The following is a 43939-nucleotide window of genomic DNA, read 5'->3' as shown; positions in this document are numbered from 1 at the left end:
GGATATTATATCAGCCATGAAGGAGCGGGCTCGTTCACGGTCTCCGGCGGCGGCTATGTTCTCGGCAATGCCTGGATCGGCAGCGACACGACCGGCTCGGGCACGGTGCTGATCACCGGCGCAGGATCTCACTGGCTTTCGATTGGCGATTTCTCGGTCGGCGACGTCGGGACCGGCGATTTCACGATTGCCGACGGGGGTCTGGCCGAAAGCGGCAACGCCATGATCGGTTTCGATACCGGCGGCCTCGGTACGGCGCTCGTCACCGGCGCGGGATCGGTCTGGTCCGTTATCGATTTCACCATCGGCGTCGACGGCGACGGGACCTTGACCCTGGCCGACGGCGGATCGGTTGATGCCGGGGCGGGCACCGTCGTTCTCGCCTCCGGGGCGGGCTCCACGGGCACGCTGAATATCGGCGATGGCGGCGGGGCGGGCAGCATTACCGCGAACTGGCTGGAATTCGGCGCCGGCACCGGCACGCTCAATTTCAACCACGATGAAGACGATTACGAGTTCGGCATCGGCATCATGGGCTCGGGCGCGATCAACCACCTCGCGGGCGTGACGACCCTGATGGGCAACGGCCTTTCCTTCACCGGTACCGGCACGGTTTCCGGCGGCCTGCTGAATGTGAACAGTCTTTTCGGCGGTGCCTGGGACGTGTTGTCCGGCGGAACGCTCGGCGGCTCGGGTTCCGTTGGCGATGCTTCCGTGGCGGCCGGGGGCGTTCTGGCGCCTGGCAATTCAATCGGTACACTGAGTATCGCGAACGATATTGCCTTCGATGCCGGCTCCTTCTTCGATGTCGAGGTGGATGCGGCGGGCAATAGCGATCTGCTGCTCGTCGGCAATACCGCGACCATCAACGGCGGCACCGTCCGCGTTGCGCCCGCCGCCGGTAGCTACGCCGCAAGCACCCAATACACCATCCTCACCGCGAACACGGTCACGGGTGCCTTCGATGCCGTGACCTCGAGCTTCGCCTTCCTCACGCCGTCGCTCACCTATGACGCGCAGAACGTCTTCCTGACGCTCGACCTCACCGCCGCCTTCCAGGATGTCGCCCTTACGCCGAACCAGTTCAACACGGCCGGCGCTGCGGAAAACCTCGGCGGCGGCAACGCGATCTACGACGAAATCCTGACCATGACGGAAGAGGAAGCCCGCGCCGCCTTCGACGCGCTATCGGGCGACGCGCATGCCAGCGCCCGCACCGGCTACTTCCATTCCGCGCGGCAGATTCGAGAGGCCCTCCTCGCCCGTCTGCGGGCCCTGTCCGGCGGCAGCTCGCAGACGGCGGACGCGGGATACGCGCCGGCAGCTGGCGATGCCCTGCCGTCCGGCACGCGCCTCTGGGGCCAGCTCTTCGGTGCCACCGGCGAGACGGATGGCGACGGCAACGCCGCCTCGCTCGACCGCGAGAGCTACGGCTTCCTCGGCGGCGTCGATCGCGACCTCGGCGAAGCGAGCCGCATCGGCGTCGCGCTCGGCTACAGCCGCTCCGATTTCGATGTCGATGCGCATGCCTCTTCCGGCGAGAGCGACAATCTCCATGTCGCCGCTTACGGCGGCACGAAGGTCGGTCCCGTCGATCTTTCGGGCATCGTCTCCTACAGCTACGGGAGCGCCGATACCTCGCGCCGGGTGATCGTCGGTGGACTGACGAACAACCTCACCGGCGACTACGACACACAGACCGTCCAGGCCGCCATCGAGGCCGGCACCGACCTCGCTCAAGGTTCCCTCGTGCTGACGCCCTTTGCCGGTCTTGCCGTCATCGGCGTCGAGACGGACGGCTTCACCGAGCAGGGCGGTCCCGCCGCGCTCACGGTTGCGAGCGCCAGCGACACCATCGGCGTCTCGACGCTCGGTCTGCGCGCCCGCCGCGAAAGCGAAACCGTCGCGCTCTCGGGTTCGCTCGCCTGGCGTCATGCCTTCGGCGACACCGATCCCGCCTCGCGCATGGCGTTTGCGTCCGCGCCCGCCACGCCCTTCACCGTCCGTGGCGTGCCCGTCTCCGAAAATGCGCTCGCCCTCGAAGCGGGGGCCGAACTTTCGCTCGGCGGGGACACGACGCTCTCTCTCGGCTATGCGGGCGAGTACGGATCGGACGCCGTGGATCACGGCCTGCAACTCGAACTCGCCTTCCGCTTCTGAGCGAGGGTGAAATTGCCGATGGCCGGTCGTCGGGGTACGACGTAACATACCGCAATGCCGGCGGGGGCATCCGGCGCGGGGGGCCAAAGTGAAAGTTGCGGGGGGCGATACACCGGCGGGTGAAGCTGCAGGGCTGGTCGACAAGGTCTATGCGACGGTGCTCGAACCCGGCCGCTACGACGAATTGATGGCCGCCTGGGAGCGCCACATCGCCGACGCCATCCGCGAACTCGATGGCCCGGAGATGGATGCGCGTGGGCCTGCCGATCGCGACGAGATCGAGCGGCACTTTCTCAATGCCTTCACCATTCTCGAACGGCTTGGCCGGCCGCTTGAAGACCGGCGTCCGATCGAGGCGCTGGTCGAGGCTGATCCCCGGCCCACCATGCTGCTCGGCAGCGGCGGGCGCATCGTCGCGGCCAACGGTGCCGCTTCCGAACTCTTTGCCGCCGCCACCGGACAGTCGCTCGACGCGCTGCCGGTCGATGCCGACGGCATGCGCCAGATCCGCGAAGCGCTGGCGCGGATGGGTACCGAGCCGCCGGGGCGGCTGCTGGCGGTAGCGCGCGCCTTTTCGGCCCGTGACGGTTCAGCCTTCATCGTCGCGCTGACGCGCGCGCCCGCGCGCGACGGCGATGCGCCGCTCGGCCTTCTCAGTGTCGCCGACCTTGCGTGGAACGACCGCATCGGCGCCGTGTTGCGTCAGGCCTTTGGACTCAGCGAAGCCGAATGCGAAATCGCGCGGGCGCTGATGGCGGGCGCCTCGGCGCGCGAAATCGCCGATGCGCGCAAGAGCTCGATCGAGACGGTCAGGACGCAGATGAAGGCCGTGCTGCGCAAAACAGAAGCGCATTCGCAAGGCGAGCTGATCCGCATGACGGCGGCGCTGGCGCAATTCGACATGGGTGGCGATGGCCGCATCATGGCGCGCGGGCGCCGCGCTGCGGCGCTGTTCGACGTGTTGCGGCAGGGCTCGCGAAAGCTCGTCTACACGCGGATCGGTGCGCCGCAGGGCCGGCCGGTGCTTTTCGTCCACGGGATGCTCGACGGCTACGCCGCGCCGCTTTTCAACCGCGAGGCGCTCGCCGCCCGCAACATCAATCTCATCGTTCCGGCGCGTCCGGGCTTCGGCGGATCGGATCACGACGGCGAGGCGGAAGGCGCGCCGGAGCGTTTCGCCGCCGATGCCGAGGCGCTTCTCGATCATCTTGGCATTGCGCGCTGCCCGGTGCTCGGCCATCTCAGCGGCGCGCTTTATGCCTATGCGATCGCTGCGCGCATGGGATCGCGCATCCCGCATATTCTCAACGTTTCGGGCACCGTGCCGGTCACCTCGGGCGCGCAGATTTCGGCATTGGCGCCGCGCCAGCGCATCGTCGCCTACACGACGAAATATGCGCCGCGCTTCTCGCGGCTGATCCTGCGCGCCGCCGTGGCGCTGATCGACAGCGGCGGCCATCACGCCTTTATGAAGGCGCTCTACGAAAGTGCCGTCGCCGACTGGCCGGTGGCGCAGCGCGCCGACTTGCTGCCGCATCTCAGCGACGGTTACGACTTCATGGTGGCGCAGGGCTACAAGGCCTTCGAGATCGACGCCCGGCTGTTGATGCAGGACTGGAGCCGGTATGTGGCGCCCGTCACCCAGCCGGTGACGCTGCTGCACGGGCCGCACGATCCGGCGGTGCCGGTCTGGTCGGTTCGCGATTTCGCCGGCCGCTACGCCAATATCGTGCTGCATGAGGTCGCGGATGCCGGACAACTGATTTTCTTCGCCCGGCCCGATCTCGTGCTCGACCGGCTGGAAGCCGCGCTCCGGGCACCCTGATTCCATCCCTTTGCCGTCCCGTCCGGCGCATACCCCATCCGGGGTATGCGGGCCTTGCCGCTCCCGGTCCCTAATCCGCCCATCGAAATTTCCGTGAGCGGGCGCCTGTCGCGCCCGCCGCGGACGGTTGGGGGGTATGAAAGATGGGCAAGACGGTCGGACGGCAAATGGTGGCGTCGCGGCGCAACCGGCGCGGCATGTTGATGGCGACGACGGCGGCGCTGGCATTGATGTCGGGGCCGGCGCTGGCGGTCGACGGGCAATGGCTGGCCAATCCCGCCAGCGGCAGCTGGAACAGCGGCCTCAACTGGTCGAGCAATCCGACCGTTCCCGATGGCGCGATCACCTTCGGGAATTCGACCGAGACCACCATCGGCGTCAACGGCATCCATACGCTCGACAGCATCACATTCGGCAACCCGTCCGATGCCTTCACCATCAATCTGAATGCCGGCGCCAGGTTCTCGTTCGAAGGCGACGGCATCGTCAACAACGGAATCGAGACCCAGACGTTCAACACCAGCAACAGCAGTACGAGCATTCGCTTCTTCAACGACTCGACTGCGGGCACCAACACGGAGTTCAACATCAATTCCGGAGGGATCTATTTCTATAACAACAGCTCGGCCGCCGGCAGCTCGATCACGAGCAACGACCTGATCCATTTCGGGTTCACGGCGACCGCGGGCAATGCCACCATCGTCAACGATGCCTTCGGCTCGCTGCTTTTCTACGACGAGACAAGCGCGGGCTCGTCCACCATCACCAACAACAGCTACATGGCGGCCTCGGGAACCGCCACGCTCGACACGGCGACAATCGAAAACGCTGCCCAAATGGACCTTTCCGAAGAGGTCACCGCAGGTTCCGCTTTGCTGACGCTTCTGAACGGCAGCGTCACGACCTTCCGGGACGAGGCCACGGCGGGCACCTCCACGATTTCGGCTGAGGCAGGCAGCGAACTGAACTTCCGGGGCAACGCGACGGCGGCATTGTCGGAAATCGACAATTCGGGCGAAGTCAATTTCGAGGACGACAGCACGGCGGGCGGCGCCACGATCACGACCCGCAATGGCGGCTTCCTCAACTTCATCGCCGATGCGATCGCCGGTACTGCCGAACTGATCTTCGAGCATGGCGCAACCGGCGTCTTCGACGAAGACAGCTCGGCCGACGATGCCGTCATCGACGTCCAGGGCGACGGCGTCGACTATGCCGAGCTTTATTTCCGTGGCAATGCCAGCGCCGGTGCGGCGACCATCGAAGTCGGCGGCTACATCGACTTTGAGGACAGCTCGACGGCCGGCAGTGCCGAAATCACCAACACCGCCGACGGTAGTACGCGCTTCTTCAACTCATCCACGGCCGGCAGCGCCAGCATCATCAACAATGGTGGCCTCCACTTCAGAGACGATAGTTCGGCGGATGAAGCGAGCATTGAAAACAATGGTGTTCTGACCTTCGGCGACTCGGCCAGCGGCGGCACCGCCGTCATCGTCAACATCAACATGGCCGAGTTCACCCAAAGTTCGACCGCCGGCAGCGCCGAGATCGAGAATGAAGGCGATCTCTTCTTCCGGGATACGGCTTCGGCGGGCGACGCCGTCATCACCACGACCAACGGCGGCACGGTCGATTTCCGTAACGCGGCGACGGGCGGCACGGCGCAGTTCATCGTCGAGGCGGGCGGCATCTTCACCACCGAGAATCTCAATGCCGCCAGCCTCGAAGTCGGTTCGATCGCCGGCGCCGGCGATTTCACGCTCGGTCTCGGCAAGGAGCTGATCGTCGGCGGCAACAACCTCTCGACCGTGGTTTCGGGCGTCATTTCCGGCGTCGGCGGTTCGCTGACCAAGACCGGCACCGGCACGCTGACGCTGTCGGGCATCAACACGCATACCGGCGGCACCTCGGTTCAGGAGGGCACACTGCTGGTCAACGGCGTCCTGCCCGACGTCTCGGTTTCCATCGACGGCATACTCGGTGGCAGCGGCAGCGTTACAGGCTCGATCAATGTGATGAATGGCGGCGCGGTCGCGCCGGGCAATTCGATCGGTACCCTGCAGGCCGACAACGTCGCCTTCGCCGCCGGAACGTTCTTCGATGTCGAAGTCGACGATCAGGGCAACAGCGACCTGCTGCAGGTCGACAATCAGGCGACGATCAATGGCGGCACGGTGCGTGTCTTCGCCGAAGCCGGCGATTATGCGCCGAGCACGCTTTACACAATTCTGACCGCCAACGATGTCGTCGGCGTTTTCGACGCCGTGACCTCGAACTTCGCCTTTCTCACGCCGTCGCTCACCTATGACGCGCAGAACGTCTTCCTGACGCTCGACGTGACGGCGGTATTCCAGGACGTGGCATTGACGCCCAACCAGTTCAATACGGCCGGCGCCGCCGACAATCTCGGCGCGGGCAATGCGATCTTTGACGAGATTCTCGTCATGACCGAGGAAGAAGCCCGCGCCGCCTTCGATGCGCTCTCCGGCGAGGCGCATGCGAGCGCCCGCACATCCTTCTTCTTCTCGGCGCAACAAATCCGCGAGGCTCTCCTCGCCCGTCTGCGGGCCCTGTCCGGCGGCAAGGGCACGCGGACGGCGGCGGTGGGCTACGCGCCGGCAGCCGGCGATGCGTCGCCTTCGGGCACCGGTGTCTGGGGCCAGATCTTCGGCTCCGCCGGCGAGACGGATGGCGACGGCAACGCCGCCTCGCTCGACCGCTCCTCGGTCGGTTTCCTTGGCGGCATCGACAAATCCGTCGGCGAAGCGAGCCGCATCGGTGTCGCGCTCGGCTACAGCCGTTCCGATTTCGATGTCGATGCGCTCACCTCTTCCGGCGACAGCGACAATTTCCATGCCGCCGCTTACGGCGGCACGAAGCTCGGCTTCGTCGATCTTTCGGGCATCGTCGCCTACAGCTTCCAGCAGGCCGATACCGAACGCACGGTCATCGTCGGTGGACTGACGGATAATCTCACGGCGGATTACGACGCCCACACGGTTCAGGCCGCCGTCGAAGCCGCCACCGACATCGCGCGAGGCAATATCGTCTTCACGCCCTTCGCGGGCCTTGCCGTCACCCGGGTGGAAACGGACGGCTTCACCGAGCAGGGCGGCCCCGCCGCGCTCACCGTCGCGAGCGCCAGCGACACCATCGGCGTCTCGACCCTCGGCCTCCGCGCGCGGCGCGAAACGGAGACGCTCGCGCTCACCGGCTCGCTCGGCTGGCGCCATGCCTTCGGCGATGTCGATCCCTCGTCGCGCATGGCCTTCGCCTCCGCGCCCGCCACGCCCTTCACCGTCCGTGGCGTGCCCCTCTCCGAAAATGCGCTCGCCCTCGATGCAGGCATCGGGACGAAGCTCGGCGACCGCCTCTCTCTCGGCCTCGCCTATGCCGGCGAATACGCCTCCGACGCCCGCGACCACGGGCTGAGGGCGGAACTGCGATTCGAGTTCTAGGGGATAAGTTTTTCGACCCTCCCCCCGTGGGAGGGTCGAAATGTCCACGGCAAATTTTGGGAAGGGGTCGCGGCACCTGTCGCGAAAAGCGGGGATTACTTTTTTTTCAAAAGCCGTTTGTCCCCACCCCCCTATCCCCGGTGCCCCTGCAGCGAACCGCCCGACGAGGCGAGGGGAGCGGCCTCAAAATGCTTTGTGACATATTAATGACAGTTCGATGACAGACGGCCTAAAACATGAGAATCCCTCTCAACTAGAGCCGCCTTTCCACCATTGCCTTCGAGGCGCGCCCGCCGCATAACCACGCTGAAACTTCGCCCTTGTTCGGGCCAGCGCGACGGATGTCCTTCTATGGAAAAGCCCCAAAACCGCGTCTTCTCGGGCGTGCAGCCGACCGGCAATCTGCATCTCGGAAATTACCTCGGCGCGATCCGCAATTTCGTCGGTTTGCAGCAGACGCATGAATGCATCTACTGCGTCGTGGACATGCACGCGATCACCGTCTGGCAGGACCCGAAGGAACTCGCCGCGAACACGCGCGAGGTCGCTGCCGCCTACATCGCGGCGGGCATCGATCCGTCCACGAACATTATTTTCAACCAGTCGAAAGTCGCGGCCCATGCCGAGCTTGCCTGGATACTGAATTGCGTCGCCCGCATCGGCTGGCTCAATCGCATGACGCAGTTCAAGGACAAGGCGGGCAAGGATCGCGAGAAGGCGTCGGTCGGCCTCTACGCCTATCCGATCCTTATGGCGGCTGACATTCTCGTCTATCGCGCGACCCATGTGCCGGTCGGCGACGACCAGAAACAGCACCTCGAACTCGCGCGCGACACGGCGCAGAAGTTCAACAACGACTTCGGCGCGCAGGATTTCTTCCCGCTGCCCGAACCCCTCATCATGGGCCCGGCGACGCGCGTCATGTCGCTTCGCGACGGCACCAAGAAAATGTCGAAGTCCGACCCGTCGGACTACTCGCGCATCACCATGCGCGACAGCGCCGACGACATCGCGAAGAAGATCCGCAAGGCCCAGACCGATCCCGATGCCCTGCCCGAAACCGTCGAAGGCTTGCAGGGCCGCCCCGGCGCCGACAATCTCGTCGGCATCTATGCGGCACTCGCGGGCATGACGAAGGCAGAGGTTCTCGCGCAGTATGGCGGCCAGCAATTCTCCGCCTTCAAGCCGGCGCTCGCCGACCTCGCGGTGGAAAAACTGTCACCGATCACGGATGAAATGAAGCGGCTGATGGCCGACCCCGCCTATATCGACAACGTTCTGGAGAAGGGCGCCGTCCGCGCCCGTGCCCTCGCCGATCCCGTTATCGCACGCGTTCGGGAGATCGTCGGTTTCATATGAGCGGGCCGCCGCTTGATCGGCGGCGGCGGCGTCCCATCTAGATAAGGGTCCCGCCAGAACAATTATCCGGAGGAAGTTTCCGTCCATGTCCTTCAGTGACCGTATTGCCGGTATGCGCGAGCGCCTCCGTCACCGTTGGATGTATCGCTCCGGCGATGGCACTTCCGCAGCCGCCGGCACAGGCGCCGCGGCGAAGGCCGGCGGCCTCTTCTCGCGTCTCGACAGGCCCGGCATGCGCGGCATTCTCTGGCGCGCCGCCGCCGCCATTGTCATTGTCATCCTGCTTTATTATCCGATCGGCATGCTGATCGTTCACACGGTCGACGACGATCCGGACTTCGCGCCCTCGGCTGCCGATCTCCAGCCCGGCGGCAGCGAAGCTGTCGCCTATGCGGTTGCGCTGATCGACCGCGAAGTGAACGAGAACGCCTGGACGGCGAACGATCCGTTCTTCATGCCGGGCTTCATGCTCGACAACATGCCGAATTTCCAGCAGGGCATCATGTCCGCGCTGGCGCGCTTCGGCTTCGAACTCACCGACCAGCTCGGCCGCACGCGCGGCTCCTCGGAAGCGGATTCCGATCTGCAGCGCGCGGCGGGCCTGCTGCAATATCCCGGCAATGTCTGGATCTGGAATCCGAGCGTCTCGCTCGCGCCACGCGCCAGTTCGGAATCCCAATACCGCGAAGCGCGCCGCCGGCTGATGAACTACAACACGCGTCTCGCCGCCGGCAGCGCGAACTACGACATCCGCGCCGACAATCTGCTCGCGACGATCGAGCGCTTCGCCGCCGATCTCGGTTCATCCTCGGCCCTGATCGACCGTCATCTGACGGAAGATGCCGGCAGCCTTTTCGACTCCGGTGCCGACGACGTCTTCTACCTCACCAAGGGAAAACTTTACGGCTACTACATGATCCTGAAAGGGCTCGGCACCGACTTCGCGCCCATCATCAAGGAGCGGAACCTGCAAAAGCCCTGGAACGAGATGGTCGAGAGCTTCCGCAAGGCTGCGCTGCTCGATCCATGGGTGGTCATGAACGGCGCGCCGGATGCCCAGTTCCAGCCCAATCACCTCGCGATGCAGGGCTTTTATCTCCTTCGGGCCCGCACCCAGCTTCGTGAAATCAGCAATATCCTGCTGAAATAACATGGCTTTACCCGGCGCTTGCCCGCTGCCCCCGCCAATGGCAGCATCCGCCGCATGAGCGAATCCGAAGCACCGAGCCGTCCCGTCGCGCCGCCCAAACGGCGCAAGTTCCTCGTCGTCGTCGACGGCACGCCGGAATCCGAGGTCGCCCTCCATTTCGCGAGCCTCCGTGCGAGCCACACCAGCGGCGTTGTGACGCTTCTCGCCGTCATCGAGCCGGGCGAGGCCTCCCAGCAATGGCTCGGCGTCCAGAACATCATGAAGGAAGAGGCGCGCGAGGAGGCGGAAGAGCTGCTCCACCGGCTCGCCGCCCACGTCAACGAATATGCCGGCATCATGCCGGAACTCATCATCCGCGAAGGCAGACGCGCCGAACAGGTGATGCAGTTGATCGCGGAGGACAAGGATATCGCGATCCTCGTGCTCGCCGCCGGGCTCGGCAAGGAAGGCCCGGGGCCTCTCGTCACCATGGTCGCCAGCGCCAGCGAAAAGGCTTTCCCGATCCCCGTCACCGTTGTTCCCGGCAACCTCACCGAGGAAGCGATCCGCTCGCTGGCTTGATTCTCGGCCGCCCACGGTCCATCTATAGCGCAAGCGGCGCCGGCAGCCCGGCGCTAACCCATGAAAGTTGCAAGGGTTTTCCATGTTCATCCAGACCGAGGCGACGCCGAACCCGGCGACCCTGAAGTTCCTGCCCGGCCGCGAGGTTCTGGGCGAGGGCCGTGCCGCCGACTTCCCGACGCGCGAGGCCGCCGAGCGTTCGCCGCTCGCCATGCGCCTGTTCGCCGTCGAAAACGTGACGGGCGTTTTCTTCGGCTCCGATTTCATCACCGTCACCAAGTCGGGCGGTGAGTGGCAGCATCTGAAGCCGGCATTGCTCGGCGCGATCATGGAGCATTTCACGGGCGGCGCGCCGATCCTCTTCGCGGCTGCATCCGGCGACGACGACGCCCATGCCGCCCACGAAGGCGAGGACGGCGAGATCGTGTCGCAGATCAAGGAAATCCTCGACACCCGCGTCCGCCCCGCCGTCGCACAGGATGGCGGCGACATCACCTTCCAGGGCTATGAGCAGGGCATCGTCTTCCTCAACATGCAGGGTGCCTGTGCAGGCTGTCCTTCTTCCACCGTCACGCTGAAGCGCGGCGTGGAGAACATGCTGAAGCACTACATCCCCGAGATCGTCGAAGTCCGTCAGGTCTGAATCTGACCGCGCGTTCGATATTGCGTCTGGCCCGGCCGCGCCAACACGCTATCGTGTCGCCGTTCAATTCGAATACCCCACTGAAATCAGACGAGGAGACAGGCCATGGGCGGCAAGCTCGGCGACGAAGCGCTCGACATCATTTTCCGTCAAGCGCGCACGCATAATGGATGGACGGACGCACCCGTCTCCGACGAAACGCTGAAGCAGCTCTACGATCTGATGAAATGGGGTCCGACCAGCGCCAATTGCTCGCCGGCCCGTATCGTCTTCGTGAAATCCAGCGAGGCGAAGGAGAAGCTCGCGCCCGCGCTCTCCGAAGGAAATCTGAAAAAGACCATGGCGGCGCCCGTCACCGCCATTCTCGGCTACGATGTCGAATTCTATGAACGCCTGCCCGAACTCTTTCCCCATGCGCCCGACGCCAAGACATGGTTCAACTGGTCGAAGGAGTGGGCCGAGCAGACGGCCTTCCGCAACGGCTCGCTGCAAGGCGCCTATTTCATGATTGCCGCGCGGTCTCTCGGTCTCGATTGTGGTCCGATGTCGGGCTTCGACATGAAGAAGGTCGACGACGCCTTCTTCGCCGGCACCACGGTGAAGGTGAACTTCCTCTGCAATCTCGGTCATGGCGATCCCTCGGCACTGTTCGGCCGCAGCCCGCGCCTTCCCTTCGAGGAAGCCTGCAAGATCCTCTGATCCTCATAGTCCGGCCACGGAGCGCTCCCGCCTTGCTCATCCTCGCTTTCGATACCGCGCAAGGCGCGCTTTCCGCCGCCATCCGCGATGACGACGGCGAACTGGCGTCGGTCTTCGAACTCCGGACGCGCGGTCACGCGGAAGCGTTGATGCCGGCGCTTGAAACGCTGCTGGCGGAGGCGGCGCTCGGTTTCGGCGACCTCGACGCGCTGGCCGTCACCGTCGGTCCCGGCACGTTCACGGGGCTCCGCGTCGGACTTGCGGCGGCGCGCGGGCTCGCTCTCGCGCTCGCCCTGCCGCTGGTCGGCGTGACGACGCTGGAGGCGATTGCCGAGCCGGTCGATGTGGCGGCCGGAACCATCGTGTCGTCTTTCGATGCGAAGCGGCATGAAGTCTATCTTCAGGCCTTCTCGGCGGCTCACATGCCGCTTACCGGGCCCCTCCTCGCCGATCTCGATGAAGTCGCGGCGCATTTGCCGCCCGGCCCCCTCGTTCTGGTCGGCACGGGCTCACATCTTCTCATGGACCTGCTGAAGGAACGCGGCCATGAAATCCGGCTCGCGGATACGCGTCCGCAGCCGGACGCCGCCGCCGTCGCGCGCATCGCCATGGCGCGGCTCTCGGCGGAGGGCGTGGCCGCATTCCGCGTGCCGCCGCAGCCCCTTTATATCCGCGCGCCCGATGCCAAATTGCCGGGCGGCCTCGATCCCGGTGCGGTGGCGTAAGATGGCCGCCGTGAAAAATCGGTCCGGCGGCCCGGCGATCCGCGCCGTCGACGCGTCCATGGTCCCCCGGCTCGCCGCGCTCCATGCGCTTTGCTTCGATGAAGCATGGGACGAGGCGGCCATCGCCGGCCTCCTCGCGATGCCCGGTGCATTTGGCTGCATGGCTGGTCCCGACGACACTCCCGATGGTTTCGTGCTCGCGCGGCTTGGCGGCGGCGAGGCCGAAATCCTGACCATCTGCGTGGCGCCCGCAGCGCGCGGATCGGGTCTCGGCCGGCGCCTCCTCCAGGCTGCCGCGGCCGGCGCCGTGGCGGGCGGGGCCGAGGCTCTTTTCCTGGAAGTGGCCGAGGACAATCCGGCTGCAATCCGTCTCTACGAGCGCTTCGGTTTCGTTCTCGTCGGCATCCGGCCCGCTTATTATGTGCGGGGCGCCTCCCGGGTGGCGGCACGTACCCTCAGATACGACCTGCCGCCTCCGGAGACCCTGTCATAAATCCTTGATCGTGGAGGGGTTTTATAGGGCAGGAGCGCGGGCGGATTCTGCCGCTCGCTAATGACAAGCAGGTGGCGCTTGGCCTATGATGCTGGCGATGACAGACAAGACCACAGCCACCGCCGCTCTTCGCCCGGACGACGCGCAGAACGATCCCGAACGGATCGAAAACCTGTGCGTGGAAAAAGGCATGCGCATGACGGATCAGCGCCGCGTCATTGCACGCGTGCTCTCCGTCGCGCACGATCATCCGGATGTGGAAGAAGTCTATCGCCGCGCGGCGGCGGTCGACAGCAAGATCTCGATCGCGACCGTCTACCGGACGGTTCGTCTTTTCGAGGAGGCGGGCATTCTCGAACGTCACGATTTTCGCGACGGCCGCTCGCGCTACGAACAGGTCCCCGAGGAGCACCACGATCATCTGATAGATCTCCAGACGGGCAGCGTCATCGAATTCCACAATGACGAAATCGAACGGCTGCAGCAGATCATCGCCCGCGAGCTCGGCTTTGAGCTTGTCGACCATCGCCTGGAGCTCTACGGCGTGCCGCTCAATCGCAACAAGAAGCCGGACGGCAAGAGTAACTAGGGACGATGGTCTCTCGCCGGAACGACGGCTGGGAGAACGGGAGACGCACATGGCAACCGCGCGTGCAGCCGTACTGCTGACGGGCTTTATTCTCTCTGCCGTTCTGCTCATGCCGCTGCAATGGCTCGGCTTGAAGCTGCGCCTGCCCTATGCGCGCGCGCTGCCGAACCGCTATCACCGTTTTCTGTGCGGACTGATCGGCATTCGTGTGACGACGCGAGGGCAGCCGCATGAAGGCGGCGCCTGCCTGATCGCGGCCAATCACACATCCTGGCTCGACATCCCGATTCTCGCCTCCCTTCAACCCTGTTCCTTCGTCGCGAAAAGCGAAGTCGCCGGCTGGCCGTTTTTCGGCACACTGGCGCGGCTGCAGCGCACCGTCTTTGTGGAGCGCGAGCGCCGCACCCGCACCGCCCATTCGCGCAATGAAATCCATGCCCGCATCGCGGCGGGCGACCGGCTGGTTCTCTTCCCGGAAGGCACGTCGAGCGATGGCAACCGCGTGCTCTCCTTCAAGAGCGCGCTGATGAGCGTCGCCCAGCTCACCATCGTCAATGGCGATGAAGACCGCGAGGACGACCTTGTGGTCCAGCCGGTATCGGTCGCCTATACCCGGCTCCACGGCATGCCGATGGGCCGGTATTTCCGGCCTTTCTTCGCCTGGTATGGCGATATGGAACTTTTCCCGCATCTCTGGGAGGCATTCCGTCTCGGCCCCGTCGAGGTCATTGTCGAGTATCACAAGCCGGTCACGATCCGCGAAATCGGCAACCGCAAGGCCCTCGCCGCCTATTGCGAGGACTGCTGCCGCCGGGGCGTCACCCAAGCCCTGGTCGGCCGCTGGGACGACATGGAACCCGTCGCCGAGCTGCCGCACGAGGTGACCGCGCCGCGCGTGGCCGGCGCCTGACCGGCGGAACCGCCCAATCCATTCGCCCCAGGGCGCCGATACATGATAGGCTTGCCCATCAGTCGAGTTCCCAGAGGAGACGAGCGCACACATTGCACGATCATCAAGCGCCATCCCGTACCGTCGCATCGGAAGAGGGCCTGAAGGCCGAACCCGGCGCGCCGCGCAAGAAAATCTTCGTCAAGACTTATGGCTGCCAGATGAACGTCTATGACTCGGCCCGCATGGTCGATGTCATGGCGCCGTCCGGCTATTCGGAAGTCGATACGCCCGACGATGCCGACATCGTCATTCTGAATACCTGCCACATCCGCGAAAAGGCGGCGGACAAGGTCTATTCGGAACTCGGCCGCCTGCGCGAATTGAAGAAGGAAAAATCCGGGCGCGGCGAAGAGCTGCTGATCGGTGTGGCCGGCTGCGTCGCGCAGGCCGAAGGCGAGGAGATGCGCCGCCGCGCGCCCGTCGTCGATCTCGTGTTCGGGCCGCAGACCTATCATCGTCTGCCGGAATATGTCGCGCGCCTTGCGAATGGTGGGCCTGGCATCGTTGAGACGGAATTTCCGGCCGACGACAAATTCGGCACTCTGCCCATGCCGGAAAAGCGCAAGACGCTGGCGCGTGGCGCAACCGCCTTCCTGACCATTCAGGAGGGCTGCGACAAGTTCTGCACCTTCTGTGTCGTGCCCTATACGCGCGGCAGCGAATTCTCGCGGCCCATCGCGCGCATTCTCGAGGAAGCGCGCGCACTGGTCGATGCAGGCGTGCGCGAGATCACGCTGCTCGGCCAGAACGTCAACGCCTGGCATGGCGTGGACGAGACGGGCCGTCCGGCAACGCTCGGCCGCCTCATTCGCGCACTCGCGCAAATCGACGGACTGGCACGGCTGCGCTACACGACGAGCCATCCTCGCGACATGGATGAAGAACTCATTGCCGCGCATCGCGATGTGCCGGAGCTGATGCCTTATCTTCACCTGCCGGTGCAGTCGGGTTCGGACCGCATCCTGGCGGCGATGAACCGCCGTCACGACGCGGATACCTATTATCGCATCATCGACCGCATCCGTGCCGCAAAGCCCGACATCGCCCTCTCGTCGGATTTCATTGTCGGGTTCCCCGGCGAGACGGAAGCGGATTTCGAGGCGACGCTCGGCCTCATCCGCACCGTCGGCTTCGCGCAGGCCTACAGCTTCAAATACAGCCCCCGTCCCGGCACGCCCGCCGCGACGGAAGAAGATCAGGTGCCGGAAGACGTCAAGAGCGAACGGTTGCAGCGTCTTCAGGCACTTCTCGGCGAGCAGCAGCTGGCTTTCAATGCAGGCTGCGCCGGCCGCACCATGCCGGTCCTCTTCGACCGGCGCGGCCGTGGCGAGAGCCAGCTCGTCGGCCGCAGCCCCTATCTCCAGTCGGTTCATATCGACGACGCGCCGGAACATCTCTTCGGCAGCCTTGTCGATGTCGTGATCGAGGAGGGGCATCGAAACAGCCTGCGAGGGCGCCTGCGCGAAGAAGCGGGGGTCCTCGTCTGAAGTCGGACCCGAAGTCGGAATTGTCGGTGGTCATACGCACGTCGAAAGGACAGGGTGCAGTTGAGCGCAACAGGTGGAATGAAGACATCGAAGGGTGAAACGGGCGGCGATGACAGCCTTGTCATTGCCTTCGACGACAATCGTCTCCTGACCGAGCTTTTCGGAACCAACGACCGGCACCTCGCGCGTATTGAACAGGGTCTCGGTGTGCTCGCGACGTCGCGCGGCAACAAGCTCGTCATCACCGGCAACGCCCATGCGCGTAATCAGGCCGACCGCGTGCTCAAGGATCTTTATGCCCGGCTCAAATCCGGCCAGGAAGTCAGCACCGGCGAAGTCGAAGGAGCGATCCGCATGGCAACGGCACCCGACGCAGATCTCGCCCAGCCGCAAAGCGGCCTCGCGCGCCAGCAGATCCAGACGAAACGCCGCGTCATCGGCCCGCGCTCGCAGACGCAAGGAACCTATATCGACGCCCTGATGTCGAACGAACTCGTCTTCGGCGTCGGTCCCGCCGGCACGGGCAAGACCTATCTCGCCGTCGCCGTCGCCGTCTCCATGCTGCTGCAGAAGCGCGTCGACCGCATCATCCTGTCGCGTCCCGCCGTCGAGGCGGGTGAGCGTCTGGGCTTTCTCCCGGGCGATCTGAAAGAGAAGATCGACCCCTATCTGCGCCCGCTCTACGACGCACTCTACGACACGCTGCCGGGCGAGCAGGCAATGAAGGGCATCGAGTCCGGCGAGATCGAGGTCGCACCGCTCGCCTTCATGCGCGGCCGCACGCTGGCCAATTCCTTCGTCATCCTCGACGAAGCGCAGAACTGTACGCCCGTTCAGATGAAGATGTTCCTGACCCGCCTCGGTGAAAACAGCCGCATGGCGATCACCGGCGACCCGAGCCAGGTCGACCTGCCGCTCGGCGCAAAATCGGGCCTGCGCGACGCGCTGGAGGTTCTGGAAGGCGTTCCCGGCTGCTCGACCGTGCATTTCTCGGATGCCGATGTCGTGCGGCATCCGCTCGTCACGCGCATCGTCAAGGCCTACAATGCCCGCGAACGTGGACTTCTGGAGGGCACCAAATGAGTTCCGACGGCTCCCCGGGGCGAAAACGCAGCGACCGGTCTCACAGCTCGATTTCCGGGCTCGAGATCGAGGTTCTGCGCGAGGCCGGAGATTGGGAAAGCGGCACCGACGAAACCGTGCGCCGGGCCGCCGAACACGCCTATGCGGTGTCGCGAGGCGGCGAGGCGGCGGAACTCTGCATCGTGCTCGGCGACGATGCGCTGGTCGCGAAGCTCAACAAGGCCTATCGCGGCAAGAGCGGTCCCACCAATGTTCTGTCCTTTCCGGCCGCCGAGATGCCCGACACCGGCGCACCCGAAGCGGCCTTCGCCGGCGCGACGCCGCTTCTCGGCGATGTCGTGCTCGCGCGCGAGACGATCGTTCGCGAAGCCGCCGAACAGAAAAAGAAATTCGCAGATCACCTCTCCCACCTGACGGTGCATGGCGTGCTCCATCTCCTCGGGCACGATCACATCGAAGACGTGGAGGCCGACGAGATGGAAGCGCTCGAACGCGACATACTGGAAGACCTCGGCATCGCCGATCCTTATGACGCCGATCACACCGGACGATAAACGAAGACAATGGCCGATACGACCGACCGATCTCTCGTCGCTCCTTCCAAAGACGGTTCCTCCTATTCGCGCGGCCGCTCGCGTTTCGGCTGGCTCCGCACGCTTCTGGGGATGAACGGCACGGGCGACAGCTCGCTCCGCGAAAGCCTCGAAGAGGTAATCGAGGAGCATGAGGACATGCATCGCGGCCTCACCGCCGAAGAGCGGCATATGCTCGTCAACATCCTGAAGTTCGGCGAGTTGCGCGTCGACGATGTCATGGTGCCGCGCGCCGACGTCGTGGGCGTGGAGGAAGGTGCCTCGCTCGAGGAATGCCTCCGCCTCTTTCACGCATCGAGCCATTCGCGGATGCCGATCTACCGCGAGACGCTGGACGATCCGCTCGGCATGGTCCATCTGAAGGACGTGCTCGCCTGGCTTGCGCCGCCCGAGGAAGGCGCCCCCTCCCCCCGGCAGCCCTTTGCGTTGCGGTCGATCCGGCGCGACATTCTCTTCGTGCCACCCTCCATGCCCGCGCTCGATCTTCTCGTGAAGATGCAGGCGACGCGCATCCATCTCGCCCTCGTCATCGACGAATATGGCGGCACCGACGGTCTCGTTTCGATCGAGGATCTCGTCGAGGAGATCGTCGGCGAGATAGAAGACGAGCACGACACGGACGAAGGGCCCGCTCTCGTGCGCCGCGACGACGGCTCGATCGACGCCGATGCGCGTTGCCCGATCGAGGAGCTTGAAGAGATGATCGGCATCCGTCTGGTCGAGGAAGAATACGAAGACGATGTCGACACGCTGGCCGGCCTCGTCTTCTCGCTTCTCGGCCGTGTACCGCTGCGGGGCGAGCTTGTCCGCCACCCGGCGGGCCTCGAATTCGAGGTGAAGGACGCCGATCCGCGCCGCATCAAGCGCATGCGGATACATCTTCTGCCCACATCGGAAGATAGTTCCTCGGCCCCCGCACCGGCGGAAGGCTGACGCGTGCGGGTTGAAAGCGGCGTCGCCGCTGCCGTCTACCGCGTCGAGCGCGTCGCCACCATCCTTGCCGAACTGCGCGGCTGGCGGCGTCATCTCGCCGCTTTCGTTGCCGGCGCCCTCAGCGTGCTTGCACTCCCGCCTTACGATTTCCTTCCCGTCCTCTTTATCACCGTTCCGTTTCTTGTCTGGCTTCTCGATGGGGTCGGCGAGCCGACGCGCTCGCGCCGCCGCCGCGTCATGTGGCGGGCGGGTGCCGTCGGCTGGTGGTTCGGCTTCGGCTATTTCTTTCTGGGGCTCTACTGGGTCGGCCATGCCTTTCTGGTCGAGGCCGACAAATTCGCCTTCCTGTTGCCCGTCGCCGTCACATTGCTGCCGGCGGGGCTCGGCCTCTTCACCGGCGCGGCAGCGGCGCTTGCGCGGCTCTTCTGGTTTCGCGGCTACAGGCGCGTCGTCGTCCTCGCGCTCGCATGGACCGTCTTCGAGTGGCTGCGCGGCCATGTGCTGACGGGCTTTCCCTGGAACCTGATCGGCGAGAGTTTCACCGGCTCCGATGCGCTCATGCAGGTCGCCGCTCTGGTCGGCGCCTATGGCCTGTCGCTCATTGCATTGTTGATTGTCGGGTCGCCCGCCTCTTTCGATACAAGGGTGAGCTCTGCCCAGCACGCCGTCGACGGTGAGCTTCTCGCCGCGCCGCTGATCGCGCTTGCAAGCCTTGCGCTCCTCTGGGTCGGCGGCGCCGCGCGCCTGTCCTCGGCCGAGCTGACCTATGCCGAAGGCGTCAATGTCAGGATCGTGCATCCGAACACGCCCTTCGCCGACAACTGGAACGATCCCGACCGCCTTCTCACCATCATCGGCCAGCTCCTGCGCATGTCGCAGGAGCCGACGCCGGAGCGGCCGCATGGCATCGACGGCGGCACTGTCGTCGTCTGGCCGGAAAATGCCGTGCCTGTGCTGCTCGCGCGCGAGCCCTATGTGCTGGGCGCCATCGGCCGTATTCTGCCGGAGGGGGCTAAACTCATCGCCGGCTCAAATCGGGGTGAGCCGGAGCCGGGCGGTCCTTCGACGCGGCTGCGCGTTTTCTACAACAGCCTTTATGTCGTCGACTCCAACGGCGAGATCGCCGCGACCTACGACAAGCATCATCTCGTGCCCTTCGGCGAGTATGTGCCCTTGCGCCATTGGCTCGGCCGCATAGGCCTGCGCCAGCTTGTGCAGTTCCAGGGCAGCTTCGATGTCGGCCCCGGGCCGGTGACGCTCGCCCTGTCCGGCCTTCCGCCGGTCAGTCCCCTCATCTGCTACGAGGTCATTTTTCCCGGCGAAGTCGTCGCGCCCGGCGCGCGGCCGGACTGGCTCGTCAACATCACGAACGACGCCTGGTTCGGCAGATCCGCCGGCCCCTGGCAGCATTTTTCCCAAGTCCGCCTCCGCGCCGTGGAGCAGGGTTTGCCGCTCGTCCGCGCCGCGAACAGCGGCATCTCGGCGGTGATCGACCCCTATGGCCGTGTCGTCAAAAGCCTGCCGCTCGACGCGCGCGGCGTCATCGACGCGGCGCTTCCCGCACCTCTGCAGCCGACGCTTTATGCGCGGCTCGGGGACCTCTTCCTCGCCTTCCTGCTGATCGCCGCAGCCGGCGCCGTCTGGTACGGCCGTCCCCGCGCCTGACGTAAAGGTTGCATCCACAATGGTAGTCCTTGGGGATTTCCGCCATTTTTTGGGATGTGACTTTGATGCAAGGCTCGACTTAAGGTTGTATTCTGCAAAACCTGTCACCGGTTCGAAGGGTTCAGTGTGCCACGCAAATTGCCCAATCCGATCGATGTCCATGTAGGGGCCAGGGTCCGCATGCGCCGCATGCTGATCGCCATGAGCCAGGAAAAGCTCGGCGAGAGCCTTGGGCTTACCTTCCAGCAGGTCCAGAAATACGAGAAGGGCACCAACCGCATCGGTGCGAGCCGCCTCTACCAGATCGGCAGCGTGCTGGGTGTTCCCATCGAATATTTCTTCGAAGGAGTGGAATCCGGTGAGACAGGCGATGGTCCGTTCGAGCCGGGGGCATCCGCCGGTTTCGACATGGACGTTCTCTCCACCGCCGAGGGGATCCAGCTCAACAGCGCCTTTTTCGCCATCACAGACGCGAAACTTCGCAAGCGCATCCTCGATCTCGTGAAGACGCTGGGCGGCATGGCGGATGAAGCCGAGATGGCCGAAGACGGCAAGCTTCTCGTCTCCTGATTTCATTACGGTAAATATTCAGAGGATATGCACGTATGTGCATATCTTTTTGCGTTCGGCTGTTGACCCGGCATCCGATCCTTGTAAAAACCAGAGCCGCTGGGCCCGGCACAAGCGATATTGTCCCGCATCGGCATATTTCGAAGCCCGGCGGGCGGTTCCGCGGCATCGGGCACAAACTCATCTCAGACCCATGAGGGAGATCAACTTGGCTAGGTCAAATTTCCTGTTCACCAGCGAATCCGTTTCAGAGGGCCACCCCGACAAGGTGTGCGACAGGATTTCCGACGCCGTCGTCGATCTCTATCTGGCAGCGGACCCGTTTGCCCGCGTCGCATGCGAGACGTTGACCACCACCAACAAGATCGTGCTGGCCGGCGAAGTGCGCGGTCCTGCTTCCATCACCAAGGAAATGATCGAGGAGACGGCGCGTCAGGCCGTCAAGGCGATCGGCTACGAGCAGGAAGGCTTTCACTGGAAGAAGGCCGATGTCGAGGTGCTGCTGCACGCGCAATCCGCCGACATCGCGCAGGGCGTGGACGCCAGCGGCAACAAGGACGAAGGCGCCGGCGACCAGGGCATCATGTTCGGCTATGCCTGCACCGAAACCGACGTGCTGATGCCTGCTCCGATCATCTATTCGCATCGTATCCTGAAGCGCATGGCCGAACTTCGCCATTCCGGCGAGCGTTCGGAATTCGAACCGGATTCGAAGAGCCAGGTCACGCTGAAATACGAAAACGGCAAGCCCGTCGGTGTCACCTCCGTCGTCGTCTCGACGCAGCACAAGGCCGGTGTGAAGCTGACCGATTTGCGCGAACTCGTGCGCGCCGTTGTGAAAGACGTGCTGCCGGCCGGCTGGTTCCCGCCGGAAGAGGAATTCTACGTGAACCCCACAGGCAACTTCGTCATCGGCGGTCCGGACGGCGACGCCGGCCTCACCGGCCGCAAGATCATCGTCGACACCTACGGCGGTGCGGCGCCTCACGGCGGTGGTGCCTTCTCCGGCAAGGATCCGACGAAGGTCGACCGCTCGGCCGCCTATGCCTCGCGCTACCTCGCCAAAAACGTTGTGGCAGCGGGTCTTTCCGAGCGTTGCACCATCCAGCTTTCCTACGCGATCGGTGTCTCGAAGCCGCTCTCGATCTATGTCGATCTGCACGGCACCGGCAAGGTCGAGGAAGAAGCGGTGGAGCGCGCCGTGGCGAAATGCATGGACCTTTCGCCGCGCGGCATCCGCGAGCATCTCCAGCTCAACCGGCCGATCTACGAACGCACCGCCGCCTACGGCCACTTCGGCCGCATGCCGGAGTCGGATGGTGGCTTCTCGTGGGAGAAGACCGACCTCGCCGGCAAGCTCGAGGCGGAAATCCGCTAACGAAACGCGAGCTGCATGAGCCCGAGAAGTTCACATCTGGGCAGTGCCGCGGAAAAGTCCCGGCGTCATGTCTATGGCCGGACCAAGGGCAAGAGCCTGCGGTCCCGCCAGGCGTATTTGATGGAGACCCTCTTCCCGAGGGTCTCCATTTCGCTTGAGGACAAAGCCATCGATCCTCGCGCGCTGTTCGGCGCGCCGGAGGAAATCTGGCTTGAGATCGGCTTCGGCGGCGGCGAACACCTGGCGCATCAGGCGTCGCTTCATCCCGGCATCGGCTTTCTCGGTTGCGAGCCCTTCGTGAACGGCGTCGCCAAGCTTATCGCGGAGATCGACGAGCGCGGCCTCGGCAATGTCCGCATCCTCAACGACGACGCACGCTTTCTTCTGGAGCGGCTCGTTCCGGCATCGCTCGCTCGCATCAATATCCTCTATCCCGATCCCTGGCCGAAAAAGCGCCACAACAAGCGCCGCTTCATCAATGACGAGACGCTGGCCTTCCTCGCCCGCGCTCTGAAGCCCGGCGGCGAATTGCGCTTCGCCAGCGACATCCCCGATTACATCGCCTGGACCCTCGCCCATATCGCCCGCTTCAACCGCGAGAACGGCGAAACCTTCATCTGGACGGCGGAAAAGCCGGCCGACTGGCGCACCCCCTATGAAGGCTGGCCCGGAACGCGCTATGAGGCGAAAGCGATCCGCGAAGGCCGCACCCCCGTCTATCTCTCCTTCCGCCGCGCCTGAAATCCGGGCCCGCGCGCCCCTTGCCCTCGCCCCCTAAAAGGCGCTATATAGGCGCCAATCAAGTCAGCGACGCTCTCAGAGTGGGCTGTCTCCGGAAACGGGGGCCCGCTTTTTTTGTTTCTGGGGCCTCGTTGATGCATTCGGTTTGGAGAACGGCCTTTGGCCACGGGTCTCGACAAAAAGCCTGACAGCGGCGCGGCAGACCTTGCCGCGCTCGACACGCATCTGATCGCGCCGCCCGGCGTGGCGCGTCAGGTATTCGACCTGTTGCGCGGCCCGGCCGAAGGCGCGGAATTCGAGATCGTGCGGGTGCGCTTCGGCGCGCAGGACGGTCAGACGCTGCAGATCATGGCGGAACGTCCCGACGGCTCGATGTCGGTCGAGGATTGCGCGGAACTCTCGCGCATGCTTTCGGCCGTGCTCGATGTCGAGGACCCGATCCCCGGCGAATACAATCTCGAGATCTCGTCGCCCGGCATCGACCGGCCGCTGACGAGGCCGAAGGATTTCGAACGCTGGCAGGGTTTCGACGCCAAGATCGAATTGTCGGAAGCCCTGTCGGGCCGCAAGCGCTTTCGTGGCCTGCTGCAGGGCGTCGAAGACGGCGAAGTTCTCGTTGAGTGCGATATCGAAGGTTTTTCGGAGCCGCAGGTTCTCGGTCTGCCGTTCCGTCAGTTGAGTGAGGCGAAGCTCGTGATGAGCGACGATCTCATAAGGGAAAGTCTCAAAAGACAGGGCAGGGCGCCAGACGCCTCCGACGATGCCCCCTCCGACGGAGAATAAGAGAATGGCTGTAAGCGCCAACCGGCTTGAACTGTTGCAGATCGCGGATGCGGTCGCGCGCGAAAAGTCGATCGACCGTGAAGTCGTCATCGAGGCGATGGCGGAAGCGATCCAGAAGGCGGCCCGCTCCCGCTACGGCGCGGAAAATGAAATCCGTGCCCGGATCAATCCGCAGACCGGCGAAATTCGCCTGGTCCGCCTTCTCGAGGTCGTGGAAGCGGTCGACAACGACGCCATTCAGATCGACCTGAAGTCGGCGCAGCGCCGCAACCCGGCCGCGCAGCTCGGCGACCTCATCGAAGATGAATTGCCGCCGGTCGATTTCGGCCGCATCGCCGCGCAGACCGCCAAGCAGGTCATCGTCCAGAAGGTGCGCGATGCGGAACGCGAGCGCCAGTACGACGAATACAAGGACCGCATCGGCGAAATCGTCAACGGTATCGTCAAGCGCGTCGAATACGGCAACGTGATCGTCGATCTCGGACGTGGCGAAGCCATCGTTCGCCGCGACGAGCTTCTGCCGCGCGAAACCTTTCGCAACGGCGACCGTATCCGTGCCTACATCTACGACGTCCGCCGCGAACAGCGCGGACCGCAGATTTTCCTGTCGCGCTCGCATCCCCAGTTCATGGCCAAGCTCTTCGCGCAGGAAGTGCCGGAAATCTACGACGGCATCATCGAGATCAAGGCCGTCGCCCGCGATCCGGGCAGCCGTGCGAAGATCGCCGTTCTCTCGAACGACTCGTCCATCGACCCCGTCGGTGCCTGCGTCGGTATGCGCGGCAGCCGCGTGCAGGCCGTCGTGAACGAATTGCAGGGCGAGAAGATCGACATCATCCAGTGGTCGCCCGACGCCGCCACCTTCATCGTCAATGGCCTCGCGCCGGCGGAAGTCGTCAAGGTCGTGCTCGACGAAGATGCGCAGCGCATCGAAGTCGTCGTGCCGGACGACCAGCTCTCGCTCGCCATCGGCCGTCGTGGCCAGAACGTGCGCCTCGCCTCGCAGCTCACCGGCTGGGATATCGACATCCTGACCGAAGCCGAGGAAAGCGAGCGCCGCCAGGCCGAATTCCTCAGCCGCACGGCAACCTTTGCCGAGGCGCTCGACGTCGACGAGATGATCGCGCAGCTTCTCGCCTCCGAGGGCTTTGCCTCGATCGAGGAAGTGGCCTATGTCGATCTCGACGAAATCGCCGAGATCGAAGGCTTCGACGAGGACACCGCGCAGGAAATCCAGAGCCGCGCGCTCGAATATATCGAACGCCAGAATGCGGAATTCGACGCGAAGCGCCGCGGGCTCGGCGTTGCCGACGAAGTCGCCGAAGTACCGGGTGTCACGCCGAAGATGATGGTGGCGTTCGGCGAAAACGACATCAAGACCATCGAAGACCTCGCGGGCTGCGCGACGGACGACCTGATCGGCTGGAACGAGACGGTGAACGGCGAGCGCAAGCACCAGCAGGGCATTATCGAAGGCTTCGACCTGACATCCGAAGAGGCGAACGACCTCATCATGCAGGCGCGTCTCAAGGCCGGCTGGATCACCGAGGCCGATCTCGCCTCCGACGAAGAGGAAGAGGCCGGTGAAGCGGACGAGGTTGGTGAAGAAGCCTGACGGCGATGTGGCTGACGGCGATCCGGAGGGCGGCGACGAAGCCGCCGATCCCTCGGAGCGCCGCTGCATCGTCTCCGGGGAGAGCGGCCCGAAGGAGGGGCTGATCCGCTTCGTGCTCGATCCGGAAGGCCGGGTCGTGCCGGATCTGGCGGAAAAACTTCCCGGACGCGGCTTTTGGGTAACAGGAACCCGCGCGATGGTTGAAAAAGCCGTCGCGAAGGGTCATTTCGCTAGGGCGGCCAAGGCTTCCGTCGTCGCGGACCTTGGTCTTCCCGATCTTGTGGAGCGTCTGCTCGCCCGCCGCGCCGCCGATACGCTGGGCCTCGCCCGCAAGGCCGGTGCGCTGGAGACAGGCTTTGAGAAGGTAATGACGGCCATCGACCGGGGCCGCGTCGTTTGCCTCATTGAGGCCCGCGACGGTGCCGAAGATGGCCGCCGCAAGCTCGAACAACGCCTCCGCGTGGCGAAAGAGCAAGGTATTCTGCCCGATGTCGCCACCCTGAGCCCGCTTTGGGCCTATGAAATGGGTTTGGCATTGGGCCGCGGAAATGTGATACATGCAGCCCTGATCCAGGGACGCATGCAGGCGAAAGTCGTGGCGGATCTTGCCAGACTTGAGCGCTATGGGCGGAAGGACCGCCCGGAAAATGCCCGTGCCCTCTGATGGCGCGGGACCCAGGGTAACGAAGGATACGAATGACCGACCAGGCCGATACGAGCGAACGCAAACCGAAAGCCGCAGGCAAGACACTGAGCCTCAAGCGGACGGTGGAGTCTGGCCATGTTCGCCAGAATTTTTCGCATGGCCGCTCGAAGTCGGTCGTCGTCGAGAAAAAGAAGAAGCGCACGCTGAAGACCTCGGCGGATGCCGCGCCGGCTCCTGTCGAAGAGACCGCGAAAAAGCCCGCCGCCGCGCCCGAGGCGAAGCCCGCCGCTCCTGTGGAAGTGAAGGCAGCGCCTCCGGCGGCCGCTCCCGCCGCGCCTGCCGCTGCCGCGCCTGCCGCGGCACCCGCCGCTCCTGCAGCCGCCGCGCCTGCGGTCGAAAAGAAGCCGAGCCGCGTCCGTTCTGGCGTCGTGCTGCGCACCCTCACGGAAGAAGAAAAGAACGCCCGCGCCCAGGCGCTCGACAGCGCGCGTGAGCGCGAGGGCGAGGATCGCCGCCGCGCCGAGGAAGAAGCGCGCCGCTTCGCCGAGGAAGATGCCCGCCGCGAGGCCGAACGTGCCGCCGCCGCCGCGCGCGCCGCCGAGGAAGCCGCGCGTCATTCGACCGATCAGACGACGCGGACCCGCGCCGCCGAGGAAGCGAAACGCCGCCTCGACGACGATCGTCCGGCCGTCGCCGCCCGTCCTGCAAAGGAACTGGCGGTCGAAGAGGACGACGAGAAGCCGAAGCGTGGCGCCGGTCATACGCCGGCCAAGGCGCCGCCCGCCCGCCGCACCGAAGAGCGTCGCCGCGGCAAGCTCACCATCACCAAGGCTTTCGACGACGAGAGCGAGCGTCAGCGTTCGCTCGCTTCGATGCGCCGCCGCGTCGAGCGCGAGCGCAAGAAGCACATGGGCATCCAGGATGCTCCGCAGAAGATCGTCCGCGAAGTCGTCATCCCGGAAATCATCACCATCCAGGAACTTGCGAACCGCATGGCGGAGCGCGCGGTCGATGTGATGAAGATCCTGATGAAGCAGGGCATCATGCTGAAGATCACCGACGTGATCGACAGCGACACGGCCCAGCTCGTCGCGGAAGAACTCGGCCACACCGTCAAGCGCGTCGCGGAATCGGACGTTGAAGAAGGTCTGGTCGGCGAAGCGGATATCGATGAGGCGAAGCAGCCCCGTGCGCCGGTCGTCACCGTCATGGGTCACGTCGACCACGGCAAGACCTCGCTTCTCGACGCACTCCGCAAGACCGACGTCGCCGCCGGCGAAGCGGGCGGCATCACGCAGCATATCGGCGCCTATCAGGTGAACCTGAGTTCGGGCGAGCGCATCACCTTCCTCGATACGCCCGGCCACGCCGCCTTCACCTCCATGCGCGCACGCGGCGCCAAGGTGACGGATATCGTCGTGCTCGTCGTCGCGGCCGATGACGGCGTCATGCCGCAGACGATCGAAGCGATCAATCATGCCAAGGCTGCCGGCGTTCCGATGATCGTCGCCATCAACAAGATGGACAAGCCGGAAGCGGATCCGACCCGCGTGAAGAACGAACTGCTGCAGCACGAAGTCGTGGTCGAGGATTTCGGCGGCGACGTGCTCGCCGTGCCGATCTCCGCCAAGACGGGGCTGGGTCTCGACAAGCTTGAGGAAACCATTCTCCTCCAGGCCGAACTGCTCGACATCCGTGCAAACCCGGATCGTCCCGCCGAAGGCATCATCGTCGAAGCGAAGCTCGATCGCGGCCGCGGCCCGGTCGGCACCGTGCTCGTGCAGCGCGGCACGCTGAAGGTTGGCGACATCATCGTGGCCGGCGCCGAATGGGGCCGTGTCCGCGCGCTCATCAACGATCGCGGCGAAAATGTCGAGAGCGCCGGGCCGTCCGTGCCCGTCGAAGTGCTCGGCCTCGGCGGCGCGCCGGAAGCGGGCGACGTCATCAGCGTCGTCGAGAGCGAAGGCCGCGCCCGCGAAGTCACCGCCTACCGCCAGCGCCTCCAGCGCGACAAGCGCGTCGGCACGGGTGGCCGCACCTCGCTCGACCAGATGCTGTCGCAGTTGAAGGAGCAGGACAAGAAAGAGCTGCCGATCGTCGTCAAGGCGGACGTGCAGGGTTCCGCCGAAGCGATCGTGCAGGCGCTCGAAAAGCTCGGCACCGACGAAGTCACCGCCCGCGTCCTTCATGTCGGCGTCGGCGGCGTCACGGAATCGGATGTCACGCTGGCGACCGCGTCGCGCGCACCGATCATCGGCTTCAACGTCCGCGCCAACACGCAGGCGCGCGATGCCGCGCGTCAGGCCGGCGTCGAAATCCGCTACTACTCGGTCATCTACGACCTCGTGGACGACATCAAGGCCGCCATGTCCGGCATGCTCTCGCCGGAACTGCGCGAAACCTTCCTCGGCAACGCCGAAATCCTGGAAATCTTCAATATTTCCAAGACCGGCAAGGTCGCCGGTTGCCGCGTCACCGAAGGTGTCGTGCGCCGCGGCTCCCATGTCCGCCTCATCCGCGACGACGTGGTGATCCACGAAGGCAAGCTCTCCACCTTGAAGCGCTTCAAGGATGAAGTGAAGGAAGTGCAGTCCGGTCAGGAATGCGGCATGGCCTTCGAGGGTTATCAGGACATGCGCAAGGGCGACGTCATCGAATGTTTCGACGTCGAGGTCGTGCAGCGCAGCCTCGCCTGATCTGAAATTCGCCTCCCCCCGGTGGGGGGAGGCCGATCCGGCGGATCGAAGCTTTAAAAGCCCATGCAGAAGAAATCGAGTTCAGGACACAATCGTGGCGCGCGCGGGCCGAGCCAGCGCCAGCTTCGCGCGGGCGAGCTCATCCGCCGCGCCCTGTCCGACGTCGTCGCGCGCGGCACCATCCAGGACCCGGACCTCATCGAGCGCAGCTTCTCGGTGACGGAAGTGCGCGTAAGCCCCGATCTCCGCCACGCCACCTGCTTCGTCGCGCCGCTCGGCAAGGGCGATGCCGTGGCGCTTGCCGCCGCGCTCACCCGCGTGCGCGGCTATCTGCGCGGCCAGCTCTCGAAGGAAGTCACCTTCAAATACATGCCCGACCTCACCTTCGAGCCGGACACCTCCTTCGACAAGGCCGAACAGATCGACCGCCTGTTGCACTCCCCGAAGGTTTCGCAGGATCTCGCGCCGCACGATGACGACGAGGACTGAGCCGATGTCCCGCCGCAAGAAGGGCGAGGCGGTTTCGGGCTGGGTGGTGGTGGACAAGCCACTGGGCCCCACTTCCTCGGATGTCGTGAACAGGATCCGCCGCGCCTTCAACGCGCAGAAGGCGGGCCATGCGGGCACCCTCGATCCGCTCGCCACCGGCATTCTCCCGGTCGCGCTCGGCGAGGCCACCAAGACCGTCCCCTTCATCATCGACGCCATCAAGGGCTACCGCTTCACCATCCGCTTCGGCGAGGCAACGCTCACCCACGACGCCGAGGGGGAGGTGACGGAAACCAGCGCCCATCGCCCCTCGGACGCCGAAATCGAGGCGGTGCTCCCCGCCTTCACGGGCGAGATCGAGCAGGTTCCCCCCGCCTTTTCCGCCATCAAGGTCGATGGCGAGCGCGCCTATGCCCGCGCCCGCGCCGGCGAGGAGGTGGTCATGAAGCCCCGCCCCGTCACGATCCACGAAATCGTCCTTCTGGCCCGTCCCGACGCCGACCATGCCGAGCTGGAAATCCTTTGCAGCAAAGGCACTTACGTCCGCTCGCTGGCCCGCGATCTGGCGCTGGCGCTCGGCACCGTCGGCCATGTCTCGGCGCTCCGGCGGACCCGCCACGGCCCCTTCCGGGAAGAGGCCGCAATTCCGCTGGATAAACTCTGCGCCTTGGGCCATATTGCGCCCGCTCCCGGCTCTGGGACGCATTTGCTTCCGCTTGAGACCGCGCTGGACGACATCCCGGCGCTGGCCGTAAGCGGTGAGGATGCGGCCCGATTGAGAAAGGGTCAGGGAGTTTTGTTGCGCGGACGCGACGCACCCATCCTTTCCGGATCGGTTCTGGCGACCCATCGGGGAGACCCGGTGGCGCTCACCGAATACAGGAAAGGGGAGCTCTGTCCCGTTCGCGTGTTCAATCTCGGTTCATAAGGAGATCCCGATGTCGATTACGCCGGAGCGCAAAGCTCAGCTCATCAAGGAATTTGCCGGCAAGGATGGCGACACTGGTTCGCCCGAAGTCCAGGTCGCGATTCTCACCGAGCGCATCACCAACCTCACCGAGCACTTCAAGGGCCACGCGAAGGACAATCATTCGCGTCGCGGTCTGTTGAAGATGGTGAGCCAGCGCCGCAGCCTTCTCGACTATGTGAAGAAGAAGGATCAGGCGCGTTACGAAAAGCTGATCGCCCGTTTGGGGATTCGGCGGTAACCCGGGTGCTTGTTGGCCCCGATGGTTCTGCTTTGCACGGCGCCCGCCCCGAGGTTCCTTCCGGAACCTGACGGGCGGGCGTGTGTGTTTTGCAGGTCCGAAACGAAAGAGACATTCGTCCGTTGACGGATGGTTTGTCGCGGTTGAGCCCGCTGCCCCTCGTCTCTGGGGTCCGGGTTTCGTGCATGTTGCACGGCGCATTCGGCGCATCCGCGGGCAGCCGTCCCATTTGTCCGGCCGCGATATGAGCGGCAGAAAAGCGCCGGCCCGCATGATGATGGAAGAACGCATGAAAAGCGGGCGGCGCGGAACAGGAAACCGATATGTTTAAAATCACACGCGAAGAAATTGAATGGGGTGGCCGCACGCTCACCCTCGAAACGGGCAAGATCGCCCGTCAGGCCGATGGCGCGGTGCTCGCGACCTACGGCGAGACCACGGTGCTCGCGACGGTCGTCGGCGAGCGCAAGCCGAAGCCCGGCCTCGATTTCTTCCCCCTGACCGTGAACTACCAGGAAAAGACCTATGCCGCGGGCAAGATCCCCGGTGGCTTCTTCAAGCGCGAAGGCCGTCCCTCCGAAAAGGAAACGCTGGTCTCCCGCCTGATCGACCGTCCGATCCGTCCGCTCTTCATCAAGGGCTTCAAGAACGAAACCCAGGTGATCGCCACCGTCGTCAGCCATGACATGGAAAACGATCCCGACATCGTCGCCATGATCGCGGTCTCCGCCGCGCTGACGATCTCGGGTCTGCCTTTCCTCGGCCCGATCGCCGGCGCCCGCGTCGGCTACATCGACGGCGAATACAAGCTCAACCCGATGATCGACGAGATGTCGGAAAGCGCGCTCGACCTCGTCGTCGCCGGCACCGCCGACGCCGTGATGATGGTGGAATCGGAAGCGAAGGAGCTTTCCGAGGATGTCATGCTCGGCGCCGTCATGTTCGGCCACCGCGAGTTCCAGCCGGTGATCGACATGATCATCCGCATGGCCGAGAAATGCGCCAAGGAACCCCGCGCCATCGACGTGAAGGATAATTCCGCTCTCGTCGCGAAGACGCGCGAACTGGTCGAAGGCGATCTCCGCGCCGCCTACGGCATCAAGGACAAGGCCGCCCGTCACGAAGCGATCTCGAAGGCGAAGGACAAGGCCAAGGCCGCCCTCTGCAACCCGGAAGACGCGAACGCCGTGTCTGAAATCGAAGTCGGCGGCGTCTTCAAGGAAATCGAGAGCGACATCGTCCGCAACTCGATCCTCGACACCAAGAGCCGCATCGACGGCCGCGACCTCGAAACCGTCCGTCCGATCGTCTCCGAAGTGGGTGTACTCCCGCGCACGCACGGTTCCGCGCTCTTCACGCGCGGCGAGACGCAGGCCCTCGTGGTCGCGACCCTCGGCACCGGCGACGACGAGCAGTTCATCGACGCGCTGGAAGGCACCTACAAGGAAAACTTCCTGCTGCACTACAACTTCCCGCCCTTCTCCGTCGGCGAGACGGGCCGCGTCGGCTTCACCGGCCGCCGCGAAGTCGGTCACGGCAAGCTCGCTTGGCGCGCGCTCCGTGCGGTGCTTCCGCCCAAGACCGAGTTCCCCTACACGCTGCGCCTCGTCTCGGAAATCACCGAGTCGAACGGTTCGTCCTCGATGGCGACCGTCTGCGGCTCCTCGCTCGCGATGATGGATGCGGGCGTGCCGTTGAAGCGCGCCGTCGCGGGCATCGCGATGGGCCTCATCCTCGAAGGCGACCGCTTCGCCGTCCTCTCCGACATTCTCGGCGACGAGGATCACCTCGGCGACATGGACTTCAAGGTCGCGGGCACGGAAGCGGGCGTGACCTCGCTCCAGATGGACATCAAGATCACCGGCATCAACGAGAGCATCATGAAGCAGGCCCTCGCCCAGGCGCAGGGCGGCCGCATGCATATTCTCGGCGAGATGGCGAAGGCGCTCGACACGGCCCGCCCCGAAATGGGCGAGCACGCGCCGCGCATCGAAGTCATCACGGTCCCGACCGACAAGATCCGTGAAGTCATCGGCACCGGCGGCAAGGTCGTCCGCGAGATCGTGGAAAAGACCGGCGCCAAGATCGACATCTCCGACGATGGCACGATCAAGGTGGCGTCCTCCGACGGCGAGTCGATCCGCAAGGCCATTGCCTGGATCCAGGGCATCGTCGCCGAGCCGGAACTTGGCCACATCTATGAAGGTACGGTCGTGAAGGTCGTCGATTTCGGCGCCTTCGTGAACTTCTTCGGTCCCCGCGACGGTCTCGTGCACATCTCGCAGATGGCGCCGAACCGGGTCGAGCAGGTCTCCGACATCGTCAAGGAAGGCGACAAGGTCAAGGTGAAACTCCTGGGCTTCGACGATCGCGGCAAGGTCCGCCTGTCGATGAAGCATGTGAACCAGGAAACCGGCGAAGAGATCGTCTACGAAAACGAACCCGCCGAGCAGCCCCGCGAAAAGCGCGAAGGCGGCGGTGGCGGCCGCGGCCGTCGCCGCGAACGCGACTGATCGACAGCCGCTTCGAATTGAAAGGGCGCCGGTTTCATCCGGCGCCCTTTTTCTTTCCGGCCGTCAGTTTCCGGCAACCCTCGGCAGCGCCTCCGGGTCCGCGTCGAGTTCGGCGGCGACGCGCCGCCACGCCGCAAGACGTTCTGCCGAAAGAGGGTGTGTCGCCATGATCGAAGCCGCCTTGTTGTTCGATACCTTGGCGAGCGTGATCCAGACATTCTCGGCCGCCGTCAGGTCGTATCCCGCCCGCTTCAAAAGAAAGGCCGCCAGATAGTCGGCATCCGCTTCGAGCGCGATCAGGTGCCGGGCGCTGGCGCTTTGGCGCGAAGCCGCCGAGGAGGGCGAACTGCCGCCAAGCGTATACCGCATCGCCTGGTAGTAGCGCGCCGCCGTCGCGGCGCTGGCATCGTGGCCGCTCATGCGATGGGCTATTTCATGCGCCAGCATCGCCGCGACCTCGTCCTCCGTTTCGAGATAGCGCAGCAGCGCCACCGTGATCCAGATCGTGCCCTTCTCGTCGGCAAAGGCATTCGCCTCCTCATTGCCGGCGATGCGCAGGGCAAAGCCGCACGTCTCCGAACCGATGGCTTCGCAGAGCGGGCCTGTGTGGTCGCGCAACCTTTGCGCCGCGCGGTCTGCCACGGCGACAAGCTCGTCGACGGGTGCTTCGGATTTGACAGGCATGGGCGCCTGTTCGATGGCGGCCGCCGCCGCTTCGGTCTCCGCCCTGTCGAAAGCCGGACGCTCGTATTTGATGGCCGCGCATTGGCTGGCAAGCAACAGAAAGGCGGCAATGACACCGGTTTTCTTCATCCTGTCCTCCCTTGCGGTCCCTCGCACCGCCAGCCTAGGCGATCGGGCGCGACGGGAAAAGACGGCCTTCCCGTTTCGCCGCCCGGCCCTTTCCCGCTAGGATCGGGGGCAGTCCGTCATTCCCCGGAGACACCATGCGCCTGCCAGCCGCCCTCGCCGCCCTCTTCCTGTTCGCAACTCCTCTCCATGCCGATGAAGCCGGCCCGGCCGGCGACTGGAAGAGCGACGCCACCACGCACGATCTCGACCGTCTTGAGCGTTACGAGGACGCGGTGACCAAGGGCATGATGGAATCGCGCGTCGCCGGCGAGGAGAACGGCTCCTACAACGAACTCGTCAGCGTCATGGAGGCAGAGACCGTCGCCGCCGATCCCGAAAAGCTGAAAGGCGACTGGCACTGCCGCACCATCAAGGCGGGCGGCCCCTTCGCGGGCTTCGTCGTCTATGGCTGGTTCCGCTGCGCGATCACGGAAAGGGACGGCCGCCTCTTCTTCGAAAAGCTCACCGGCTCGCAGCGCCAGTCGGGCTTCCTCTATCCGCGCGATGAAAAAAGCTGGGTCCTGCTCGCCGCGCCGAACGAAGGTCATTCCGGCCCCATCCGCGCCTATTCCGGCCCCGCCGGCGGCATCGCGGATCCGCAACTGATCGACGAGCCGGCCGTCGTGAGCCTCCTCGCCGACGGCCGCGCGCGCATTGTCTTCCCCTGGCCGGAGCTTGAATCGACCTTCAACGTGCTGGAAATGAAGCGGCGAAAATAACGGGCTTCAGCCCTCGCCGTTCTCCATCTGCGCCTTCAGCTCTTCCGCGCGCGGCAGGCCGATGATGTTATAGCCGCCATCGACGTGATGCACTTCGCCGGAAACCCGCGCCGAAAGATCGGAGAGGAGATAGAGCCCCGCGCCGCCGACATGGTCGAGCTCGATCGATTCCTTGATCGGCGCATGCGTCTTGTTCCACTTGAACACGAACCGCGCATCGCCCACCGCCGAGCCCGCCAGCGTCCGCATCGGACCGGCCGAGATCGCGTTGACGCGAATGCCGTGCCTCCCGAGATCGACCGCGAGATAGCGCACGCTCGCCTCGAGCGCGGCTTTGGCCACGCCCATCACATTGTAGTTCGGCATGACGCGCGTCGAGCCGCCATAGGTGAGCGTCACCATGGAGCCGCCCCGCGTCATCAGCTTTGCCGCGCGCCGCGCGACATCGGTGAAGGAGAAGCAGGAAATATCCATCGTCCGCAGGAAGTTCTCCCGCGTCGTGTCGACATAGCGGCCCTTCAGCTCGTTCTTGTCGGAATGCGCGATGGCGTGAACCACGAAGTCGAGCACGCCCCATTCCTTTTCGAGCGTCTCGAACGCGCTGTCGAGGCTTGCCGGGTCCGTCACGTCGCAGGGCAGCAGCAGCTTCGAGCCGGCCGATTCCGCCAGCGGCTTCACGCGCCGCCCGAAGCTTTCGCCCTGATAGGTGAAGGCGAGTTCGGCGCCATGCGCCGCCAGCGCCCGCGCGATGCCCCAGGCGATCGAGTGATCGTTCGCCACGCCCATGATGAGGCCACGACGGCCCTTCATCAGCGGCCCCGTCAGCACCAATGTGCCTTCGCCCGCTTTCTCGCCAGAACCGTGCATGCGTGTCTCGTTTCCCAATTTATTCGGCCCCGCTTCCGGTCGCCTACCCGTTATAGCGTTGCAGCGCCAGCGTCGCGTTGGTGCCGCCGAAACCGAAACTGTTCGAGATTGCGAGGTTGATGTCCGCATTGTCGATGCGCTTGCGCACGATGTTCGCGTCCGCCACGGCGGGATCGATCTCGTCGATATTGGCGCTCGCGGCGATGAAGCCCGACTGCATCATCAGCAGCGTATAGATCGCCTCGTGAACGCCGGCCGCGCCCTGTGCATGGCCGGTCAGCGATTTCGTCGCGCTGATGGGCGGCATGTCGGCGCCGAAGACTTCGCGGATGGCGTTGATCTCGGGAATGTCGCCCACAGGCGTCGACGTCGCATGCGGGTTGATGTAGTCGACCTTCTCCTTGACGTTCTGCAGCGCCATCTTCATGCAGCGCACCGCGCCTTCGCCGGAAGGCGCCACCATGTCGGCGCCGTCCGCCGTCGCGCCATAGCCGACGATCTCGGCATAGATTTTCGCGCCGCGCGCTTTCGCGTGTTCCAGTTCTTCCAGCACCACGATGCCGCCGCCGCCGGAAATCACGAAGCCGTCGCGGTCCTTGTCATAGGCGCGGCTCGCCTGATGCGGCTCGTTGTTCCGCTTCGCCGACATTGCGCCCATCGCGTCGAAGAGAACGGAGAGCGTCCAGTCGAGTTCTTCGCCGCCGCCCGCGAACATCACGTCCTGCTTGCCCCATTGGATCATCTCGGCCGCATTGCCGATGCAGTTCGCCGAGGTCGAGCAGGCCGAGCTGATGGAGTAGTTGACGCCCTTGGTCTTGTACCAGGTCGAAAGATTGGCCGAGCAGGTCGACGACATCGCCTTCGGCACCGCGAAGGGGCCGACCTTCTTCGGACCTTTCACGGGCTCGGTGCGCGCCATGTCGGCGGCCGCGACGATCGCCTTGGTCGAAGGTCCGCCCGAACCGACGATGAGCCCCGTGCGCGGGTTGCTCACGTCGCTTTCCTCCAGGCCCGCATCGCGGATCGCCTGTTCCATCGCAACCCACGCATAGGCCGCGCCGTCGCCCATGAAGCGCCGCGCGCGCCGGTCCACCGCCTCGTCGAGATTGATCTTCAGGTTGCCATGCACCTGGCTCCTGAAACCCATCTCGGCATAGACGTCCGACTTCTCGATGCCAGACTTGCCTTCGCGCAGGCTGCCGATGACTTCCTGCGTGTTGTTTCCGATGCTGGAAACGATCCCCATGCCCGTGACGACCACTCGCCTCATGGCAGCCTCTCTTTCACTGCGGATAAAAAATCATCTGCGTCGCCGTCTTGTCAGGCCGCCTGCCCTTCGGCTTGCAGTCCGACTTTCATGTCGTTGATGGTGAAGGCCAGTTCACCATCGGCCAGAATGGTGCAGTCGGCAACGCCGACCACCAGCCGGCGGTTCACGACACGCTTGAGCTGAATGATGTATTCGATCTTTTTGATGGCGGGCGTCACCATGGCGGAGAATTTCACTTCGCCCACGCCGACCGCGCGTCCCTTGCCCTTGCCGCCGATCCAGCCGAGGAAAAAGCCGAGCAACTGCCATGCACCGTCGAGGCCGAGGCAACCCGGCATGATCGGGTCGCCTTCGAAATGGCAGGGGAAGAACCAGAGATCCGGCTTGATGTCGAATTCGGCCTTGATGAGGCCTTTGCCGTGTTCGCCGCCTTCATCCGAAATATGGGTGATGCGATCGATCATCAGCATGGGGGGCAGGGGCAGCTGTGCGTTGCCGGGGCCGAACAGCCGGCCATGCCCGCATTCGAGCAAATCTTCGTAGGAATATGCCGACTTCTGCTCCGCCATTTCCATCCGCTCAACAAAAGGCCCGATCCGCATCTGCCGGCGCTCGCCGTGGTGCTATCCGGAGCCGTCCTCACTTTGGGACGGCTTTTGCCGTCCCGGTTTCCTCGCCTTCTGCGCTTCGTAACACACCCTTGAGCCGCCGCAAACCCTTGGCTTACGGGCATTTAGCGCCCGCCATGGCCGCCGCCGCGCCCTTGACAAACCTATGACGCACACACTATCTATTTGTTTGTAACGATTACAAACTGCAGCCTTTAATCCGTCTTCTATACGAAACGGATCGGGGCCGCCGGAAACCAGAGGACGAAAGTTCGTGACGCAGGAAAGACCCTACGCACAGACGCTCACCAGGTTGCGGGACGCCGGGCTTCGCCCGACGCGCCAGCGGCTGGCTCTGGGCCGCCTCCTGTTCGACGGCGGCGACCGGCATGTCACGGCCGAAGCCCTGCACGAGGAAGCGCAGAAGGCAGGCGTCAGCGTCTCTCTCGCCACCGTCTACAACACGCTGCACCAGTTCACCGGCGCGGGCCTCCTGCGCGAGGTCGTGGTGGACAGCTCGCGGACCTATTTCGACACCAACATCGATGACCACCATCACTTCTTCATCGAGAAGGATGGCGCGCTCATGGATATCGCCGGCCAGGACGTCACCATCGGCAAGCTGCCGGAGGCGCCGGAGGGCATGGATATCGCCCGTGTGGATGTCATCGTCCGCCTCCACGACCGGCCCCGGAACTGACCGGTCGTCTTAAGAATTCCTCGCAAAAACAATAACTAAAAAGTTTGTTTGGAATATATCCAATCTGTTGACCACTCCGGTTAACGGCCCTAGAATCTCAGTCAACCTCCCAGACCCGCCCTTTCCCGAAGGGTGGCGGGAAGCGCCGGAAAAGGCTCCAAGCCCGCCCGGTGCACGGCTGTCGGCGCCCGAACGGGCACCGGGCCCGGTTTCTAGTGATCGTCAAACGCACAAGTGAGGAGCAACATCATGGCATCGCTTTCCGGTTCCAAGACCTGGGAAAATCTCAAAGAAGCGTTCGCCGGCGAAAGCCAGGCCAACCGCCGCTATCTCTATTTCGCTCAGAAGGCCGACGTCGAAGGCTTCAACGACGTCGCCGCCGTGTTCCGCTCGACCGCCGAAGGCGAGACGGGCCATGCGCACGGCCATCTCGAATTCCTCGAGGAAGTCGGCGATCCGGCGACGGGCGAGCCCATCGGCGCCACCGACAAGAACCTGAAGGCGGCCATCGCGGGCGAAACCCACGAATACACGGACATGTATCCGGGCATGGCGCGCACCGCGCGCGATGAAGGCTTCGACGAAATCGCCGACTGGTTCGAAACGCTCGCCAAGGCCGAGAAGAGCCATGCCGGCCGTTTCCAGAAGGCCCTGGACAGCCTCGGCAGCTAAGCGCTGCTTCGCGATCATCGTGTGGCCGGAGGGGTTCGCCTCTCCGGCCTCCACGCGCCCGTCCATCCCCGGAGATGAAAGCCGATGAGCAGCCCGATAGAAGGCGGCCCTAAAGAGGGAAGCACCGAAGCCCCGATCCGTCATCCGATCGAGTGGCGCAACCCGGACTTCTACGACGCCGAAAAGATCGATGCCGAAATGCGCCGCATCTTCGACATCTGTCACGGCTGCCGCCGCTGCTTCAATCTCTGTGACAGTTTCCCGCGCCTCTTCGACCTGATCGACGAGAGCCCGACCGGTGAACTCGACGAGGTGAAATCATCCGATTTCGGTCCCGTCGTCGAGGCCTGCACGCTCTGCGACATGTGCTACATGACGAAGTGCCCCTATGTGCCGCCGCATGAATTCAATCTCGACTTCCCGCATCTGATGCTGCGCTACCGCGCGGCCGAAGGAAAAGAAAAGGAAGGCTTCCCCTTCGTGCAGGCGCAGCTCGCGCAGACGGACCGCAACGGCAAGCTCGCCCAGCCCGTCGCGCCGCTTGCGAATTGGGGCTCGTCCCGTTCCAACAAATTGACGCGCCCCGTCCTCGAGGCCGTGGCAGGGATCGACCGCCGCGCCGAGTTGCCGAAGTTTCATGGGCAGACATTCACGATGCGCGCGAAGAAGCAGGACAAGGAGGGCCTCTCCGCGCCGAAGCCCGCGCCCGCCGCGGGCCGCAAGGTCGTCCTCTTCGCCACCTGCTTCGTCAACTACAACAATCCGGGCGTCGGCGAAGCCGCGCGCCTCGTCCTCGCGCATAATGGCGTCGAGACGGAAGTCGCCTATCCCGGCTGTTGCGGCATGCCCTTCCTCGAACAGGGCAACATCGAAAAAGTCGCCGCCCAGGCGGAAAAAGTCGCGAAGGATATGTGCGCCTGGATCGACAAGGGCTACGACATTATCACGCTCACCGCTTCCTGCGGCCTCATGTTCAAATTCGAATGGCCGCTCATCCTGCCCGAGAACGAAGACGTGATGCGCCTCTCCGCCGCGACGCGCGACATCGACGAATATGTCGTCGACATCGCAAAGAAGGAGGGCCTTGCCGCCGGCCTTCGCCCCGTCGAGGGCGGCGTCACGGCGCATCTCGCCTGCCATGCCCGCGCGCAGAACATGGGTGCGAAATCGGCCGAGATGCTCCGCCTCATCCCCGACATCAAAGTCGACGTGGTCGAGCGTTGCTCCGGACACGGAGGAACCTTCGGCGTCATGAAGGAAACCTTCGACGTCGCCATGAAGGTCGGCAAGACCGCGTCCCGCAATGTCGCCAAGACCGGCAACAAATATGTGACGTCGGATTGCCCGCTCGCCGCCAAGCACCTCACCCACGAGATCGAAACCCTGGGCGAGCCGCAATTGCCGGTGGCGCAGCACCCGATCGAAATCATGGCGCGCGCCTGGGGATTGATTCAGTAAGCGGGGGGACGAACTCCGGAAAAAAGGTTCAAGAGATGAGTGCGATGAAAAAAGAAATCACCCCCGCCGACATTCTCCCCTACGAAACCTACGCGAAGGAGCGGAAGGAACGCCGCACCGCGATCACCGCGCTGAAGAAGAACCGCCGCGTCGAAGTCGGCCCCTACGCCACTTTCTATTTCGAGAACTACGACACGATGTTCCAGCAGGTCCAGGAAATGCTGCACATCGAGAAAGGCGGCGCCGAACAGCTCGAGGACGAACTTCGCGCCTATAACCCGCTGATCCCGCAAGGCAACGAACTCGTCGCCACCATCATGTTCGAGATCAACGACGAGGTCCGCCGCGACAGGTTCCTGCGGTCGATCACCTGGGTCGAGAAACATCTCTATATTGATGTCGGCGGCGAGAAGGTGCCCGGCGAAGCCGAGACGGATGTCGAGCGCACGAAAGCCGACGGCAAGACCTCCTCCGTCCATTTCGTCCATTTCCGCTTCACGCCCGAACAGATCGCGAAATTCCGCGCGCCCGAAACCCAGGTCCTCGCCGTCATCGCCCACGAGAACTACCACCACATGGCAGTCCTCCCGCCCGCGGTGAAAGAGGCGCTCGCGAAGGACTTCGCCTGATAGCTACCGGCGCTCGGCGCCGTCGCCGATCCCCTGTAGCACCAGCCGGCGGAACATCGCGTCCACCTGCGCCGGTTTCAGCCCCGGCTTCTTTTCGAGCCACCATGTCAGCAGCGTCAGCAGCGTGCCGACAGTGAATTGCACATAAACCTCGCGCGGCAGGCCTTCGTCCTTTCCGCCTTTCGGCAATTCCCGCCGCACGATCTCGGAAAGCGCGCGGCGGATTTCCTCCAGCGCCACCAGGCTCCCCCGGCTGCCCGTCATCGCCCGGAAGACATCCGCATATCGCCCCGCATGGTCGAACATCGCGCGGCTGAAGCGGAGCGGCTCGTCTCCCGCCTGCCCGTCCGCTTCGGTGGCGGAGAGCTCCGCGCGCAGCATGGCAAAGCCGCTGCGGAGCAGGTCTTCCTTGCCGGTGTAATGCGCATAGAAGGTCGAGCGGCCGACATCCGCCTCTTCGATGAGGTCCTGAACGGTGATCGCCTCATATCCCTTGCGCGTCACGAGCCGCAACAGCCCTTCGTGCAGCGCCTTGCGCGTCCGCGCCGCGCGCCGGTCGATTGTCCCGCCTTCGCTTTTCCCGGACAAAACGCCTCTCCCGTCCCTTAGCGGACATTCGCGCCCCGCCGTTCATGGCGCGTCCCGCACAGCCTGTTCACAATCGGACAGATGGTCCCGCCCCGCGCTCTTGCCAAGGGGCGGACGGCGCAGGCAAGGAGGCGGTTTCATGCACGGCAACAACGCGACGGCGGCGGATGAAAGCCGTGGCATCGGCTTCCCGAGGCTCTACGATCTCCTGATCCTCCTCCTCACGCGCGGCCGCGATGCCGCCTACCGTGCCCGCCTGCTCGACCTCGCCGCCGTCGCGCCGGGCGAGCGCATGCTCGACATCGGCTGCGGCACCGGCACGCAGGCCGTCGCCGCCTGGCGCCGCGTCCAGCCGGGCGGCAGCGTCCTCGGCGTCGACCTCTCGGAAAACATGCTCGCCGCCGCCCGCCGCAAGGCGCGCCGTGCCCGCGCGGACATCGTCTTCCGCGCCGCCGACACGGCCTCGCTTCCCTTCACCGATGCGAGCTTCGATGTTGTCACGCTGACGACGGTGATGCACATGGTGCCGGAGGCGAAAAGGTTGGCTGCGTTGCGCGAGGCCGCCCGCGTGCTCCGCCCCGGTGGCCGCCTCCTGCTGGTCGATTACGCGGGCAGCCTCGCAAGCCGCACGCATCTCTCGGCGAAGCACGGGCCCCACGGCCGCTTCGATCTCGATCTCTGGCGCGCGCCGCTTGCCACCGAAGGCTTCGGCGATATCGCGCACGGGCCCCTCGGCTGGCTCGATCTCCACTTCCTGCGCGGCGTGAAGAAATAGGCGCCTACTCGAATTCCTCGCCCGGATAGACGCCCCAGAGCGCGCCGCGCGCGATCCAGCCGTCCCGTCCCTGCGCGGTGAGGCGGCACCAGTTTCCCTTGCAGGCGGTGACGCGCGCGACGAGCCCCTTCTCCACATAGGCCACCACCTCTGACGCGCCGTCCGGTTCCGCATGCAGCGCCACCGGCCCGCCATCCGCCGCCGCCGCGTCCACGATCGCGCTGCGCTCGCCCGCCAGCATCGTGTGCCAGATCCAGCCGCCATCGCCCTCATGGTCGCGGATGCGCCGCCAGTTGTTCGATTCCGCGATCACCTCCAGGGGCACGCCGCTTTTGCGGTAAACCCAGTCGATGGGAAAGTCCGTCCCCGGCCCCCGCCGGACATTCGCCCGCCCCGATTTCAGGCTCACATAGCGCGGCACCGGCAGCCCCGTCGCCGTGCCGGGCGTCTGGCTCGGCTCCGCCGTCTCCAGCGCCGCCATCGCAATCCTGTCACTGGCCCGCGCCGGGCCCGTGCCCATAATCGCCGCAAGCGCAAGCAGCAGCGCGCCCCCCGCGAGCCGCCGCGATATTTCCCCGTTGATGGTCTTTACCCGCTCAGGCATCTCTTCCGTTTGTTTCCGCCCCGTCCGCTCAGGCCCCCGTTCCCGACTCAGTGGATTTTGCCAGAAAATGCGGCAAACAAACGGATAAAACCTGCTAATAAGGGCTCATTGCAGCCGGAGTACCTCATGACCGCCAAAAAGCCGCTCGTCATCGTCACGCGCAAATTGCCCGCGCCCATCGAGGCGCGCATGGGCGAACTGTTCGATGTCCGGCTGAACGGCGACGACCACCCCTTTTCGCCCGCCGAGCTTGCCGCCGCCCTCCGCGAGGCCGACGTGCTGGTCCCCACCGTGACGGACCGCATCGATGCCCGCCTTCTCTCCCAGGCCGGCGAAAATCTCCGCCTCATTGCCCAGTTCGGCACCGGCGTCGACAATATCGACGTCGAGACGGCCCGCCGCCGCGGCATCACCGTCACCAACACGCCGGGCGTGCTCACCGAAGACACCGCCGACATGACCATGGGCCTGCTGCTGGCCGTGCCGCGCCGCCTGTCGGAAGGCGCCCGCTATCTCCGCGAGCATGAGGGGCAATGGCCCGGCTGGTCGCCGACCTGGATGCTCGGCCGCCGCCTCACGGGCAAGCGCCTCGGCATCATCGGCATGGGCCGCATCGGCCAGGCCGTCGCCCGCCGCGCCAAACCCTTCGGCCTCGAAATCCACTACCACAACAGGAAGCCCGCCAACGCCGTCATCGAGCAGGAGCTCGAAGCGCGCTTCTGGGAAAACCTCGACGACATGCTCCCCAAGGTCGACATCGTCTCGGTCAATTGCCCGCTCACGCCGCAGACCTTCCACCTGCTCGACACGCGCCGCCTGAAGCTGCTGAAACCGGAAGCCTATATCGTCAACACCGCGCGCGGCGAAATCATCGACGAGAACGCGCTTATCCGCGCGCTGGAAGCCGGCGAACTCGCCGGCGCCGGCCTCGACGTCTTCGAGCACGAACCGTCGGTCAACCCGCGCCTCCTGAAACTCCCAAACGTCGTCTCGCTCCCCCACATGGGCTCCGCCACCATCGAGGGCCGCGTCGAAATGGGCGGCAAGGTCATCGTCAACATCAAGACCTTCATGGACGGCCACCGCCCGCCCGACCGCGTCATCCCCGCAATCATGTAAGCCCCTTCGCGGCCCGCCGGAATATTCTCTATACTGAACAAAAAATAAGTGTCATCCCGGC

The 43939-nt window shown here is 64.7% G+C and carries 41 protein-coding genes; 35 read left to right on the top strand and 6 right to left on the bottom strand.

Going from position 1 to position 43939, the window contains the following annotated elements:
• The 28 genes from Q8S60_RS16350 to pnp form a co-directional block, all read left to right on the top strand.
• Window positions 1–2160 (top strand): autotransporter domain-containing protein (locus Q8S60_RS16350; RefSeq protein ID WP_305668723.1); only part of this gene is annotated, 2160 nt, incomplete at its 5' end.
• 88 nt (window positions 2161–2248) lie between these two features.
• The gene (locus tag Q8S60_RS16345; protein ID WP_305275437.1) at window positions 2249–3985 is read left to right on the top strand and encodes an alpha/beta fold hydrolase; all 1737 of its coding nucleotides are present in this window, start codon (window positions 2249–2251) and stop codon (window positions 3983–3985) included.
• A gap of 143 nt (window positions 3986–4128) precedes the next feature.
• Window positions 4129–7446, top strand: coding sequence for an autotransporter domain-containing protein (locus tag Q8S60_RS16340; protein ID WP_305275438.1), 3318 nt, complete (start codon window positions 4129–4131; stop codon window positions 7444–7446).
• Window positions 7447–7797: 351 nt separating this feature from the next.
• Window positions 7798–8805: a tryptophan--tRNA ligase gene (gene trpS, locus Q8S60_RS16335; protein WP_305275439.1), complete on the top strand. Its 1008-nt coding sequence runs from the start codon at window positions 7798–7800 to the stop codon at window positions 8803–8805.
• Between the two features lie 85 nt (window positions 8806–8890).
• On the top strand, window positions 8891–9955 hold the full coding sequence (locus Q8S60_RS16330) for a DUF2333 family protein (protein WP_305275440.1): 1065 nt from the start codon (window positions 8891–8893) through the stop codon (window positions 9953–9955).
• 54 nt (window positions 9956–10009) lie between these two features.
• Window positions 10010–10516: a universal stress protein gene (locus Q8S60_RS16325; RefSeq protein WP_305275441.1), complete on the top strand. Its 507-nt coding sequence runs from the start codon at window positions 10010–10012 to the stop codon at window positions 10514–10516.
• Window positions 10517–10598: 82 nt separating this feature from the next.
• Window positions 10599–11159 (top strand): NifU family protein, encoded by a 561-nt coding sequence (locus tag Q8S60_RS16320; protein WP_305275443.1) that lies wholly within the window; start codon window positions 10599–10601, stop codon window positions 11157–11159.
• A gap of 105 nt (window positions 11160–11264) precedes the next feature.
• A complete protein-coding gene (locus Q8S60_RS16315) occupies window positions 11265–11858 on the top strand; it encodes a malonic semialdehyde reductase (protein ID WP_305275444.1) in 594 nt (197 codons plus the stop codon).
• Window positions 11859–11890: 32 nt separating this feature from the next.
• Window positions 11891–12583: a tRNA (adenosine(37)-N6)-threonylcarbamoyltransferase complex dimerization subunit type 1 TsaB gene (gene tsaB, locus Q8S60_RS16310; protein WP_305275446.1), complete on the top strand. Its 693-nt coding sequence runs from the start codon at window positions 11891–11893 to the stop codon at window positions 12581–12583.
• A gap of 1 nt (window position 12584) precedes the next feature.
• Entirely contained in the window at window positions 12585–13076 is a 492-nt protein-coding gene (locus Q8S60_RS16305; RefSeq protein ID WP_305668722.1) for a GNAT family N-acetyltransferase, read from the top strand.
• 190 nt (window positions 13077–13266) lie between these two features.
• On the top strand, window positions 13267–13665 hold the full coding sequence (locus tag Q8S60_RS16300) for a Fur family transcriptional regulator (RefSeq protein WP_370867261.1): 399 nt from the start codon (window positions 13267–13269) through the stop codon (window positions 13663–13665).
• A gap of 49 nt (window positions 13666–13714) precedes the next feature.
• The gene (locus Q8S60_RS16295; RefSeq protein WP_305668721.1) at window positions 13715–14575 is read left to right on the top strand and encodes a 1-acyl-sn-glycerol-3-phosphate acyltransferase; all 861 of its coding nucleotides are present in this window, start codon (window positions 13715–13717) and stop codon (window positions 14573–14575) included.
• 92 nt (window positions 14576–14667) lie between these two features.
• Complete coding sequence (gene miaB, locus Q8S60_RS16290; RefSeq protein ID WP_371134395.1) at window positions 14668–16104, top strand: tRNA (N6-isopentenyl adenosine(37)-C2)-methylthiotransferase MiaB; 1437 nt, start codon at window positions 14668–14670, stop codon at window positions 16102–16104.
• A gap of 78 nt (window positions 16105–16182) precedes the next feature.
• Entirely contained in the window at window positions 16183–17187 is a 1005-nt protein-coding gene (locus Q8S60_RS16285) for a PhoH family protein (RefSeq protein ID WP_305275453.1), read from the top strand.
• The gene (ybeY, locus tag Q8S60_RS16280) at window positions 17184–17741 is read left to right on the top strand and encodes an rRNA maturation RNase YbeY (RefSeq protein ID WP_305668720.1); all 558 of its coding nucleotides are present in this window, start codon (window positions 17184–17186) and stop codon (window positions 17739–17741) included. Before Q8S60_RS16285 ends, ybeY begins: the two co-directional genes overlap by 4 nt.
• A 9-nt stretch (window positions 17742–17750) precedes the next feature.
• Window positions 17751–18713 carry a hemolysin family protein gene (locus Q8S60_RS16275; RefSeq protein ID WP_305668719.1) on the top strand — a complete coding sequence of 321 codons (963 nt, stop codon included), beginning with the start codon at window positions 17751–17753 and terminating at the stop codon, window positions 18711–18713.
• A 3-nt stretch (window positions 18714–18716) separates the two neighbouring features.
• Entirely contained in the window at window positions 18717–20378 is a 1662-nt protein-coding gene (lnt, locus tag Q8S60_RS16270) for an apolipoprotein N-acyltransferase (protein WP_305668718.1), read from the top strand.
• A gap of 126 nt (window positions 20379–20504) precedes the next feature.
• On the top strand, window positions 20505–20948 hold the full coding sequence (locus Q8S60_RS16265) for a helix-turn-helix domain-containing protein (RefSeq protein WP_305275460.1): 444 nt from the start codon (window positions 20505–20507) through the stop codon (window positions 20946–20948).
• 208 nt (window positions 20949–21156) lie between these two features.
• Window positions 21157–22326, top strand: a complete 1170-nt coding sequence (gene metK / locus Q8S60_RS16260) for a methionine adenosyltransferase (RefSeq protein ID WP_305275462.1) — start codon at window positions 21157–21159, stop codon at window positions 22324–22326.
• Between the two features lie 15 nt (window positions 22327–22341).
• The gene (gene trmB / locus Q8S60_RS16255; protein ID WP_305275464.1) at window positions 22342–23067 is read left to right on the top strand and encodes a tRNA (guanosine(46)-N7)-methyltransferase TrmB; all 726 of its coding nucleotides are present in this window, start codon (window positions 22342–22344) and stop codon (window positions 23065–23067) included.
• A gap of 159 nt (window positions 23068–23226) precedes the next feature.
• On the top strand, window positions 23227–23850 hold the full coding sequence (rimP, locus tag Q8S60_RS16250; protein WP_305275466.1) for a ribosome maturation factor RimP: 624 nt from the start codon (window positions 23227–23229) through the stop codon (window positions 23848–23850).
• A 4-nt stretch (window positions 23851–23854) separates the two neighbouring features.
• Entirely contained in the window at window positions 23855–25465 is a 1611-nt protein-coding gene (gene nusA, locus Q8S60_RS16245; protein ID WP_305275469.1) for a transcription termination factor NusA, read from the top strand.
• On the top strand, window positions 25452–26129 hold the full coding sequence (locus tag Q8S60_RS16240; protein WP_305275470.1) for an RNA-binding protein: 678 nt from the start codon (window positions 25452–25454) through the stop codon (window positions 26127–26129). The genes nusA and Q8S60_RS16240 overlap by 14 nt, the downstream gene beginning before the upstream one ends.
• Window positions 26130–26161: 32 nt before the next feature.
• Window positions 26162–28807 (top strand): translation initiation factor IF-2, encoded by a 2646-nt coding sequence (gene infB / locus Q8S60_RS16235; RefSeq protein ID WP_305275471.1) that lies wholly within the window; start codon window positions 26162–26164, stop codon window positions 28805–28807.
• Window positions 28808–28870: 63 nt separating this feature from the next.
• Window positions 28871–29296, top strand: a complete 426-nt coding sequence (gene rbfA / locus Q8S60_RS16230; protein ID WP_305275472.1) for a 30S ribosome-binding factor RbfA — start codon at window positions 28871–28873, stop codon at window positions 29294–29296.
• 4 nt (window positions 29297–29300) lie between these two features.
• On the top strand, window positions 29301–30224 hold the full coding sequence (gene truB, locus Q8S60_RS16225; protein ID WP_305668717.1) for a tRNA pseudouridine(55) synthase TruB: 924 nt from the start codon (window positions 29301–29303) through the stop codon (window positions 30222–30224).
• Between the two features lie 10 nt (window positions 30225–30234).
• Entirely contained in the window at window positions 30235–30504 is a 270-nt protein-coding gene (gene rpsO, locus Q8S60_RS16220) for a 30S ribosomal protein S15 (protein ID WP_305275474.1), read from the top strand.
• A gap of 323 nt (window positions 30505–30827) precedes the next feature.
• Entirely contained in the window at window positions 30828–33017 is a 2190-nt protein-coding gene (gene pnp, locus Q8S60_RS16215) for a polyribonucleotide nucleotidyltransferase (protein ID WP_305275475.1), read from the top strand.
• 63 nt (window positions 33018–33080) lie between these two features.
• Here the strand turns inward: pnp and Q8S60_RS16210 are convergent, their stop codons facing one another.
• Window positions 33081–33830 (bottom strand): M48 family metallopeptidase, encoded by a 750-nt coding sequence (locus Q8S60_RS16210; protein ID WP_305275476.1) that lies wholly within the window; start codon window positions 33828–33830, stop codon window positions 33081–33083.
• 134 nt (window positions 33831–33964) lie between these two features.
• Between Q8S60_RS16210 and Q8S60_RS16205 the strand changes: the two genes are divergently transcribed.
• Window positions 33965–34588: a DUF4893 domain-containing protein gene (locus tag Q8S60_RS16205; RefSeq protein WP_305275477.1), complete on the top strand. Its 624-nt coding sequence runs from the start codon at window positions 33965–33967 to the stop codon at window positions 34586–34588.
• A gap of 6 nt (window positions 34589–34594) precedes the next feature.
• Here Q8S60_RS16205 and fabI read toward each other — a convergent pair whose 3' ends face one another.
• The 3 genes from fabI to fabA are packed head-to-tail and all read right to left on the bottom strand — an operon-like array spanning window position 34595 to window position 37294.
• Window positions 34595–35455 carry an enoyl-ACP reductase FabI gene (gene fabI, locus Q8S60_RS16200; protein WP_305275478.1) on the bottom strand — a complete coding sequence of 287 codons (861 nt, stop codon included), beginning with the start codon at window positions 35453–35455 and terminating at the stop codon, window positions 34595–34597.
• A 43-nt stretch (window positions 35456–35498) separates the two neighbouring features.
• Window positions 35499–36725, bottom strand: a complete 1227-nt coding sequence (fabB, locus tag Q8S60_RS16195; protein WP_305275479.1) for a beta-ketoacyl-ACP synthase I — start codon at window positions 36723–36725, stop codon at window positions 35499–35501.
• A 50-nt stretch (window positions 36726–36775) separates the two neighbouring features.
• A complete protein-coding gene (fabA, locus tag Q8S60_RS16190; protein WP_305275480.1) occupies window positions 36776–37294 on the bottom strand; it encodes a 3-hydroxyacyl-[acyl-carrier-protein] dehydratase FabA in 519 nt (172 codons plus the stop codon).
• Window positions 37295–37607: 313 nt separating this feature from the next.
• Between fabA and irrA the strand changes: the two genes are divergently transcribed.
• The 4 genes from irrA to Q8S60_RS16170 all read left to right on the top strand — a co-directional run bounded on the left by irrA (window position 37608) and on the right by Q8S60_RS16170 (window position 40792).
• Window positions 37608–38033: an iron response transcriptional regulator IrrA gene (irrA, locus tag Q8S60_RS16185; protein WP_305275481.1), complete on the top strand. Its 426-nt coding sequence runs from the start codon at window positions 37608–37610 to the stop codon at window positions 38031–38033.
• Between the two features lie 249 nt (window positions 38034–38282).
• Complete coding sequence (locus Q8S60_RS16180; RefSeq protein WP_012112497.1) at window positions 38283–38705, top strand: rubrerythrin family protein; 423 nt, start codon at window positions 38283–38285, stop codon at window positions 38703–38705.
• Window positions 38706–38789: 84 nt separating this feature from the next.
• Window positions 38790–40163: a heterodisulfide reductase-related iron-sulfur binding cluster gene (locus Q8S60_RS16175; protein ID WP_305275482.1), complete on the top strand. Its 1374-nt coding sequence runs from the start codon at window positions 38790–38792 to the stop codon at window positions 40161–40163.
• 44 nt (window positions 40164–40207) lie between these two features.
• Window positions 40208–40792, top strand: a complete 585-nt coding sequence (locus tag Q8S60_RS16170) for a DUF3501 family protein (protein WP_370867250.1) — start codon at window positions 40208–40210, stop codon at window positions 40790–40792.
• A gap of 3 nt (window positions 40793–40795) precedes the next feature.
• Here the strand turns inward: Q8S60_RS16170 and Q8S60_RS16165 are convergent, their stop codons facing one another.
• Window positions 40796–41380 (bottom strand): TetR/AcrR family transcriptional regulator, encoded by a 585-nt coding sequence (locus Q8S60_RS16165; protein ID WP_305275484.1) that lies wholly within the window; start codon window positions 41378–41380, stop codon window positions 40796–40798.
• 139 nt (window positions 41381–41519) lie between these two features.
• Between Q8S60_RS16165 and Q8S60_RS16160 the strand changes: the two genes are divergently transcribed.
• Complete coding sequence (locus Q8S60_RS16160; protein ID WP_305275485.1) at window positions 41520–42155, top strand: class I SAM-dependent methyltransferase; 636 nt, start codon at window positions 41520–41522, stop codon at window positions 42153–42155.
• A 4-nt stretch (window positions 42156–42159) separates the two neighbouring features.
• Here the strand turns inward: Q8S60_RS16160 and Q8S60_RS16155 are convergent, their stop codons facing one another.
• Window positions 42160–42759 (bottom strand): SH3 domain-containing protein, encoded by a 600-nt coding sequence (locus tag Q8S60_RS16155; protein WP_305275486.1) that lies wholly within the window; start codon window positions 42757–42759, stop codon window positions 42160–42162.
• 126 nt (window positions 42760–42885) lie between these two features.
• Here Q8S60_RS16155 and Q8S60_RS16150 point away from each other — a divergent pair, with 126 nt between their 5' ends.
• Complete coding sequence (locus Q8S60_RS16150) at window positions 42886–43878, top strand: D-glycerate dehydrogenase (RefSeq protein WP_305275487.1); 993 nt, start codon at window positions 42886–42888, stop codon at window positions 43876–43878.
• The last annotated feature ends 61 nt before the right edge of the window (window positions 43879–43939 follow it).

Source organism: Parvibaculum sp. (genome assembly GCF_030694575.1).
In the GTDB taxonomy this organism is placed as follows: domain Bacteria; phylum Pseudomonadota; class Alphaproteobacteria; order Parvibaculales; family Parvibaculaceae; genus Parvibaculum.
This window is presented reverse-complemented; position numbering and strand designations above follow the sequence as displayed.

Bases quoted from the DNA above. Each gene is read 5' to 3' on its own strand.
- Q8S60_RS16340 (WP_305275438.1), top strand. From the start codon at position 4,129: ATGGGCAAGACGGTCGGACGGCAAATGGTGGCGTCGCGGCGCAACCGG.
- trpS (WP_305275439.1), top strand. From the start codon at position 7,798: ATGGAAAAGCCCCAAAACCGCGTCTTCTCGGGCGTGCAGCCGACCGGC.
- Q8S60_RS16330 (WP_305275440.1), top strand. From the start codon at position 8,891: ATGTCCTTCAGTGACCGTATTGCCGGTATGCGCGAGCGCCTCCGTCAC.
- Q8S60_RS16325 (WP_305275441.1), top strand. From the start codon at position 10,010: ATGAGCGAATCCGAAGCACCGAGCCGTCCCGTCGCGCCGCCCAAACGG.
- Q8S60_RS16320 (WP_305275443.1), top strand. From the start codon at position 10,599: ATGTTCATCCAGACCGAGGCGACGCCGAACCCGGCGACCCTGAAGTTC.
- Q8S60_RS16315 (WP_305275444.1), top strand. From the start codon at position 11,265: ATGGGCGGCAAGCTCGGCGACGAAGCGCTCGACATCATTTTCCGTCAA.
- Q8S60_RS16305 (WP_305668722.1), top strand. From the start codon at position 12,585: ATGGCCGCCGTGAAAAATCGGTCCGGCGGCCCGGCGATCCGCGCCGTC.
- Q8S60_RS16300 (WP_370867261.1), top strand. From the start codon at position 13,267: ATGCGCATGACGGATCAGCGCCGCGTCATTGCACGCGTGCTCTCCGTC.
- Q8S60_RS16295 (WP_305668721.1), top strand. From the start codon at position 13,715: ATGGCAACCGCGCGTGCAGCCGTACTGCTGACGGGCTTTATTCTCTCT.
- Q8S60_RS16285 (WP_305275453.1), top strand. From the start codon at position 16,183: ATGAAGACATCGAAGGGTGAAACGGGCGGCGATGACAGCCTTGTCATT.
- ybeY (WP_305668720.1), top strand. From the start codon at position 17,184: ATGAGTTCCGACGGCTCCCCGGGGCGAAAACGCAGCGACCGGTCTCAC.
- Q8S60_RS16275 (WP_305668719.1), top strand. From the start codon at position 17,751: ATGGCCGATACGACCGACCGATCTCTCGTCGCTCCTTCCAAAGACGGT.
- trmB (WP_305275464.1), top strand. From the start codon at position 22,342: ATGAGCCCGAGAAGTTCACATCTGGGCAGTGCCGCGGAAAAGTCCCGG.
- nusA (WP_305275469.1), top strand. From the start codon at position 23,855: ATGGCTGTAAGCGCCAACCGGCTTGAACTGTTGCAGATCGCGGATGCG.
- infB (WP_305275471.1), top strand. From the start codon at position 26,162: ATGACCGACCAGGCCGATACGAGCGAACGCAAACCGAAAGCCGCAGGC.
- rbfA (WP_305275472.1), top strand. From the start codon at position 28,871: ATGCAGAAGAAATCGAGTTCAGGACACAATCGTGGCGCGCGCGGGCCG.
- truB (WP_305668717.1), top strand. From the start codon at position 29,301: ATGTCCCGCCGCAAGAAGGGCGAGGCGGTTTCGGGCTGGGTGGTGGTG.
- rpsO (WP_305275474.1), top strand. From the start codon at position 30,235: ATGTCGATTACGCCGGAGCGCAAAGCTCAGCTCATCAAGGAATTTGCC.
- pnp (WP_305275475.1), top strand. From the start codon at position 30,828: ATGTTTAAAATCACACGCGAAGAAATTGAATGGGGTGGCCGCACGCTC.
- Q8S60_RS16210 (WP_305275476.1), bottom strand. From the start codon at position 33,830: ATGAAGAAAACCGGTGTCATTGCCGCCTTTCTGTTGCTTGCCAGCCAA.
- Q8S60_RS16205 (WP_305275477.1), top strand. From the start codon at position 33,965: ATGCGCCTGCCAGCCGCCCTCGCCGCCCTCTTCCTGTTCGCAACTCCT.
- fabI (WP_305275478.1), bottom strand. From the start codon at position 35,455: ATGCACGGTTCTGGCGAGAAAGCGGGCGAAGGCACATTGGTGCTGACG.
- fabB (WP_305275479.1), bottom strand. From the start codon at position 36,725: ATGAGGCGAGTGGTCGTCACGGGCATGGGGATCGTTTCCAGCATCGGA.
- fabA (WP_305275480.1), bottom strand. From the start codon at position 37,294: ATGGCGGAGCAGAAGTCGGCATATTCCTACGAAGATTTGCTCGAATGC.
- Q8S60_RS16180 (WP_012112497.1), top strand. From the start codon at position 38,283: ATGGCATCGCTTTCCGGTTCCAAGACCTGGGAAAATCTCAAAGAAGCG.
- Q8S60_RS16175 (WP_305275482.1), top strand. From the start codon at position 38,790: ATGAGCAGCCCGATAGAAGGCGGCCCTAAAGAGGGAAGCACCGAAGCC.
- Q8S60_RS16170 (WP_370867250.1), top strand. From the start codon at position 40,208: ATGAAAAAAGAAATCACCCCCGCCGACATTCTCCCCTACGAAACCTAC.
- Q8S60_RS16160 (WP_305275485.1), top strand. From the start codon at position 41,520: ATGCACGGCAACAACGCGACGGCGGCGGATGAAAGCCGTGGCATCGGC.
- Q8S60_RS16155 (WP_305275486.1), bottom strand. From the start codon at position 42,759: ATGCCTGAGCGGGTAAAGACCATCAACGGGGAAATATCGCGGCGGCTC.
- Q8S60_RS16150 (WP_305275487.1), top strand. From the start codon at position 42,886: ATGACCGCCAAAAAGCCGCTCGTCATCGTCACGCGCAAATTGCCCGCG.